Here is a 54,260-nt window from a genome sequence, read left to right on the forward strand (position 1 = left end):
GCCGTGGCGGCTCCGCTGGGCGGCCGATGGTCCACCCAGGTGCTGGTGGGGGTCCCCGTACTGGTCGCCATCGGCCGGCTGGTCACGTTGCCGGTGTCGGTCTACGCGGAGACCGTCCGGCATCGGTACGGCCTCTCCACCCGCGGCTGGGGACTCTGGGTGCGTGATGTCGCGGTCTCCGTGGCCATCGGCGCGGTGCTGACGACGTTCGTGGTCCTGATGTTCCTGTGGCTGGTCCGCCGGGCCCCGCGCACCTGGTGGGCTTGGGCGGGCGGCGTGGCCGCGGCCCTGGTGGTGATCGGCTCGTTCCTCTACCCGGTGGTGATCGAGCCCGCGTTCAACCGGTTCGAGTCACTCCCGGCCGGCGAGCTGCGCAGCGACCTGCTCCTCCTGGCGGAGGAGAACGGCACGCCGGTCCAGGACGTCCTGGTCTCCGACGCCTCCCGGCGGACCACGGCGCTGAACGCCTACGTCTCCGGCTTCGGCTCCACGCGACGGATCGTCGTCTACGACACGGTCCTCGCCGAGCTGCCGGACGAGGAGATCGAGGCGATCGTGGCGCACGAGCTGGGGCACGTGGCCACCGACGACGTCCTGACCGGGACCCTGATGGGCGCGCTCGGCGCAGCGGCGGCCGTCGCACTGCTCGGCTGGCTGCTCACCTCGACGCCGCTGCTGCGCGGGGCCGGCGCCGACTCGCCCGGCGATCCGCGGGTGGTGCCCCTGTTGCTGCTCCTGGTGAGCGTGGGCGGGCTCTTGGCCGCCCCCGTGCAGAACCTGGTGTCCCGGCAGATCGAGGCGCGGGCCGACCTGCGCGCGCTGGAGCTGACCGGCGACGCGGAGGCGTTCATCGGCATGCAGCGACGGCTGGCGGCGACCAACCTGGGTGACCCCGATCCGCCGGCGGCCTGGCACTGGTACTTCGCCAGCCATCCCACCGCCGCGCACCGGATCGCCATGGCCGAGGACTGGCAGCGGCTGGAGGGGCCGTGACCCGCACCCTCGTGGTCACGAACGACTTCCCGCCGCGGCAGGGCGGCATCCAGACGTTCGTCGCGGCGCTCCTCGAGCGCCGTCCGCCGGACTCCCTGGTGGTGCTGGCGTCGGACTCACCGGGATCCGCCGAGCACGACGCAGGCCTGCCGTACCGCGTGGTGCGCCGGCCCACCGGGATGCTGCTGCCCACGCGCGCGACCGCCCGGGCGGCTGTCGAGCTGGTGGACCGGTTCGGCTGCGACACCGCGTTCTTCGGCGCGGCCGCGCCGCTCGGCCTGCTGGCCCCGCGGCTGCGGGCGGCCGGCGTCCGGTGTCTCGTCGGAGCCACCCACGGCCACGAGACCGGGTGGGTGGCCCTGCCGGGGAGCCGGCAGCTGATGCAGCGGATCGCCTCCGAGCTCGACGTGCTGACCTACATCAGCGAGTACACCCGCGACCGGCTGGCGCCGGCGCTGGGGGAGCACACCCGGCTCGCCCAGCTCTCGCCCGGCGTCGACGTCGACCGGTTCACCCCGGACGTCGACGGCGACGGCGTGCGCGGCCGGTACGGGCTGGGTAAGGCCCCGGTCGTCGTCTGCGTCTCCCGGCTGGTGGCGCGGAAGGGGCAGGACGTGCTCGTCGCCGGCTGGGCGCAGGTGCTGGCCCGGCACCCCGGCGCCCGGCTGCTCCTGGTCGGTGGCGGTCCCGCGGAGGCGTCCCTGCGCCGCGCGGTGGCCGCCCGTGGGCTGCGCGACTCCGTCGTCCTCACCGGGCCGGTGAGCCACGAGGAGCTGCCGCAGCACTACGCGGCCGGCGACGTCTTCGCCATGCCCTGCCGGACCCGCCGCGGAGGGCTGGACGTCGAGGGCCTCGGGATGGTGTTCCTCGAGGCGGCGGCCTGCGGGCGTCCGGTCGTCGCCGGCACCTCGGGCGGGGCACCCGAGGCGGTCCAGGACGGCGTCACCGGGCACGTCGTCGACCCGCGGTCACCGGCTGCGGTGGCGGACGCGCTGAGCGGGTTGCTGAGCGAGCCGGAGCGCGCCCGTGCGATGGGCATGGCCGGGCGCGCCTGGGTGGAGGCGCGCTGGTCCTGGGCCACCATCGCGGCGAACTTCGCGGGTCTGCTCGAGCCCGGCCGCGACCAGGCATAGGAACCAATACCTACGTCTGCAGGCCTCCCGACGTAGGTATTGGTTCCTATGCCTGCTGGTACGGAGTCGGCGCTCAGCGCGCGTACAGCGCCTCGACCTCGGAGCCGAACTCCTTCATGACGACGTTCCGCTTGAGCTTCAGGCTCGGCGTCAGCATCCCGTTGTCCTCGGTGAAATCGGTGCCCAGCACCGTGAAGGTCTTGATCGCCTCGGCCTGGGACACGGCCTTGTTGGCCTCCTTCACCGCGGCGTCGAGCTCGGCGAGCACCTCGGGGTCCTCGCGCAGCTGCGCAGGCGTGAGGCCGGCGTCCTTGCCCTTGGACTCCAGCCACTGCGGGAGCGCCTCCTCGTCGAGGGTGACCAGCGCCGCGATGAACGGGCGCTGATCCCCGACGACGATGCACTGGCTGACCAGGCGGTGGGCCCGGATCCGGTCCTCGAGCACCGCGGGGGCGACGTTCTTGCCGCCCGACGTCACCAGGATCTCCTTCTTCCGGCCGGTGATCTTCAGGAAGCCGTCGGCGTCCAGCTCACCGATGTCGCCGGTGTGGAAGAAGCCCTCGGAGTCGATGGCCTCCTTCGTCGCGTCCTCGTTGCGCCAGTAGCCGCGCATGACGATGCCGCCCTTGATGAGCACCTCGCCGTCCTCGGCGATCCGGAACTCCACGCCGGGCAGCGGGCGCCCGACGGTGCCGATGCGCAGTGCCTCGTCGTGGTTGACCGACGCGGCGGCGGTGGTCTCGGTCAGGCCGTAGCCCTCGAAGACGGTGACGCCGATGCCCCGGTAGAAGTGGCCGAGCCGCTCGCCGAGGGGGGCGCCGCCGGAGATGGCGCCCTGGCAGCGGCCACCGAGCGCCGCACGGAGCTTGCCGTAGACGAGCTTGTCGAAGAGGGCGTGCTGAGCGCGCAGCGCCAACCCGGGACCGCCGGTGTCCTGGGCACGGGACCACTCGATGGCCACCTGGGCCGCTCTGTCGAAGATCTTGCCCTTGCCGTCGCCCTCCGCCTTGGCCTTGGCGGAGTTGTAGACCTTCTCGAAGACGCGGGGGACGGCGAGGACGAAGGAGGGCTTGAACGCCCCGAGGTCCTCGACCAGGTTCTTCACGTCCGGCGTGTGCCCGATGACGGTGCGGTTCTTGACGGCGCCGACCTGCAGGACGCGGGCCAGCACGTGTGCCAGCGGGATGAACAGCAGCAGGGAGCCCTGGACACCCATGAACCGGTCCAGCAGCGTGATGCCGTTGCCGATCTCGAACAGGAAGTTGGCGTGGGTCAGCTCGCAACCCTTGGGCCGACCGGTGGTGCCGCTGGTGTAGATCAGCGTCGCCACGCTCTCGGGGCCGAGCGTGGCGCGGCGGGCGTCCAGCTCGCTGTCGGGGACGTCCGCGCCGGCCGCCGTCAGCTGGTCGATCGCGCCGTCGTCGATGACGTGCACGGTCTTCAGCTCCGGCGCATGGTCGCGCACCGAGGCGATCGCCTCGGCGTGCTCGTCGCGCTCCACGACGGCGGCGGTGGCGCCGGAGTCGGCCAGGATCCAGGCGACCTGATCGGCACTGGAGGTCTCGTAGACGGGGACGACGACCGCGCCGGCGGTCCAGATGGCGAAGTCGAGGACCGTCCACTCGTACCGGGTCCTGGCCTGCAGCGCGACCCGGTCACCGGCGGCCACGCCGGACGCGATCAGCCCCTTGGCGACCCCGCGGACCTCCTCGCCGAACTGTCCCCAGGTGACGTCGGTCCACCGGCCGTCCACCTGGCGGCGCAGGCCGACCTCGTTGCCGTGCTGGGCGACGTTGGTGGTGAGCATGTCGGTCAGGGCCTCGTCGGCTCCGACCTGGTAGGTCGCTGGAACGCTGAACTCGCGCACGCTCGGTCCTCTCCTTCCCGCCGGCCGCCGGCACCGTCGCCCGCGGCCCCGGAACGGGAACGTCGGGCGTCAATCTAGCGGCTCGTGCTACCGGGCAGTAGCTCAGCGCTGTACCGAGGAGGGTCCACCGGACCCGGAGCGGATAGCCTGCTGCCCATGGCGGACCAGTCCACCCAGTCGATCGTCGTCGAGGCGCCTGCGGCCGAGGTCATGGCGGTGATCGCTGATTTCCCCGCGTACCCGCAGTGGGTCGCCGCCGCCAAGAAGGTCGAGGTCATCGAGACCGGTGCGGACGGCCGCGCCCGCCGGGTGCACTTCGTGCTCGACGCCGGAGCCGTCAAGGACGACTACGTCCTCGAGTACACCTGGGACGACGACCGCCGCGTCTCCTGGACCCTGGTCACCGGGCAGATGCAGAAGCGCCAGGAGGGCTCCTACACCCTGGTCGGGACCGGGGGGCGGACCGAGGTGACCTACTCGATCACCATCGACCTCTCCATCCCGATGCTGGGGATGATCAAGCGCAAGGCGGAGAAGGTCATCCTGGACACCGCGCTCAAGGAGCTCAAGAAGCGCGTCGAGGCCTGACCCGCGTGCGCACGCTGCTGGTCACCGGTCCCGGCGGTGCCGGGACGTCGACCGTGGCGGCGGCGGCCGCGGCCAGGTCCGCGCTCGAGGGACGCCGCACGGTGCTGCTCTCACGGCAGGACCTTGCGCTGCGCGGGCTCGACGCGGTGCCCAGGCTCCGTGCGCAGCGGGTGGGGGGCGGCCGCGCCGTCCAGGACCTGTGGGGGGCGCACGCCGACGCGCTGGGCGTTCTGCTGCCGCACCCGATCCTCCCGCCCGCCACCTCGGTGGTGCCCCTGCCGGGTGCCGACGCCCTCGCCCTGCTCGCTGCGCTCGGCACGGCCGATGCCGACGTGGTGGTGGTCGACGCCGGGCCGCTGCGCGACGGACTCGCGATGGCCGCACTTCCCGGAGACCTCCGCTGGTGGCTCGGCCAAGCCCTGCCCCCCACCGTGCGGGCGCTGACGGCGGTCCGGACGGCGGCCGTGGCGGCCGGCGGCGCCCGGCGCGGCCCGCTCGACGCCGTGCTGGACGTCGTCCCCGCGGCCGAGCGACTGCTGGCCGCCGACCGGCTGGCCGACCCGGCCACGACGGCGGTATGGCTGACCGCCGATGCCCGCGAGGCCGCGGTTCCCGCGCTCCGGAGGGCGGCGTCCGTGCTGGCGCTGCACGGGCTCCGCCCGGCGGCACTGGTCACCCGGGCGCTCCCCGCAGGCGGGACGGGGGAGTGGTGGATGCGCCGGGCCGCCGAGCAGGAGGCGGCGCTGGGCCGGCTCGCGGAGGTGGCTCCGCTGCACGTCGTTCCCGAACTGCCCGGCACGCCGTCGGACGTGACCGACGCGGTGGCGCTCCTCGGCGGGCTGCACCTCCCCGAGCGCGGTGGGCCGCCGCCGGCCACCCCGCAGCGGCAGCCGGGTGGGTGGCAGCTGACCGTGGCACTGCCCTTCGCCGACCGCACGGAGGTGGGCCTGACCCGGTGGGGCGACGACCTCGTGATCGGCGTGGGGGAGGATCGGCGTTCGCTGCGCCTGGACTCGTTGCTGCGCCGGTGCGAGGTGACGGGGGGCCGGATGGTCTCGCCCGGGACAGCCGACGCGCGGCTGGAGATCAGCTTCCGCCCGGATCCGCAGCAGTGGCCCGCCGACCTCCTGGCGGCCGAGGGGAGGAACACATGACCACCGGTGCCGACTGGCTCGACCAGGCCCGCCACCTGTTCGACGTCGTGCGCGCCGGCGCGGAGCCCCGCCCGGTGGCGGCCGAGGGGGACCACGGCGGCGACTGCCGCTGGTGCCCGGTCTGCCAGACGGCGGCGGTGCTGCGGGGCGAGCGCCCGGAGGTGACCGCGGCGCTGGCCGACGTCCTCGCGACGACGGCGGCCGCGCTGCGGACCTTCGCGGAGGGCCACGACGCGGCGCCCCCGGCCGATCCGGCGCCGGCGGAGGACGACGGGCCCGAGGAGCAGCCGGGCGTCCAGCGGATCGACATCGCGTGACCGAGCCGGATGTGACGGCGCTGCCGGCGCTCGGCATCGACATCGGCGGCACCAAGGTCGCGGGCGGGCTGGTCGCACCGGACGGCACCATCCTGGCCACCGCCCGCCGCGCCACGCCGGGCGCATCGGTGAGCGAGACCGAGGATGCCATCGCCGCCGTCGTCGATGAGCTGGCGAACGGGTATCCGGGAGAGCTGGTCGGGGTCGGCGTCGGCGCCGCCGGCTGGTTCGACCGCACCGGCGACACCGTGCTGTTCAGCCCGCACCTGGCCTGGCGGAACTCCACGCTGCGCAAGGACCTCGGCGCGCGGCTGCAGCGCCCGCTCTGGGTGGGGAACGACGCCGACGCCGCGGCCTGGGCGGAGTACCGCTACGGCGCCGCGCAGGGCGCCGATCTCGCCCTGATGGTCACGTTGGGCACGGGCATCGGGGGCGGCATCGTCCTCGACGGGCGCCTGCGCCGCGGCTCGCACGGCGTCGCGGGGGAGTGGGGGCACATGCGCGTGGTCCCCGACGGCCGGCTGTGCGCCTGCGGCAACCGCGGCTGCTGGGAGCAGTACGCCAGCGGGACCGCTCTGGGGCAGACGGCGCGCGAGGTGGCCCGCACGTCACCGGCCGCGGCGGCGCTGCTGCTGGAGCGGGTGGACTGCGAACCGGACCGGCTCACCGGAGAGCACGTGGCCCGCGCCGCCTACGACGGCGACCCGCTGGCGCTGGAACTGGTCACCGAGGTGGGCTACTGGCTCGGGCAGGGGATCGCCGACCTCGCCGCCGTGCTCGACCCCGAGGTCGTCGTGATCGGCGGTGGGGTGAGCGTGCTGGGCGAGATGGTGCTGCGCCCGGCCCGTGAGCGGCTGGAGCGCGCGCTCCCCGGCCGCGGATTCCGCCCCGGGCCGCGAGTGGTCGCCGCGGCGCTGGGTGCGCAGGCCGGGATCGTCGGCTCGGCCGACCTGGTGCGGAAGGCAGTCGCCGAGGGGGAGGCATAGTCAGTACTGCGGCCACCAATGTTCGCCCTGCCGATGCAGCGGGCGGTGGCTGGGTGTCCCTGAGCGACCCACTATGAGACACCGCTGGCTAGGAAGACGTCGGATAGCGCCGCCGGACCGGGCGCGACCGGACGGCTATCGCTTCCTGCCAGGCTGTATCACTCGATCTCGTGAGGACCGATGACTCTGCGAGGCAGTTTTGTCGGTGGGAGGCTGTAGACAACCGGTGTGCGTAAGTCGCGCAACGCTGTGGAGAACGTGTGGGAGGTCCAGATGTCGCCAGTCGTCACGGTGACGCGCGCTGAGCTTGAGGACCGCCGCCGCGCGCTCCTGGGTGAACTGGGGTTGTCCCTCGAGGAGTTCGAGGCCCTGGCGGACACCCGCACGCTGACCGGCCACGAGTTCGATGTGAAGGAAGAGCTGGACGAGATCGCTTTCCTGCTAGGTGAGTAGAGCCGGCGAGCCGGCGGACTCACTTGAGGCGGCGTCGGCCAAGTTCGCGACGGCGATCCAGGACACCCTTGACGGGGTGCTTCCGGGTGAGCGCGAGATCATCTCACGCCGAGCGCCGGACCTCGAGCGTTACGTCGTAGGGCCTCAGGGCCGAGAAGGGATCCCTCTTCTCGTCGGTGCCGAGCCGCTCGCCACGTTGAGTCTGTCGATGTACCTCAGCCTGGACAGAAGCGGCACCTTTTTGAAGACAGTGCGATCAGACATGGCTGTGAAGTCCACACTTGATCGCACGCCGCTGATCAGGCTCGACTACCGCGCTGATATGGGGAGGGCGCCCACCTCGCACTGGCAGGTTCACGCTGAGCGAGGTGCCTTCTCGCATCTGCTCGCCCGTGCGCATGCGGTCGACCCCGCCCGGGTCAGGAAGCCGCACGATCTATCGTCCCTGCACATTCCTGTGGGAGGCGAGCGGTTCCGTCCCTGCCTAGAGGACTTGTTGCAGTTCCTCGTCCAGGAGTGCGGCGTGGACAGCAAAGACGGCTGGCTCGATGTAGTGGAGCGCGGACGCAAGCTTTGGCGCCATCGCCAGCTCAGGGCCACCATTCGCGATGCGCAGGAGGAGACCGCAGACGTCCTCCGGGGTCTCGGATGGTCCGTCGAAGCCACGCCCAACGTGCAGTCGGACGAGTACACCCCGACGTTCGTCCGGTGGTAACGCGACTGGCAGTCTGCGCGCCGCGAGGCATGCCGGTCACGTGCGAGGAGAGCCTCGACTCGTGTTGCCCTTGAGCACCATCATGTCCTTCACGGCGAACGTCTCTGGACGCGGCACTACTCCTCCTGAGCCAGCTCGCGGGCCAGCTGCTCCAGGAACAGGCCGATGTCGGTGACGATGCCCATCGCCTGGGCGCTGCCCCGGTCGGCCAGCTTGGTCACCGTGGCGGGGTTGATGTCCACGCACACCAGCGGGATGGACGCCGGCAGCAGGTTCCCGGTCGCGATGGAGTGCAGCATGGTGGCGACCATGATCGCGAACCCGACGTCGTGCAGCTGGGCCCGCATCGCGCGCTGACCCTCGATGACGTCGGTGTGCACGTCGGGCAGCGGGCCGTCGTCGCGCACGGAGCCCACCAGCACGAACGGCTTGTCCGCCTCGACCATGGCGTGCATGACGCCGCCGGTGAGGACGCCGGAGTCGACGGCCGCCCGGATGGAGCCCGCCGCCCGGATGGTGTTGATCGCCCGGATGTGGTGCTCGTGGCCGTGCGGCACTCCCGATCCCTTCGCCAGGTCCACGCCCAGCGAGGTGCCGAACAACGCCGACTCGATGTCGTGGGTGGCCAGGGCGTTCCCGGCGAACAGGACGTCGACGTAGCCGGCGCGGACCAGGCGCACCATGGCGGGGGAGGCGCCGGTGTGCACCACCGCCGGGCCGCCGACCCACAGCACCCGCTTGCCGGCGGCCTTCACCTCGCGCATCCGCTCGGCGATCTGCCGGACCAGAAGAGCCTGGGGTTTCTCGCTGGACACCGCCGAGGACATGAAGCCGAAGTCGTCCTCGTCGCCCCGCGGCGGCGCCGGTGGCAGCTCGACCCGGACCCCGGCCGCACCGCACACCACGGCGTCGCCGGCGCGGACGTCGCTGACCGGGACCGTGCGCACGACGGCTCCCCCGCCCGCCTCGCCGGCCTCCTCGGTGACCACCAGGCCGCAGTCCATCTCGGGGTTGCCCACCCGCAGCCACTCCCGGTCGAACCGGACGAGGGTGTCCAGGTTCGTCGTGGAGTAGAAGTCGTCGGGGAAGACGCCGTCCGCCGGGGCCGGCCGGGTGGTGGCGTTGCCCGGATCGACGGGATTCGCACCGTGCACCTGGACGCGCATCAGGATGCGGTCCAGTCGCTCCGCTGCGTCGGCGCGGATCTCGATCCGCGCCGTCGACGCGTCCTCGTGCTCCCGCCCGAGGTCCAGGCTGGTGATCCGGTAGTCGCCGCCGTACTCCAGCACGTCGTCGAGCACCCGGGCCAGGATCCCGGTGTCCATGAGGTGGCCGGTCAGCGCGACCGTGGCGGTGTGCGGGCTCACCAGCCGCACGCTAGTGGAAGGAGGCCGTCCATCCCGCCCGTCGCGCGCTGGAGACGGTGCCGGCCCCCGTTCACGAGTCCCTAGACGACGGCGCCGTCGTCCCCGTCATCGGCCGACCGGTCGCCCATGCGCGACACGAGCAGGGCGACGCCACCGGCGATGACGACCACGCCGAGCACGAGGCCCGTGTCGGCCGACAGCCCCAGCACGCTCGGGGCCCCGACCAGCAGGATGCCCGCGACGACGAGCAGCACGGCGTAGAGAGCGGCGGGCGCGGGGACCGGGAGCGGCGGGGGCGGCGGGGGCTCGTAGTGCTCGTCGGGCCGGTCGAGGATCGGGATCTCGTGCGGCGCGGGCGGAGGGGTGTCGACCGGTGTGCCCGCGCCGGGCCCGGGACCGTGCTCGGCCTCGAATGCCGCGACGATCCGCCGCCACTCGGCGTCCTCGTCGACCGCGGGACGGCCGGCCTGGCGCACGACGCGTGGCTCGACGGGGTGCTCGTCGGCGTACTGGTCGACCAGCCCGCGCGCTTCGGCCCGGCGGGCCCGGTCGACGAACAGCCGGTCCGACGGCGGGCTGGGCAGGAACACCGACCGCGTGTAGGGCGCGACGTCGGCGGACGGCTCCAGGTAGGCGGCGATCCCGGCGGCCTCGAGGACGTCGAGCAGGTGCTCACCCACGCGCGGGTCCACGTCCCGCACCGGGCTCCACAGCGTCGCCCGGAGCCCGTTGTCACGGCGGCCGCGGCCGCTGCCGCCGGTCATCGGCGGTCCGCCGACGACGCGTCGGGCTCACCGGCCGGGACGCGCTCCCGGATCCACTCCGCGGACCGGGCGAAGACCAGCGGGGCGTCGTTGTCGAGGGTGGCCACGTGGTAGCTGTTCTCGAGCAGGACCCCGGTGGTGTCCGCGCTACCCACGCCGGCGAGCAGGATGGTGCTGTTGACCTGCTCCACCACGTGGTCCTCCGCGCTGTGGAAGACGATCACGGGTGCGGTGACCCGGCCCAGGTCCGCCCGCGTCGCGGCCCAGAGGCCGCGGAGCTGCATCATCGCCCGGGTGGGCAGTCTGTGGTAGGCGAGCTCGGTGACGCCGGGCTTCTTGATGTCGCTGGCGACCGGCGTCCAGCTGGGGGTGAGTCGGGCCAGCAGGGGCAGCAGCTTGGCGTCCAGCCGCTGGGTCAGCAGTGCCGGGTTCACCAGCAGCAGGCCGGCGACGTCGTCGGGCCGTACCTCCGCCAGCCGGGTGGCGAGCGTGCCACCCATCGACAGGCCTGCCACGAACACGCGGTCGCAGACGGCGGCGAGCTCGTCGAAGGCGCCTTCGACGGTCGCCGTCCACTGGTCGTGGGTGCTGGTGTTGCAGTCCTGCCAGCGGGTGCCGTGGCCGGGCAGCAACGGGCACCGCACCGCGAAGCCCTCGGCGGCCAGGGCCTCGCCCCAGGGCCGCATGCTCATCGGCGTCCCGGTGAACCCGTGCACCAGCAGAACCCCGGTGCGGCCCTCGGGCCCGGGCCCCGCCGGGAAGGAGAACGGCTCGCCACCGGCCATGACTCCGGCGGCAGGGGGCGGTCCGGGCACGTGGTCCTCCTCGGGTCCGGCGGGCCACGCCGGTGTCAGCTAGCTCACGGTGGTGACCCGATTGTGATTCGGGCCCCAGGATCCCTAGTCTGGCAGTCCCCGAGGGAGGCGTGTTGTTCTACTGGTTCCTCAAGTTCGTCGCGATCGGCCCCCCGGCGCGGGTCGTGTTCCGCCCGAAGGCGGAGGGAGTCGAGAACGTGCCCGCGACGGGCGCCGCGATCCTGGCGAGCAACCACCTGTCCGCGGCCGACTGGATCTTCGTGCCGCTGCAGCTCAAGCGGCGCGTCACGTTCCTGGCGAAAGCGGAGTACTTCACCGGCACGGGCGTGAAGGGCTTCCTGCAGCGGGCGTTCTTCACCGGTGCCGGCCAGGTCCCGATCGACCGGTCCAGCGCCTCGGCCGCCGAGGACGCCATCCAGACCGGCCTGCGCATCCTCCGGGACGGCAAGCTCCTCGGCATCTACCCCGAGGGCACCCGTTCGCCCGACGGCCGGCTGTACCGCGGCAAGATGGGCGTCGCCCGCATGGCGCTGGAGACCGGCGTGCCGGTCGTCCCGGTGGCGATGGTCTACAGCTCCCGGGCGCTGCCGTTCGGCAAGAAGATCACCCGGGTGCGGATCCGGGTCGGCAAGCCGCTGGACTTCAGCCGCTACGAGGGCCTGGCCGGCGACCGGTTCGTCGAGCGATCGGTCACCGACGAGATCATGTACGAGATCATGACGCTGTCGGGCCAGGAGTACGTCGACGTCTACGGCGCGACCGTGAAGAAGTCGATGGACGCCACCGGTGCCAGCGCGAACGAGGTCATCGCCGGCCTCCAGCCGCCGGCCGGGGAGGCCGCCGACCGCGCGCCCACCACGCTCGCCGGCTGACGCCCGCAGGGACTTCCTGCGCAGGAAGTCCCTTCAGCGCGTGACGAGCCGGTCGAGGACGTCCCGCAGCAGCTCCAGCAGCTCCGGGCGGCTCATCGCCGGTTCGAGGACCCACTGGGCCACCAGGTCCTCGGTGAAGGCGAACCAGGCCAGCACCAGCTGCCGCCGCAGCGCGTCGTCGGGGAGTTCCAGCGCGGTCAGTGCGACGTCCACCAGCCGGCCGCGGGTCTCCTCGTAGACGTCCGACACCCACGGGTCGCCGCCGCCGGCGCCGCGCACGAAGGCCAGGTGGCTCTCCCGGAACGTCTCCACCCAGCCGACGTAGCGGTCGAGCATCCCGGTGACCTGCTCCCCCGACGGCGTCTCGGGCTCGGGGAGGATGTGGGTCATCAGCAGATCGGCGGCGGCGCGGGTGACCGCGGTGTAGTACTCGCGCTTGGTCGCGAAGTAGTGGAACAGCAGGCTGCGGCTGATGCCGGCCCGGCGGGCCACCTCGTCGATGGTCAGCTCCTGCACCGGTGTGGTGGGCAGCAGCTCGAGCCCGATCTGCACCAGCTGCGCGCGCCGGTCGCCGGCAGAGCGGCGCAGGCGTCGATGGTCGGGGCGGGACGAGGCCGTCATGGGCGGGCGCGGGGCCTCACGCGGCGGCCCGGCCGGCCGTGGCCGCGACCAGGAGCCGCTCGATGGCCTCGGCGACGAGCTGCGCCCGCTCCTGGGGGAGCATGTGGCCGGTGCGCTCGGCCACGTGCAGGGCCGCATCCGGCAGCGCCTCGGCCAGCTGGCGGCTGTGCCGCTGCGGAGTGAGCTGGTCGCTGTCCCCGACCAGGATCTCCACCGGCACGTTCCGGAGCGCCGTCAGGTGCCGGCGCTTGTCGTGCCGGCCCAGGGCCGGGTAGAAGGCAGCGAACGCCCGCACCGTCGAGGCGTGCATGATCTCCGCGCCCGCGATCACCATCTCGTCGGTGGCGTCGGCCCCGTAGAGCAGCTCGCGCACGAGCTTCTGGTGACGCGGGTTCGTCGGCGGCAGCAGCCGGCGCATGCGCTCGAGCGTCCGTGCGGCGCTGATCGCGACGGTGACCACCCCGGGGGTGAGCTTCAGCTGCAGCCGCTCGGCCGCCGTCTTCCCCGCGGGGGCGAGGTCGCCGGCCGACGTCGACACGAGCGCGACACCGCGCACCCGTTCGCCGAACAGCTCAGCGCGCGCGGCGGCGAGGCACATGATCGTCATGCCGCCCATCGAGTGCCCGGCCAGCACGACGGGACCGGTCGGGGCCAGCTGGTCGATCAGTTCCCCGAGGTCGGCACCCAGCTGGTCGATGGCGAGCTCGGCGACCTCGGAGGCGTGGCCCGGGGAGGTGGGAGATCGCCAGGTCGAGCGGCCGTGGCCCCGCTGGTCGTAGCGGATCAGCCGCAGCTCGCCTGCGGCGACCCGTGGGGTGACGAGCTCGGCGACGTCGTCCCACGCGGCCTGGGCCAGGGTCCAGCCGTGGGCGAGCACCAGGGTGACGGGCGCGTCGTCGGAGCCGTCGACGACGGCGTGCAGGACGGCGCCGTCGGGCGTGCGGACGGCCGCCACCCGGCGGAGCAGGGCGCCGGCGCTCATGCCGCCACCTCCGGGTGTTGCGTGCCGGCGGGGATGCCCACGTAGTTCTCCCGGTCGAGGGTGCGGGTGAGCTTGCGGAACCGGAACGTGAAGTCCGGCCACAGGGTCGTGTTGTGGCCGTGCCGGTCGAGGTACCAGCTGGCGCAGCCGCCGGCGAGCCACACGGTGCCCCGCGACTTCCTGGCGATCAACGACCGCCAGGCCTCCTGGGCCTCCAGGGTGGTCTCCAGGACCGCCAGCCCCTCGGCGTCCATGGTCTTCAGCGCGTCGTCGACGTAGGCGACCTGCGACTCGATCATGTACACCATCGAGGTGTGGCCGACGCCCACGTTCGGGCCGACCAGCAGGAACAGGTTCGGGAAGCCGGCGACGGCGGTGCTGCGGTTGCTGCCCATGCCGTGCGACCACACGTCGGCCAGGGTCCGCCCGTCGCGGCCGCGGATCTTTCCCGCGATCGGCAGGTCGGTGACGTGGAACCCGGTCGCCAGCACGATCGTCTCCGTGGGCCGCTCGACGCCGTCCGTGGTGACGACCGAGTGCGGCCGGATCTCGGCGAGGCCCGCGGTGACCAGCTCGGCGTTGGGTGCCGCGACCGCCGGGAAGTAGTCGTTGCTGATCAGGATGCGCTTGCAGCCGATCGTGTAGTCCGGCGTCAGGGCCCGGCGGAGCTTCGGGTCGCGCACCTGCCGGTGCAGGTGGGCCTTCGCCAGCCTCTCCACCGGCTCGAGGAAGCGCCGGTTCTTGGCCATGCCGATGACGAGGAACTCGCGGAACAGGTAGAGGAACCCGCGGATCGCGTTCTGCAGGCCCGGGACGAGGCGGTACAGCCGCCGCGTCCACGGCTGCACCGGGTGGTCGGTGCGGGGCACGACCCACGCCGGCGTGCGCTGGTAGACGGCGATGCTGGCCACGATCGGCTGGATGGCCGGCACCAGCTGGACGGCCGAGGCGCCGGTGCCGATGACGGCGACCCGCTCGCCGGTGAGGTCGTGGGAGGAGTTCCACCGCGCGGAGTGCATGACGGTGCCGGCGAAGGTGTCCAGCCCCGGGATGTCGGGACAGGCCGGGTCCGCGAGAGCCCCGGCCGCGGAGATGAGCACGCGGGCCCGGAACTCGCCCGCCGTGGTGGAGACCAGCCACCGCTGCGCGGCGTCGTCCCACCGGGCGGCGGTGACGTCGGCGCCGAAGACGCAGTGCCGGCGGACGTCGAAGCGGTCCGCGGTCGCCTGGAGGTACGCCTGGATCTCCGGCTGCTCGGAGTAGGAGCGTCCCCAGTCGGGGTTCTGCGCGAAGGAGAACGAGTAGAGGTTGGACTGCACGTCGCAGGCGGCGCCCGGATAGGTGTTGTCCCGCCAGGTGCCGCCCACGTCGTCGGCCCGCTCGAGGACGACGAAGTCGGTCTGTCCGCGCCGTTCGAGGGCGATCGCCATGCCGAGGCCGGCGAACCCCGATCCGATGATCGCGACGCTCACCTCGCGGACGGCTCCGGCGGGTCTCCCGGAGTCGGTGGGGTGGGTCTCGAGCGTGCTGGTCACCGCTGACCAACTCCTTGCCTCCGGCTTGCTGAGCAACGCTCAACACGCTACAACGACTGTTGAGCAGTGCTCAATCCGAGCGCGACGATCTCTGGAGGAGCACCCATGGCCGGTCACGGCAAGCGCGCCCGCTCGTCCCTGGCCGGGAAGTCGGTGCTCGTCACCGGCGCCGCGCGGGGGATCGGTGCAGAGCTGGCCCGCCGGGCCGCCGCGCGTGGCGCTCGCATCGCCCTGGTCGGGCTCGAGCCCGAGGAGCTGGCGCGGGTCGCCGACGAGCTCGGCCCCGAGCACCACCTGTGGGTGGAGGCCGACGTCACCGACGCGGGTGCGCTGGCGGCAGCCGTCCAGCGCACCGTCGACACCTTCGGCGGGCTGGACGTCGTCGTCGCCAATGCCGGCATCGCCCCGCTGACCACGGTCATGACCAGCTCGGCGCACGCGCTGGCGCGGACCGTCGAGGCGAACCTGATCGGGGCGATGCTCACCACGCACGCGGCCCTGCCCGAGATCGCGAAGCGGAAGGGGCACGTGCTGCTGATCAGCTCCGCCGCGGCTTTCACCGTCCTGCCCGGGATGAGCGCGTACTGCGCGTCCAAGGCCGGCGTCGAGCGGTTCGGGGACGCGCTCCGCCTGGAGGTCGCCCACCGCGGGGTCACCGTGGCCAGCGCCCACCCGACGTGGATCGACACCGACATGGTCCGGGACACGGAGGAGGCGCTGCCCACCTTCATGGCCGCGCGCAGGCAGCTCCCCGGGCCGCTGGGCGCCTTCACCTCGGTCGAGGACTGCGCGGAGGCCCTGGTCGAGAACCTGGAGACCCGGGGACGCCGGGTGTTCGTGCCCCGGTCGGTCGGCACCGTGGCGGCGCTGCGTCAGCTGGTCACCGGAGTCGTGGCCGAGAAGGTCGCGATGGTGGTCGCGGCCAAGCGGGTGCCGCAGCTCGAGCGCGACATCCAGGCCCTGGACGGCCGGGAGTTCGGCGCGAACTCCGTGGGGGACCGGTCGAAGGGCACCGCCGCCTGATCGTCGGGGTCGACGCACACGCCCGGCGGATCAGCTGGGGCCACGGGGAAAACACCCGCCGTCGTACGCCGACCGTGGGGAGCCGGGCCCTCGGCCTACGGTTGGCCGGTGCGGCGCTTCTTCTACGACACCGAGTTCATCGAGGACGGCACGACCATCGACCTGGTGTCGATCGGGATCGTCGACGAGACGGGGCGGGAGTTCTACGCCGTCAGCACCCAGTTCGACCCGGACAGGGCGATCCCGTGGGTGCGCCGCAACGTCCTTGACCAGCTGCCCCCGCCGGCGGACAAGGCGTGGCGCAGTCGCGAGCGGATCCGCGAGGACCTGCTGGCCTTCCTCACCGGCCCGGGAGAGGAGATCGAGCTCTGGGCCTGGTTCGCCGCCTACGACCACGTGGCGTTGTGCCAGCTGTGGGGGGCGATGCCCGCGCTGCCCCGGCCGATCCCGCGGTTCACCCGCGAGCTGCGCCAGCGCTGGGACGACCGGGGACAGCCGCCGCTGCCGCCCAAGCCGGCCGGCACGCACGACGCCCTGGTCGACGCCCGCTACAACCTGGCGCGCTGGCAGGCGATCGAGGCCGCCGGCAGCTGACCGGTGTGCACGAGAGCCCCCCTCCCGGAACGGGAGAGGGGCTCTCGTGCGATGCGGCGGGGGCGCTCAGACGGTGAAGACCCCCAGCAGCCGGTTCAGCTCGCGGGACAGCCCGTCCAGCTCCTGGGCCGCCGAGCGGGCGCGCTCGACGTCGGTGGCGCTGTCGTCGGCGTCCTGGCTGACCGTGGTGAGGGTGGTGGTCACCGTGCCGGCGCCCTGTGCCGCCGTGGCGACGCTGCGGGTGAGCTCGCGGGTCGTGGCCGTCTGCTCCTCCACCGCGCTGGCGATCGTGGTCTGGTGGTCGTTGATCGAGCGGACCACCTCCGCGATCTGGGAGATGGAGCGCACCGCGGCCGTGGTCTCGGACTGGATGCCCTGGACCCGCTGGGCGATCTCCTCGCTCGCCTTCGCGGCCTCCTGCGCCAGCTCCTTCACCTCGTTGGCGACGACGGCGAAGCCCTTGCCCGCGTCGCCGGCCCGGGCCGCCTCGATGGTGGCGTTGAGGGCCAGCAGGTTGGTCTGCTCGGCCACTCCGGAGATCACCTTGACGACGTCACCGATCTCGGCCGAGCTGGCGCCCAGCGCGGCGATGGTCGACTCGGTCCGCTCCGCCAGCGAGGCGGCCTGACGGCCGACCTCGGCCGCCTCGGCGGCGCTGCGGGCGATCTCGGTGATGGAGACACCCATCTCCTCGGCGCCGGCCGCGGCCGACGACACGCTGGTGCTGATCTCCGCGGCGACACCGTGGGCGTCCTGCGCCTGGTCCCGGCTGCGGGCGGCCCGCTGGGCGAGCCCGTCGGCCACCGTCGAGACGCCGCCCGCGGAGACGGCCACCTGCTGGGCGCACCGGTGGATGTCGCGCACCGTGCCCGCCACCTTGTCGACGAAGCGGTTGAACGCCCCGGACAGCTGTCCGACCTCGTCGCTGCTCGAGTCGTCCATCCGCTGGGTGAGGTCGCCCTCGCCGTCGGCGATCTCGGCCATGCGGTCGCGCAGGCGCATCAGCGGCCGGGTGAGCCGGTGTCCGACCCACAACGAGATCAGCCCGCCCACGACGGCGATGACCACCGCGGCGAGCACCATCGCCCAGACCATCGAGGTGCGACCCTCGGCCAGTGCGTCCTTGGCGCCGGCGAAGTCCGCGTCGCGGGTGACGGCGGTGATCACCCAGTCCCAGGGCGCGTAGTACGAGACGCGGGCCGTGGTCGGGCCCTCCTCCGGGTCGACGTAGCGCACGGTGGCCTGCTCGCCGTCCTGCAGTTGCAGCGCGGCGTCGACGATCTGCCGCACGTAGGGGGCGCCCTCGGCGCCGGTGGCCGCGATCAGCTGCTCGCCGTCCCGCACCCCTCCGGGGCTGACCAGGACGGTGCCGGCGCGGTCGCCGGTGCCGCCGTAGACCTCGATGTGGCCGTTCTCGCCGATGGTGGTGGCCTCGAGGCCCTGGCGGAGAGCGGGCAGGTTCTCCTGCTTCACACCCACGTAGAGGACGCCGATCACGTCACCGGCGGGGCCCAGGATCGGCTCGTAGGCCGACACCAGCCACGAGTCGACGACGAACGCGTTGCCCCGGAAGGTCTGGCCGCTGCTCAGCGCCGCGGCGACCGGGTTGGGCTTCCCGTCGGGGTTGGTGGCCGGGATGTAGGTGCCGATGGCACGGGATCCCGAGGCGGCCTTCACGTTCGTCGCCACGCGCAGGTAGTTGCCCTCGGGCGTCTTCTGGAAGATCGTCACGGTGGCGCCGACCATCGACATGATGTCGTCGACGACCGGGGTGGGGACGGCGACGTCGGTGTTCTGGCCCAGCCACTGGCCGCCGACCAGCACGCGGGGCAGCGTCACCGGGGTGACCTCGCCGTTCATCTGGTTCTTGGCGTCCCAGGTGACCGGGTCCTCGCGGGAGTCGGCGATGGCGAAGCCCCCGGACTGCTGCAGGACGTACCGAGCCGCGTTCAGGTCGTAGTCGACCTTCATCGCCGTCGATGCGCCCTGGGTGGCGACGAGGTCGTAGGCGCCCCGAGCGGCGCGGCTGATGTCGCCGGCCACCAGGGCGTCCATGTCCCGGGCGGCGGCGTCGGCGAAGTCGCCGCTCTGCCAGGCGCTCACGCCACCCATCGCGACGCCGGTGACCACCACGCTGCTCACCGCGAGGGCTGTGACCTTCGCGCGGATGCCCCACGAGGAGGGGCGGGCCCAGGGAGGCGGGGTCGTCCAGCGCATGTTCGGCCTTCCAGGTCGTGGACGGTGGCCCGGTGCCACCCGTCGACGACTCTCTCGGCAGGCCGGGAGCGATTCGGTACATCGTCGTGCAGGTCGGTACCGGAACAGCCCTGCCGGGAACGGACGTGCGGCATCATGGCGCGCCCAGGCGGCGGAGCCCCCGGAGGCGTCCATGCGCATCGGCATCCTCACCGGCGGAGGCGACTGCCCCGGCCTCAACGCCGTCATCCGCGCCGTGGTGCGCAAAGGGGTGACCGAGCACGGGGACGAGATCGTCGGCTTCCGCGACGGCTGGCGCGGGGTGCTCGACGGCGACGCCGTCCCGGTGGACCTCGCCGCGGTGCGCGGCCTGCTGCCCCGTGGCGGCACGGTGCTCGGTACCTCCCGCACCAACCCCTACTCCGTCGAGGGCGGGCCGGAGCGGGTGCGGGAGACCCTCGGGCGGCTCGGGATCGACGCCCTCGTGCCGATCGGCGGGGAGGACACCCTGGGCGTGGCGACCCGGCTGGCCGGGACCGGGGTGCGGCTGGTCGGCGTGCCCAAGACCATCGACAACGACCTGGACGCCACCGACTACACGTTCGGCTTCGACACCGCCGTCGGCGTGGCCATGGAGGCCATCGACCGGTTGCACACCACCGGGGACAGCCACCACCGCACGCTCGTCGTCGAGGTCATGGGCCGGCACGCGGGCTGGATCGCGCTGCACGCGGGGATGGCCGGCGGGGCGAGCGTCGTCCTCATCCCGGAGCACCCGTTCGACGTCGACGGCGTCGTCGCGCACTGCCTGCACCGCTTCGAGTCCGGCTTCTCGCCGATCGTCGTGGTGTCGGAGGGGGCCACCTCGCGCGACGGCGACCTGGTGTTCAGCACGGGGGAGAAGGACGCGTTCGGCCACGTCCGGCTGGGTGGCATCGGCCCTGCCCTGGCGGCGCTGATCGAGGAACGCACCGGCCGGGAGTCGCGCGCCGTCGTCCTCGGGCACGTGCAGCGCGGCGGCACGCCGTCGCCGTTCGACCGGGTGCTGGCCACCCGGTTCGGCCTGGCGGCCGTGGACGCGGTGCACGCCGGTGAGACCGGGGTGATGGTCGCCCTGCGCGGCACCGACATCGTCCGCGTCCCGCTGTCGGCGGCCACCGCGCAGCTGAAGCTCGTGCCGCCCGAGCGGTACGCCGAGGCGGAGGTGTTCTTCGGTTGAGCGTGTCGTCCGCACGACACGGCCTCGGGCGGGAGCGGCGACCGCCGTACCCTCTGGGGTGTGAGCTTCCCCGAATCCGCGCAGACGGTGCCCGGCCTGGACAGGTGGCGGGAACTGCCCGCCGCCCAGCAGCCGCGCTGGCCCGACCGGGCCGCGCTCGACGCGGTGCTGGAGACGCTCTCCACGGTGCCGCCCATCGTCGCTCCCGCCGAGGTGGACACGCTGCGGTCCCAGCTGGCCGACGTCGCCCTGGGCAAGGCCTTCCTGCTCCAGGGCGGGGACTGCGCGGAGACCTTCGACCTCAACACCGAGCCGCACCTGCAGGCCACCACGCGCACGCTGCTGCAGATGGCCGTCGTCCTCACCTACGGCGCCAGCGTGCCGGTGGTGAAGGTCGGCCGGGTGGCCGGCCAGTACGCCAAGCCCCGCTCCTCGGACACCGACGCCCTCGGGCTGCCGTCCTACCGCGGCGACATGGTCAACGACCTGGAGCCGGTGCTGGAGAAGCGGATCCCCGACCCGTACCGGCTGGTGCGCGCGTACGCGAACTCCGCGGCCGCCATGAACATGATCCGGGCCTACGCGCGCGGCGGTCTGGCCGACCTGCACGCCGTGCACGACTGGAACAAGGACTTCGTGGCCAGCTCGCCCGCCGGCGTGCGCTACGAGGTCATCGCCCGGGAGATCGACCGCGCGCTGGCGTTCATGAAGGCATGCGGTATCGACTCCGACGCGCTGCGCGGGGTGGAGCTGTACAACTCGCACGAGGCGCTGATCCTCGACTACGAGCGGGCGCTGCTGCGCATGCACGAGGGCCGGCCCTACGCCTTGAGCGCCCACTTCGTCTGGGTGGGAGAGCGCACCCGCCAGATGGACGGCGCGCACATCGAGTTCGTCTCCAAGCTGGCCAACCCGGTCGGCGTCAAGATCGGCCCCACGACGACGCCGGAGCAGGCCGCCGAGCTGGTGGAGCGGCTGGACCCCGACGGCGTGCCGGGCAAGCTGACCCTGATCAGCCGGATGGGCAACGGTAAGATCCGCGACGTCCTGCCCGGCATCGTGGAGAAGGTGACCGCGAGCGGGCACCACGTGGTGTGGCAGTGCGACCCGATGCACGGCAACACCCACGAGTCCTCCACCGGCTACAAGACCCGCCACTTCGACCGGGTCGTCGACGAGGTGCTCGGCTTCTTCGACGTGCACCGGGCCCTGGGTACGTGGCCCGGGGGCATCCACGTCGAGCTCACCGGTGAGGACGTCACCGAGTGCCTCGGTGGCGCCATGGAGATCAGCGACGAGGACCTCAACAGCCGGTACGAGACCGCCTGCGACCCGCGGCTGAACACGGGGCAGTCGCTCGAGCTGGCCTTCCTCGTGGCGGAGATGCTGCGTGGCTGATCGGCTCGTCGACCTGCGCTCGGACACCGTCACCAGGCCGACGCCCGGCATGCGCCGGGCCATGGCCGAGGCCGAGGTGGGCGACGACGTCTACGCCGAGGACCCCACGGTCACCGCTCTCGAGGAGCGGGTGGCGGCGCTGTTCGGCCACGAGGCCGCGCTGTTCGTGCCCTCGGGGACCATGGGCAACCAGATCGGCATGCGGCTGGTCTGCGAGCCCGGCCAGGAGATCCTCTGCGACGCCGACGCGCACGTCGTCACCTACGAGATGGGTGCCGCCGCGGCGATCTTCGGCATCTCCACCCGCACGGTGGTCTCGTCCGGGGGCCGGCTCGACGCCGCCCAGCTGATCGAGCAGGTGCGGCCCCAGGACAACTGGCACCTCACCGCCACGGCGGCGGTCGCGGTGGAGAACACGCACAACCGCGGCGGTGGACTGGTGCAGCCGCTCGACCAGCTGCGCGCGCTGTGGGACTGGTCCCGCGGTGCGGGGGTGGCGGTCCACCTCGACGGGGCCCGCGTCTGGAACGCGCACGTCGCCTCCGGCGTCGACCTGGCCACCTACGGCCGGCTGGCCGACACCGCCTCGGTCTGCTTCTCGAAGGGACTGGGGACGCCGGTCGGCTCGGTGCTCGTGGCGTCGGCTGAGCGCATCGCCACCGCGCGGCTGTGGCGCAAGCGCCTCGGCGGCGGGATGCGCCAGGTCGGTGTGCTGGCCGCTGCCTGCCTGTACGCGCTGGACCACCACCTGCCACGGCTGGGGGAGGACCACGAGCACGCGCAGCTGCTGGCCGAGCGGCTCGGCGTCGACCCGGCGACGGTTCAGACGAACATGGTCGTGCTGGACGACCTCGAGGCGCCGCTGGTCGCCGAGGCGGCCAAGGCGCAGGGCGTGCTGGTCAGCCAGGTGAGCGCCCGTCGCATCCGGCTGGTGACGCACCTGGACGTCGACCGGGCCGGCATCGAGCGCGCCGCCGACGTCCTCGCGGAGCTCCTCGACCGCTGAGCCCCGTTCACCGGCGGCAGCAGTGTGCCCGAGGCGGTCATCCCTGCGGCTGCCATCGAGTGGGACGAACTCGTGGTGATCAGACGCTGATGGCCACGACTTCGTAGCATTCGCCGAGCTCAGGCGGCGGGAGCCTCGGCGGCGGGGTCCCCGATCAGCGAGTTGAGCAGCTTGATGTCCGCGGCGTGGCCACCGCACGGGTCGCCGTCGCGCAGGCTGGGTGTCTCCACGACCATCGGGACGCCGGCGGTCGTCCGGTGCCGCATCAGCTCGGCGAACGGACCGGTGCCGTAGGCGCCGGAGCCGATGGTGCCCTCGCCGATCGTCGTGTGCCGGTCCCGCTTGGAGCCGCACTCGTCGAGCGAGTCGTTGACGTGCACCAGCCCCAGCCGGCCCGGCCCGACGGTGGCCTCCACGGCGTCCAGGGTGGCGCTCATGCCGCCGGGCACCGACAGGTCGTGCCCGGCGGCCCAGACGTGGCACGTGTCGAAGCAGACGCCGAGCAGGGGGTGGTTCTCCAGCGCCGCGAAGTACGGGCCCAGGTCCTCGACGGTGGCCGCCAGCGCCTTGCCACCGCCCGCGGTGGGCTCGATCAGCAGCCGCGGTCCGTCGGCGGGTGCGGCCTCCAGCACCGGCAGCAGCCGCTCGTGCAGCTGCCGCAGCGCGGTCTCGTAGCGGTCCTCGCCGACGGCCGACCCGGCGTGCACGACGACACCCCGGCAGCCCAGCTCGGCCCCGCGGCGCAGGTTGTGCGCGATCGTGGTGACCGACTGCTCGACGGTCGCCTCGGTGGGGGAGCCGACGTTGACCAGGAACGGCGTGTGGATGAACGAGGGCACGCCCCGCTCGGCGCACCCGGCGGTGAACAGCGCGTCCTGCTCCGGGTCGCCGTCGGTCAGCTTCCAGCCCCTCGGGTTGCCCACGAAAACCTGCACGGCACGGGCGGCGACGGCGTCGGTGTAGGGGAGCCCGCCCTTGGCCAGGCCGCCCTTGATCTGGATGTGCGCGCCGACGGGCGGCATCGCGGGAGAGGTGTTCGACAAGGGGACGAGGCGCCTATCCGAAGCTCAGGAGGATGGTGACGGGGGTGCCGCGCTCGACCGTCTCACCGGCCGCGGGGCTCTGCCGCAGGACGTTGTTGCCGAAGAAGCGCGTGGCCTCCACCTGCAGCCCGGCGGCCTGCAGGATGGCGGTGGCCTCGTCGCCGCTCCTGCCGACGACGTCGGGCACCGTGACCAGCGGGACGCCCGCCGAGACCTGGATCCGCACGGTGCTGGCGAAGGGCACCGGACCGGCCGCCGGACCCGGGTCGACCGCCATCACCTCGCCGACGTCGACCTGGTCGCTGCGCCCGTCCTCGATCTGTTCCACGGTGAAGCCGAGGGCCTGGAGGTTGCTCGTCGCCTGCTCCGGCGTCTGCCCGGTGACGTCGGGGACGGCCACCGGCGCCCGGCCCTGGCTGACGAAGACGGTGACCACCTGGTCCCGCTTGAGCTCGGCACCGGCGGGCGGGTCGAAGCGGGTCACCAGGCCGGCGGCGAGGTCGTCGTCGTACTCCTCGCCCCGGGTGAGCTGCACCGGGACGTCGTTCTGGATCTGCGCCTCGACCTCGTCGATCGGCCGGCCCACGAGCTCCGGGGGGATGGTGTACCGCTCGGCGCCCTTGGAGACGACGACGCGCACGTCCGTGCCGCGGATGAACTCACCGGACGCCGGCTCCGTGGCGATGACCACGCCCTCGGGCACCGTCTCGCTCCACTCGGCGACCACCGGGTCCGGGTCCAGCCCGGCGTTCTGCAGGAGGTCGATGGCGCTGGCCTCCTCCGTGCCGGCGAGGGACGGGACCTCGGTCCAGCGGCCCTCGCCCAGCCACCAGCCGACGGCGCCGATGGTGATCGCCATCAGGAGCACGATCGCCACCGCGAGCCGGGCGCGGCGGCGGCGGATGTGGTCGGGGACCCCCGGGCGCGGCCGGGCCGGACCGGGCCGGCGGCCGTGCACGTCGGTGGTGGGGCCGGCGCCCATGCCCGGCAGCATGCTGGTGCGTCCGCCGCGCGAGGCGCGGCCGGCGAGCACCTCGGTGCCCGGGGCGCTGGGGTGGCGGTCGTGCGGGCGGGGCCGGGTGGGCCGGTTGGTGGGCCGCAGCGTGTCCGTGCGGGCGCTGCCCTGCCCCGTGGGCACCGGGACCGGCTCGACGCCGACGTCCTTGCGGACGTCGGAGAGCTCGGCCAGGAACGCGCCGGCGTCGACCGGGCGACCGGCGGGGTCGCGCCGCGTGGTGCGGGCGACCAGTTCGTCGACCTGCCAGGGCAGGCCGGGGACCTCCGCGGACGGCGCGGGCACGTCGTGGTGGACGTGCTGGTACGCCACGGCCAGCGGGGTGTCCCCACCGAAGGGCGGGTGCCCGGTGAGCATCTCGTAGAGCACGATGCCGGCGGCGTAGATGTCGCTGCGGGCGTCGGCACGGCCGCGCTCGAGCTGCTCGGGGGAGAGGTAGGCGACGGTGCCGATCAGCACGCCGCCGGTCTGGCTGGTCTGCCCGGTGGCGACGACGGCGCGGGCGAGCCCGAAGTCGGCCACCTTCACCGTGCCGTCGACGCCGATCAGCACGTTCTCGGGCTTGATGTCGCGGTGCACGATGCCGGCCCGGTGCGCGGCGGTGAGCCCGGCCAGCACCGGCTCGAGGACGGCGAACGCCTCGGCGACGGTCAGCCGGCCGCGCGCGCTGAGCAGGTCGCGCAGCGTGCGGCCGCGCACCAGCTCCATCACCAGGAAGACCAGCCCCTGGTCGCTGCCCTGGTCGCTGACGCCGACCACGTTGACGTGGCTGAGCATCGCCGCGGCCCGCGCCTCGCGGGTGAACCGGTCGACGAACGTGGGGTCGTGGGCCAGGTGCTCGGCCATGACCTTGACCGCGACGGTCTTGTGCAGCCGAAGGTCGGTGGCGGCGTAGACCGTGGACATGCCGCCACGCGCCAACCGCTCTTCGAGGCGGTAGCGCCCCTCGAGAACGAGGCCGACCACGGGGTCGGTCACGGCGGTGTCCACCCTGCCGAGTGTAGGAGGGGCAGCCGCCGCCGGGGCCCCACCACGCGGTGCGGGAGGCCCCTGGTGCGGCTGGTGCGCGTGGTCGGGTGCGCCGGATCACCCGTACCGACGCGTTCGCCCCCGGGCGAGGGGCTCGGACGCCAGCGGTCAGAAGACGTTCACGAGCGTGTAGAAGGCGAAGGCGACGAGGAACGCGAAGAATGCCTTGAGGACGAGTTCGCGGGCCCAGTCCGCAGCGCTCCACTCCGACAGCCTGGTGATGCCGAGCGCGCTGTACAGGAGCCAGTCGCCGCCGAGCAGGACGACGTAGAAGACCACGGTCGTCAGCACGGCGGACCAGTCGAGCAGGGACAGGGCCGCGAGCACCACGCCCAGCGCGGTGCCGTGCATGAAGTGCGTCGGGAGGTTCCACTTCCGCGCGCGTTCGACGTCTGTCTGCGGATCGCCGCCGGTCATGGCCACGAAGACCTTGCCCGGCACGAGACTGGCCGGGCGCCGGGTCACCGCCATCTCGATGTACTCGACGGCGGTGAACAGCACGGTTCCGATCGCCCCGGCCACCAGGCCGTAGAGAAGGGTCTGCCAGACGTCCATCGTGCCTCCGGATCAGGTCTCGGTGCCGGTCGCCGAGGTGCAGCCGACGTGGCGCGCCCAGGCGGACGCCCGGGTCCGGATGCCCCGGGGCCCCGTGGGAAAACGACGACGACCAGCGACGTCACCCGACCGACATGTGACCGGGCACGCCGCGGCCGGCAACGAGACCGGAACGGCTACCGCGCCGGCGTCACGGTGTCCCGGGGCAGCGAGCGCAGGTCGGGCAGGCCGCACAGCACCATGGCGTGTGCCAGCTCGGCGGTCAGCCCGTCGATCACGCCGGCCACGCCCCGTTCACCCCCGGTCGTGAGCCCCCAGACGATCGGCCGCCCCAGGAACACCGCGGACGCGCCCAGGGCGAGGGCGGTGAGCACGTCCGAGCCCGAGCGGACGCCGCCGTCGGCGTAGATCTCGACGTCGTCGCCCACCGCGTCGACGACCTCGGGCAGCGCGTGGGCGCTGCTGATCGAGGGATCGGCCTGGCGGCCGCCGTGCGTGGTGACCCAGACGGCGGCGGCGCCGGCCTGCACGCAGCGGACGGCGTCGTCGCCGCGGAGGACTCCCTTCACCACCACGGGCAGCCCCGACAGCTCGCCGAACCGGGCGATCTCGTCGAAGGTCCAGGTCGCGGTCGCCAGGCCGTCCAGCGTCGGCTCCTCACCCTCGGGCGGCCGGTTGGCCATCCGGACGCCGGCGCGGTGCACGAAGTCGTTGCCCATGTCGCGGCGACGGCGGCCCAGCAGCGGGACGTCGACGGTGAGGACCAGCGCCCGGTAGCCGGCGTCCCCGGCGCGGCGGGCGAGGTCGTCGGTGTGCCGCTCGGAGTGCAGCCGGTACAGCTGGAACCACCGCGGGCTTCCCGGTGCGGCCGCGTCCACCTCCTCGAGGCTGTTGTTGGCGCTGGTCGACACGGTCATCAGCGCGCCCGTGGCGGCCGCGGCGCGGGCGGTGGCCAGCTCGCCCTCGGGGTGGGCCATCGCCTGGTACGCCCACGGGGCGATCCCGATCGGCGTGCGCACGGGCGTGCCGAGCAGCTCGGTACCCAGCTGCGCCGTGGTGATCCCGCGCAGCACCCGGGGCCGCAGCCGCCAGGAGCGCCACGCGGCCGTGGCCTCGCGCATCGTCGTCTCGGTCTCGGCGCCGCCGGCGTAGTAGTCGTAGACGGGCGCGGGCAGCAGCTCGCGGGAGCGGTCCTCCAGCGCCTCCAGGTCCAGGTACGGGGGCTCCGGTTCCAGCTCCTCGGCGGCCTCCTGCCGCGGCTGTCCCGGCACCGGGCTGTCGGCTGATCCGATGGTCGCCATAGGCTCGCACTCTATGGACACGCTCACGCCCGCGGAGGTCGCCCAGCTGCTGGGCACCTCGCCGAACCGGGTACGGCAGCTGCTGCGCGACCGGAAGCTGATGGCCGTCCCCGGCAGCGGCAACGGCAAGATCCCCACCGACTTCGTGCAGGACGGGGTGATCCTCAAGCACCTGCCCGGGCTGCTGACCGTGCTCAAGGACGGCGGCTTCAGCGACGAGGAGGCCTTCGACTGGCTGTTCCGCGAGGACGAGTCGCTTCCCGGCACACCGGTCCAGGCGCTGCGGGACGACCGGCACACCGAGGTCACCCGGCGGGCCCAGGCCCTGGCTCTCTGAGCCGGGTGCATCCGCGAGCGGGCCGGGGACGGAAGCCGGTGACGTGGAGCAGCTGACCTACCTGGGCCTATTGGCCGGCTGCCTGCTGGTGACCGCGCCGCTGGAGCTGTTCCTCGGGGTCCGGGTCTACGCGCGCTGGCGCCGGCTGCTGCTGGCCGTCGTCCCGGAGTTCGTCGTCTTCGTCGTCTGGGTGCTGTACGCGATCGCCCAGGGGCACTGGGACTACTCGGCCACCCGCACGCTCGGCGTCCGGCTGCCCGGCGGCATCCCGGTCGAGGAGGTGCTGTTCTTCCTCGTCGTCCCGCTGTGCTCGGTGCTGGCACTGGAGGCGGTGCGGAAGGTGACGCGGTGGGACGCCGGCTACCCCGCCGAGGAGGCCCTGCCGGCCAGGGAGCGGGCGGGGCGATGAGCTACAGCGCACTCGCGGTCCTCGCCGTCGTCGCCGTCCTCGTGGTCGACCTCGCCGTCTACCGCACCCGCATGGTGATCCGGAAGGTGTTCTGGACCGCCTACGCGATCGTCATCTTCTTCCAGCTGTTGATGAACGGCGTCCTGACGGGGCTGGACGTGGTGACCTACGACGAGGCCACGATCTGGGGCCCCCGCATCGCCTACGCGCCGGTGGAGGACCTGCTCTTCGGCTTCGCCATGGTCACCCTCACCCTGGCCAGCTGGGCGGCGGTCAACCGGCGGGCGAACACCGCCAGGCGGCGCGGCCTGGACACCGACACCCGGCCGTCGAGCACCCGGTAGCCGGCTCGCTCGATCTCGGTGAGGATGCCCCCGTACAGGTCGGTGGCCGCCCGCACGCAGTCGCGGGACTCCGGCGCCAGCAGCGGCGTCCCGGGTGCGGCGTCGTCGTAGCGGCGGCGCACGATCGCCACCATCTCCCGCATCAGCTCGCGCATGTTCGCGTCGTGCCGCTTCTCCACCAGCTGCTCCCGGGTGACGCCGTGGGCGGCCATCAGGTCGGCCGGCAGGTAGACCCGGCCGCGGTCGGCGTCCTCGGCGACGTCGCGCAGGAAGTTGGTGAGCTGGAAGGCCTCGCCGAGGGCGATGGCGTGCGGCGCGGCCTCCTCGCGGGCCACGCCCGGCGCGGTGCCGAGCACCGGCAGGACCTGCAGCCCGATCACCGACGCCGAGCCCCACATGTACCGGTCGAGGGCGTCGAGGTTCGCGTAGCCGGTGACGTCGAGGTCGCTGGTCATCGCCGCGAGGAAGTCGACGAGGTGCTCGACCGGGATGGCGTAGCGGCGGTAGGTGTGCACCAGCGCCAGGCGCACCGGGTCGTCGGACCAGCCGGTCTCCAGCTCGGTGAGCACGGCGCGGGACCACTCCGCCAGGTCGCCGGCCGGGTCGTCGCCGGGCACGTCCACGAGGTCGTCGGCGGTGCGCGCGGCGGCGTAGAGCGCGTGGACCGCCGGGCGCCGGTCGGGGGTGAGCAGGCGGGTGGCCAGGTGGTAGCTCTTGCCGTGCTCGGCGGCGATGGCGACGCAGTGCCGGTAGGCGGCGCGCAGCTGCTCCTGCCGGTACGCCTGGGTGCCGGGAGGTCGCAGGGCGGTCATGCGCGCACCTGCCCGGTGATCCGCTCGGCGGCCAGCCGGCCGCTGATCAGCACCATCGGCATCCCCACACCTGGCTGCACCGAGGAGCCGGCCAGCACCACGTTCTCCGGGCCGCGGCGGGGGAGCGTGGGCGTGCGGAAAGGGCCGGTCTGGCCGAAGGTGTGCGCCAGCGCGAAGGGGGTGCCGGCGGCCATGCCCTGGGCGGCCCAGGTGAGCGGCGTGTCCATGTGCTCGACCTCGATGGCGTCGGTGACCCCGGTGAACCCGCGTGCCTCCAGGGTGCCCAACAGCTCCTCGCGGTAGCGCGGGCCGAGCATGTCCCAGTTCAGGTCCGGGTTGCCGCCGCTGCGCGGGTCCAGGTTCGGCGTCGGGGCGACCACGCTGAGCACGTGCCCGCCCTCGGGTGCCAGTGAGCGGTCGGTCACCGAGGGCATGCTGATCAGCAGGCTCGGGTCGCTCATGATGTCTCCCCGCCGAGCCCCGGTGCCCCCGCCGAGCAGCCGCCGGCCCGGAGTCAGCTCGTCGAACACCTGCTCCCATGCGCCACCGAAGCTGATCGTGTGGTGCGCCTGGCCGCGCAGCTCGGCTCGGACCCCGAGGTGCAGCGCGACGCACGAGGGCGAGTACACCGGCCGGCGCGGCCCGCGGAGGCCCGGCACGAGGGTGTGGGGTGCGTCGGTGGTGACGACGACGGCGTCGGCGGGCAGCCGGTCGCCGTCGGCCAGGACGACGGCGTCCACCCGGCCGCCGGCCGTGCTCAGCCCCGCGACGGCCTCCCCGTACCGGAACTCGACCCCGGCATCGGCCGCGGCGGCGGCCAGGGCGCGCGGTACCGCGGCGATGCCGCCGACCGGGTGCCGGACGCCGGCGCCGATGTCGAGCTGCGCGATCACCGCGTAGGCGGCGATGGCCCGGAACGGGCTCACCCCGGCGTAGAGCGCCTGGAAGCTGAACAGCCGGCGCAGCCGGTCGTCGGCGAAGTACTTCCCGACGTGCCGGGACAGCCGGCCGAACCCGCCGCGCCGGGCGAGGGTGAGCAGCTCCGGGCCCAGCAGGTCCAGCGGGGAGTCGAGGTTCCGGTCGATGAAGGCGTTCAGCTGCAGGCGGTACAGCTCGGCCAGGTCGGCCAGGTAGCGGCGCAGGGCGGCGGCCTCGCCCGGCCCGCACAGCGCGGCGACCTCCGCGGCGAAGGCGTCCGGATCGGCGTGCACGTCCAGGTGGCTGCCGTCGGCGAACTGCGCCCGGTAGCTGGTCTGCAGGGGCACCATGGTCAGCCGGTCCTCGAGCGTCTCGCCGACGGCGGCGAGGGTGTCGGCGAGGACCTCCGGTGCGGTGAACACCGAGGGGCCGGTGTCCAGCGCGTAGCCCGACCGCTCCACCCGGCCCGCGCGCCCGCCCGGCCCGTCGCCGCGCTCGACCACCGTCACCTCGCGGCCGGCCCCGCGCAGGCGGAGCGCGGCGGCCAGCCCGGCCAGCCCCGCGCCGACGACGACGACCCGGTCGGTGCGCCCGGGGACGCGGCGGACCATCAGGCGGTACGCGTGGTCGCGGCGACCGCGAGCGCATCCAGCGCGGCGCGGGCGTCGTCGGCGATCGGCGCCTCGGCGATGGCCTCGCGGGCCTCGGCGGTGCGCCTGGTGATGCGCTCCTCCACCCGGTCGCGCGCGCCGGTGTCCACCAGCAGCTCGCGCAACGCCTCGAACTCCTCCGTGCCGGCGTCGGGGTTGCCCAGCAGGCCGCCGAGCAACCGGCGGCCGGCGTCGTCCGTCGCTTCCTCGGCCAGCGCGATCAGCAGCGTCTGCTTCCCCTCGCGCAGGTCGTCGTCGGCGGACTTGCCGGTGACCTCCGGGTCGCCGAAGACGCCGAGCAGGTCGTCGCGCAGCTGGAAGGCCTCGCCCAGGGGCAGGCCGATGGCGGCGAACGCCTCCGCCACGGCGGGGCCCGCCCCGGCGATCGCCGCGCCGAACTGCAGCGGGCGCTGCACCGTGTAGCCGGCGCTCTTGTAGCGGGCCACGGTCAGCGCGCCGTCGGGGCCGGGGAGCCCCCCGGCGGCGCGCAGCAGGTCGAGGTACTGGCCGGCGGTGACCTCGGTGCGCATGGTGTCCCAGACCGCACGGGCGCGGCCCAGCGCCGCCTCGGAGATGCCGGAGCAGCGGAGCATCTCGTCGGACCAGACCAGCGCCAGGTCGCCCACCAGGATGGCCGCGCCCACGCCGAACAGCTCCCGGTCGCCGGAGAACCCGTGGGTGGTGTGCCGGTCGGCGAAGCCGACGTGCGTGGTCGGCCGTCCCCGGCGGGTGCCGGCGTCGTCCATGACGTCGTCGTGCACCAGCGCGCTCGCGTGGAAGAACTCCAGCGCGGCGACCGCATGGAGCACCGCGCCGTCGTCCTCGGCGGGGCCTCGACCATCGGCGGGCGCGCCGCGCCAGCCCCAGTAGGCGAAGGAGGGGCGCAGCTTCTTCCCGCCCGCGGCGACCGCGCGGATCTCGTCGACGACCGGTACCAGGCTCGGGTCCATGCCCGCGAGGGTGGCCCGCTGCATCTCGAGGAAGTCGGTGAGCGCGGCGGCGACGGCGGCCCGGAGCCGGTCGAGGTCGGCGGCGTCCGACAGAGGTAGGGGGCGGGCGGACTCGCGCTGCTGCGCCCCTGCGGTCATGGAGTGAGTATCGCCCAACACGGTGGGGCGCGGCCCCACCAGCAGGGTGCCTGCCGTGCTCCGCTGCATCGCTGCTCCCGTCCGAGGTCTGCGGTCCAGGGTCTGTTCGGTGCCCCGCCGGTCCGTGGATGCACCTCGGCGGGCGAAGTGCGGCGGTACGGCCGAGGGAGTCCGCGGACGGCCGCCGTACCCTCGGATGCCGTGACCCCGACCGTTCGCGAGCTGCTCGCCACCGGCCGCCCGACGTGGTCGTTCGAGTTCTTCCCGCCGAAGACGCCGGCGGGGGAGGAGCAGCTCTGGACGGCGCTGCGCGAACTCGAGCGGCTGCGCCCGTCGTTCGTGTCGGTGACCTACGGGGCCGGTGGCTCCACCCGCGAGGGCACCGTCGCGATGACCGAGCGGATCGCCGCCGAGACGACGATGACTCCGCTCGCGCACCTGACCGCCGTCGACCACAGCGTCGCCGAGCTGCGCCACGTGGTGAGCCGGCTCGCGGCCGCCGGCGTCCGCAACGTCCTGGCGCTGCGCGGGGACCCGCCGGGTGCCGACCCGCAGGGGGAGTGGGTCGCCCACCCGGAAGGCCTGCGGTACGCCTCCGAGCTCGTGGAGCTGATCCGTTCGATCGGTGACTTCAGCGTGGGGGTCGCCGCCTTCCCCGAGAGGCACCCGCGCTCGCCGGACTTCGACACCGACGTCGAGATGTTCGTGGCCAAGTGCCGGGCGGGCGCGGACTTCGCGGTCACGCAGATGTTCTTCCGGGCCGAGGACTACCTGCGCCTGCGCGACCGCGTCGCCGCGCGCGGGTGCGAGGTGCCGATCATCGCCGGGGTGATGCCGGTGACCAACGTGCGGCAGATCACCCGCATCGTGGAGCTGTCCGGCCAGGCGTTCCCGGCGGACCTGGCCGAGCGGTTCTCCGAGCTCGACGGCGAGCGCCCCGAGGACAAGGCCGCGGTCCGCGCCTACGGCGTGGACGTCGCCACCGACCTCGGCTGGCAGCTGCTGGACGAGGGCGTGCCCGGCATCCACTTCATCACCATGAACCGGTCGACGGCGACGCGTGAGATCTACACCAACCTCACCGCCGGCCGCCAGGTTCCGCCCTGAGCGTGCCCTCGAGCAGGTCCGCGGCGCGCGCGGCGGCGCGGCGCAGGGCCACGCGCTCGGCGGCGTAACCGCCGAGCACGCCGACGACCGGCAGGTTCGACAGGCCGCGGGCGAGCAGCCGGCCCTTGGGCCGGGCGTCGAGGGCGGCGTCGATCCGGGCGAGCAGCCGGGCCGCGCGCCACAGCGTGCGGGCGGCGCCCTTCGCCCCGCGGCGCTCCCCGCGGGGGCCGAGCGTCCCCTCCACGTAGGTGCCCCTGGTGCGGGCGAGCAGCGGCTCGACCCGCTCGGGCGGCAGCTCCCGGCCGAGGAGAACACGGGCCAGCAGAGAGATCCGCTCGGCCGGTGCCTCGACGCCGTGCTCGCCGGCGACGCCGAGCACCACCAGCGACTGCACCGCGGTGCCCACGGTGTTCTGCAGCGGCAGGAGGTCGGCGAGCTTGCCGGCCAACCGCGGGACGGCGGACACGCCTGCCGCCACCCGGGACACCCGCTCGGCCCACCACTGGTCGCGCTCGGCACGCGACAGCGACGGTGGGCGGCCCAGCCGGGTCGCCAGCGGGGTCAGCAGCCGGTCGACCCGGCGCAGGACGTCGACGACGACGGCGTCACTGAGGGGGGCAGCCATGGGAGCGGGCATGCCCCGGCGCCCGGTCGCCGACACCCGGTGCCGAAGTGCGTGGCGGGCGCTCAGTACGGCGGCGGCGAGGTGGTGGCGACCAGACCGCTGGGTGTGGTGACGGTGAGCGTGCCGTCGGTGCCGAGGTCGTGCCGCCAGCCCGGAGCCTGGTGCTTGCCGCGGTGGTCGGTGGTGCAGTAGCCGACCAGGTTACCGGCACTGGTGGGGCCGGCCGGGTACGGCCGGTGGTGATCGAGCTCGCCACCGCGGGGCACCCGTCGACGACAGCCGGGGAACCTGCAGCGTCGATCCCGGGCGCGCACCCACCGATCCAGCTCCGCCGAGGGGCGGTAGCCGGTGCTCGGCCCCGGGGCGCCGAGGCCGGGCCGGTCGGAGAGGTCGTGGCCGCACCGGCCGGCGTCACGACGGCAGGCCGAGCGGCCGCAGCTGCCCGTGCGACGCAGGCGCGGCAGATCCGTCAGGGCGAGCAGGGTGCCGGACAACGCGTCGGTCAGTGCGATCCGCGGTCGATCGGCCAGCCCGCCTCCACCGGTGCTCTCCAGCAGGTCGGCAAGCCACGCCCGGTGGGTCTCGGACGCCGACCGCAGCGCGGCCAGGGAGTCCTCCGCTCCGGTGAGCCGTCCGCCGGGGCCCGCCTGCCAGTCGGCTTCGTCGGCGGCGTCGGCCGTGGCCGCGGTGCGGACGAGCCGACGGGCGCGGGAGAGTTCCTGCTGCGCTCGCAGCACGGCGAGACCGGCGGCCTCGACCGCCTCGTCGGCCAGCATCCACCACCCGGTTCCCGGCGCGGTCGCCGCCGGCCCGGGCGGTATCGGCCCGGCCGGTACCGGCCCGGCCGGAGTGGGGGTTTCCTCCGGGGGGTTGTCGGCGTCCGGAGAGATGCCGTCCGGTGGTGGCACCGGGGGGTCACCGTGCCGCTCGCCCGGTCCCGCCGATGCCTGCGGTGGTGCGTTGCGCCGTCCGCGCCCGGGGGCCGCGGTGGCGTCCGTGCCGGCGTCGGTACGGGCGACCTCGAGGCCGACCTCCGGCTCGTGATTCGGCGGCAGGTCGCAGGTGGGGGCGATGTCGCCGTGGAGGTCGTCGCCGACGTCCGGGAGAAGGGCGAGATCGCCGTTGCCGTCGGGATCAGGGTCGACCAGTTCGCCGCTGAGCAGCCGGCGCTCCGTCTCGGCCAGCCACCGCTCCAGCTCGGCCTGCTCCTCCTCCTGCCATGACATCGAGCCGGGCGGCTGCTGCCGGGCCGGATCCGCGCCGTCGGAACCCGCCTGCCGACCGGTGAGTGCGCCCAGGAACTGACGGACCATCTCGGCCGGCACCAGCTGACCGTCGATCTCGCCGGGACCGTCCCCGCCGGCGAGGGTGGCCAGCGACGCAACGACGGTGAGCAGCACCTGCACCGGCGGCAGGTCGGTCTCTCCGGGCCGCAGCACCAGGTCGAGCAGGCAGTCGACCATCTTCTGGCCCCGCGTGCGTGGATCGTCGTCGCCGTCCAGGGTTTCCGCGCATGCTGCCAGTGCCCGGTACAGCGCTTGCGCCTCGGGAAGGGTGGTGACCACCGTCAGGGCCGCCATGCCCTCGACGGTGCCGGGGCGGATCGTGATGCCGCGTTCTCTCAGCGCCTTCTGCAGGTTGCGAGCCGCGGCTCGCGCGTCACGCCTGATGACCTCCCTGCGCGCCTTGTCGTTCAGCTGTGCCGGCGTCACGACCCGACCCGCGGCCCAGCGCAGCAGCTCGGCCTCGACCTCGGCGCGCACGCGGTCATCGGCGATCGGGGCGACCTTCTCCAGCATCGACCACAGGTGCCCCGGGTGCAGCGCCCCGGCCTCCAGGGCGGCCAGGGTGCCGGGCAGCCGCTCCACGAGGGTCACCGACCGGGTGAGCTCCTTCTGGGCGGCCTCGGCGGAGACCGAGAGGGCGATCACGAGTTCCTGCGTCGCCCACTCGCTCACCCCGCGCAGCACCTCGGGGCGCGCGGCCCACCGCTCCGGACTCATCGCGCCTGGCTCGCCCTGCGCGCGGTCACCGTCGGCGGGCCGGTCCGCGGCGAAGGTGGCCACCGCGCGGGCGCGCAGCGCGGTCTGCCGAGCGAACTCGCGGTCAGCGGCCTGCACCGCGCCGAGCGGACCCCCGGCCAGACCCACCGGCGGGGTGAATTCCGGCCACTCGGTGGACGCCTCGGCCGCGCGGCGCCGTCGTCCCGCGGCCACCGCCCGGGCGCGGGCGGTCGTGTACCAGTCGCTCACCGCGTCGGCGTCCGCCATGCTTCGAACATACGTTCGGCAAACCAGGAGTGCAAGGCGGATTGGCAGGAATTCGCTGCTCAGTGGTCGTGCCGCGCCAGTGCGGTCACTGCGTGCCCGGCACCGGGTCGGGCGGCTGGCTGAGTGGTGCTCGGGTGCGGGTCATCAGGTCCAGCAGCTCCGTCATCGCCAGCCGGATGCCGGAGATCTCCTCGGGAAGCGATTGCATGCCGGGGTCACCCCGACCCGAGGGGTGTGCCGTCTCCGCGGTGAGCTCGTCGATCTCGGTGGCGCTGCGCTCGAGCCGCTCGAGTTCGGCGAGGTGCTGCAGTTCGGCGGACAACTGCGCCATCTGGTCTCGGTAGCGGATGAGCGCGTCAGCCCGGTAGCCCAGCTGTCGGGCGGTGTTCTCGAGCGCTTCCTGCTGGCGCTGCCAGTACTCGGCGGCAGGTCCCTCCGGACGGGAACCGAGTGCCTTGCGGGCATTGCGGATCCGCAGTGCCAGGTCGGTGATCTGGTCGACCTCTGCTCGCCCGTCGAAGGCCGCGCGGCTGGAAGCCAGGAAGGGGACGACCAGGCCGACTCGTGCACCGTCTCCGACCACGCCCGGCTGGCGACGCCGGCGACGCGTGCCTCGGTCGTGCCCCATGCCGTGAGGCTCGCTTCTGGGGACGACGGTGGAGTCAGGGGCGATGGCTGCTGGTGGCCTGACCGGCGCGTTACGCGGAGAAATGTGATGGCGCCGGCGATGAAGAGCCACCCTGCGCTCGGGTGGACCCTGTGAAGACGACCCACAGGACGACACTGATCGCCCACTGTTGCTCACGGGTGAGCCGCCTCCAGTCCGCGCCGCGCTGTTGTAGCCAAGCTGATCGATCGGCACGGCGCCGCCTCGGGACCGTTCGGGCAAGCGGTGCGACGACGATCTGGCCCATCGGTTAGGTAGCGCTTCGGCCAGAGCGGCCCGTCGGTCGTCACGCGGCCTTCCCCTCGTGCTTGCGACGAGCGGCCTTCCACGTCTCGGTGCTGATGATCTTCTGGACGGCGTCGGCGAAGGTCTCGTTCTCCAGCAGCGCATTCAGCAACTTGTTGGAGCTCTCCTGGTTCTGGAAGAGGGCGCCGGCGATGTCGTCCTTCCGGATGGTCAGGGAGAACTGTTCCTCGGTGTTGTCCGCCGCCCGCTGCTGCACGTCCTCGTCGTCGGACAGGTGGCTGGGTACGCCGACGTAGATGAGCAGGCTCTCGGCCTGGCTGAGGTCGATGCCGTGCGCGGCGTTGAACGTGTCGATGAGCTCGGAGAGCTTGACCATCAGCGCCTCCTCGACGGTTCCGCCGCGGCCCTCGCCGGTGAAGCTCTCGATCTCGCCGCTGCTCTCGCCGGGGATGTTGCTGCCGCTGGTCTGCACCCCGGCCTGGTGGCCGAGGAACTCCAGCGCGGTGTCGCCGAGGTCGATCGAGCCACCGCCGCCGGTGGGCTCCTTCAGCTTGGCCAGCAGCAGTTTTCCGTAGAGGTACAGGCTCTCCAGCTCGTCGTCGCTGAATTTCATGACCTGGCCGAGGAGCGCGTACGCCCGGACGAACGCCTTGAGCGCGTCGGTCGCGGGTGACGTACTCGTCCACGTCTTCGGTGAGCGGCACGTTCTCGTTGTCGCGCAGGTCGGGATCGGGGAGCGGCTGGCCCTTCTTGTCGGTCACCACCGGCGCCTCCGGGTCGGCCACCGCGGCCGCGCCCAGCACCGCCTTCTTGAGCGCCGGCGAAAGGCCGACCTGGCCGCGCGCACGGCCTCGACCGTCTTCTGGGTCACCGTCCAGCGGCGGCGCAGCGGTCGCTCCACGGTGATCCGGCGGAAGCCGAAGGTGTCGTCGTCGATGACCTTCACCCGCTCGTCGGCGTCGGCCAGCTCCAGCACGTCGGAGTAGAGCCGGGTGACCTCGTCGATGTGCGCGTCGTCCAGGTACTTGCGCTTGTCGCCCGAGGACTTCCGCATCTTCGACCACTCGCCGCGGGCGTCGATCAGCGCGACCTTGCCCGCGCTCTAAGGGTCTACCTGACGACGTGGCCCTGGCGGGTCAGGCGCCCGGTCGGCGTGAGTCCTGCGGCTGTCGGGGCATCCGGCTGTTCGCGTGCTGCACGAGTGTTCTGTACTAAACCGTGTCCAACTCGTACGATCGTGCGTCGTGGCAAAGATGAACATCAGCGCGGCTCGGGAAAACCTGCCCGAGGCGGTCGCACTGTCGCGCACCGAAGCCGTGTTCCTCGAGCGTTACGGGCGGCCTGCCGCGGTGCTACTCAGCCCCGAGCGCTACGAGCAGTTGATGGATGCCCTGGAGGAGTCCGAGGACGTTGCCGCCTTCGATGTAGCCATGGCAGAAGAGGGTCCGAACATCCCTTGGGACCAGGTCAAGGTGGATCTCGGCTGGACGTGAGCGAGCCCCCGAACACCTACCGGATCGAGGTCCGGCCAGCCGCCGCCCGAGTCCTCCGCAAGCTGGATCCCTCCGTCCGGCCGCGCATCCAAGGCGCGATCGCACTGTTGGCCCAGGATCCCCGCCCTCCCGCCGCCCGTGCGCTGGCCGGACGGCCCGGTTTCCGCAGCCGGGTTGGCGACTACCGCGTCATCTACGCGGTCCACGATGACGTACTGGTGGTCGTCGTCATCACTCTTGGCCACCGCCGCGAGGTCTACGACCGGTGAGGACGACGAAGCCCATATGACGTCGAATCGCTGGCCGACCGATCTCGAACAGGCGTACGTCGAGGCGTAGGACGACTGGGAGACCTCGGGTGAGCGTGCGGCGTGGGGAGGACAGCGACGGCGACGGACTCGCGGTCCCTCCAGGCAATGTCCAGCAGGACGTCGAACTCGACGAGGCAGGCCAGATCGGTCGGGTCAGCCGCGCGTGAGGGTCATGATCTCGTCCGTCGTCATGCCTGCCCCGGCGGAGCCTTCGAGTGCGGCGAGGGCCCGGTCCGCCTGATCGAGGCGGGCGGTCTCGGCCTTGACGAGGGTGATCACCCCGTCCACGGCGACGAACTCGACCTCCGCCCCCGGCAGGAACCCGAACCGATCCCGGATCGCGCGGGGGATGGTCACCTGGCCCTTGCTCGTCATGCGCATGACCCGACCTTGTCCTACTTCCCCGCGCAATACCGGGTGACGCGAAGATCGGGCGGTGGGTGAGCACGACCAGCGCTCGCTGAGGGCCGCTTTCGTCCAGGCACTGCCCGTGGATGCGTGGTGATCACAGCGGGCGGGAAGGCAGGAGCACAGCCCGCCCACCGAGAGAGAGGATCACGACGATGGCCGAGCGCGACCGGTACGACGAGAACGACCCCCGCCACCACACCATCAAGCTGCGGGGCATGCTCGACGACGTCGTCCAGCATGCCCGCGAGGACGTCGGCAAGATCGACGACCCGAAGGCGCAGGCGTTGTTCGAGACCGTCGCCGAGGTGTGCGCCGCTCTCGCCCGGACCACCGAGCACTACGAGCAGCAGTCCGAGCAGGCCTGGCAGGGGTAAGCACTCGACATCGACCCGGGTCGACGTCCGGGCGCTGGTCCGATAGACCCGGGGCATGCAGCTCGAGGTCGAGACCACGTCAGGGGCGGTCCGCGGCAGCGCCGTCGGGCCCGCCGTCGCCTTCAAGGGCATCCCGTACGCCGCGCCACCGTTCGGTCGCCTGCGTTTCGCCGCGCCGGCGCCCGCCCCGCGGTGGGACGGCGTCCGCGACTGCACCGCCTACGGCCCGACCGCCCCGAAACCGCCCTACCCCGCCCCGGTCCACCTGCTGCTGCCCGAACCGGTGGTGCCGGGCGAGGACGTGCTCAACCTCAACGTCTGGACGCCGGACCCCTCGGCCAGCGGGCTCCCGGTGCTCGTGTGGATCCACGGTGGCGCGTTCGTCAACGGCTCGGGCGCCGTGCCGCAGTACGACGGAACCGCCTTCGCCCGGGACGGCGTGGTGCTCGTGACGATCAACTACCGGCTGGGCGTCGACGGGTTCCTGCACTTCGACGACGACGGCCCGGCCAACCGCGGGCTGCTCGACCAGCTCGCGGCGCTGGAGTGGGTGCGCGACAACATCGCCGCGTTCGGCGGCGATCCGGGCCGGGTGACGATCGCCGGGGAGTCGGCGGGCGCATTCAGCGTGACCTCGCTGCTGTCCATGCCGCGTGCGGCCGGGCTGTTCCACCGGGCCGTGGCGCAGAGCGGAGCCGGGCACCACGCCCTGTCGTCGGAGACGGCGAGACGGGTGGCCGGCTACCTGGCAGAGCGGCTCGGCGTGCCGCTGACCCGGGAAGCGCTGACCGCCGTGCCGCTCGACGAGCTGCTGGCCGCACAGGTGGCGCTGTCGCAGGAAGCGGCCACGATGCGCGACCCGGCGCGCTGGGGCGAGATCGCGGTGAACTCGATGGTCTTCGAGCCCGTGATCGACGGCGACGTCCTGCCGTCCCTGCCGATCACCGCGGTGGCGGCCGGCGCCGGTGCCGACGTCGACCTCCTGGTCGGCACCAACACCGACGAGCACACCCTCTTCCTGGTGCCCAACGGGCTGGTCGACCTGGTGAACGAGGACCTGCTGCGGCTGGTGCTGGCCGGCTACGGCGTGCCTGCGGATGCCGCGATCGACGCCTACCGGGCCGATGCGCCGTCTGCGACACCTGGCGACCTGCTCGTCAAGGCGGCCACCGACTGGTTCTTCCGGATCCCGGCGGTCCGTCTCGCGGAGGCGCGGACCGGCGCACCGGGGCGGACGTTCATGTACGAGTTCACCTGGCCGAGCCCGCAGTTCGACGGCCGGCTCGGGGCCTGCCACGCGCTGGAACTCGCCTTCGTGTTCGACACGCTGGCGAGTGAGGGAGTGGAGCCGCTGGCCGGGCCGGCAGCACCGCAGGACCTGGCCGACACCGTGCACGCCGCGTGGGTGGCGTTCGTGCGGACCGGCGACCCCGGGTGGCCGGACTACGACGCGGCCACCCGGCCCGTGCAGGCGTTCGGGCAACTCAGCGCAGTGGTCCCCGACCCGCGTCCCGAGCAGCGAGCGCTCTGGGACGGCATTCGGTAGGCCGGTCGGCGCGACCGGTGCAGTCGCGGGGCAGGCGACCGCTCAGCCGCCCAGCCGGGCGCAGTCGTCGGAGCCGAGGGCGACCGGGTCCCCGGCTTCCAGCAGGGCTTCGACGATGCCCTGGGCGACCGGGTCGCCGGGCAGCTGCCGGTGGTCGACCTGGCGCTCGGCGCACACGGACTGCACGGTCAGGTTCAGGGCGCCGTCGAGGCGGGCGGAGTCCGGCGGGGTGACCACCGCGTCCTGCGTCGTCCAGACCGACACCCACTCGACCCCCTCCGGGGTCTCGTCGGTGTTCAGGCCGGCCAGCAGCTCGCTGTCCGGGACCATCTGGCGGCAGGCCTCCGGGCACCGCTCGGGGGCGTAGGTGCCGGCGAGCGAGGCGATACCGGTGCCGTGGTGCGGGGAGCCGAGGGTGACCACCCGGCGCGCCACGTCGGCATGACCGTCGGCGATCCACAGCCGGGCGGTCAGACCACCGGCGGAGTAGCCGACGACGTCGACGCTGTCGGCTCCCGTGCGCTCGAGCGCCGCCGTCGCTGCTGCGTCGAGGGCGCCGGCTGCCCCGTGCAGGTCGCCGGTCCCGCCGTCGGGCAGTGCCACCACCGTGGCGTCCCGGCCGGTGCTGCGCAGCCGGTCGGCCAGCGGCTCCAGCATCGCGGTGTTGCCGCCGTACCCGGGCACGATCAGCACGGGTCCGGGTTCCTCCCCGGCGGTGGGAGCAGCGGCCGGCGCCGCCGTACCGTCGTCGCGGGTGAGGACGACGGCGGCGAGAACCGCCGCGTCCAGCACTGCCACCGTGAGGAGGACCAGGAGGAGGCGTCGCATCGGGGAGGCGGCGGGCATGGCCCTACTGTCCCTGGTGCGGACCGGACGGCCGGGAGGGGGCGCGGTGCTCAGTCGCGAGGAGTACCTCGATGCCTGGTCGCGGTGGCACGGCGGCGCCGACACGCAGGCGCCGCTCGTGCGGGGCTGGCTGTCGCTGGCGCACACGCTGGCCCGGCCGCTCGCCGTGCTGCCACCGGTCGCCGTGACCGCGGCCGGAGCGGTGGTCGCCGCGGCCGCGGTGCCGCCGGCCGCTGCGGGCGGCACCTGGCTGGTCGTGGCCGGGCTGCTCGTCGGGCTCTCGGGCCTGCTCGACAGCCTCGACGGTGCGCTCGCCATCGGCACCGGGCGGGCCTCGCAGCGCGGGTTCGTGCTCGACTCCGTCGTCGACCGGCTGACCGAGGCCGCCTATGCGGCGGCGCTGTGGGCTGCCGGAACCCCCGGCTGGCTGGCCGTGTGCTTCGGGGCCCTGTGCTGGCTCCCCGACTACCTGCGAGCCCGCGCCGGGCAGGCCGGCGTGCACCGGACGGGGCCCATCTCGCTGTGGGAGCGGCCGACCCGGGTGGCCATGACAGCGCTCGCCCTCGTCGGCGCGGGGGTGGTCTCGGGCATCGAGGTGGCCGGCGTGGACGGTGCGAGCCTGGTGGTCACCACCGGGGCGGCGGTCGGCGTGCTGCTCGGTGCCCTGGGCACGGCGCAGTTGGGACGGTGGCTGCGCGGCGAGCTGGCCGGCCCGGGCCGGGTTCCGGTCCCCGGGCCGGACTGACCGGGTCTTCCGGAGCCGCCGTGGCCCTCGGGACGGCGGGGCGTCGGCACGGAACCTAGGGTGTGCGATGCCCGATCCCAGCCCCCGAGGAGTCTCCGTGCCCGTCGTCGTCACCGGCTCCATCGCCACCGACCACCTGATGACCTTCCCGGGTCGCTTCACCGAGCAGTTCGTCGAGGGCCAGATGGAGAACGTCTCGCTCTCCTTCCTCGTCGACGACCTGGTGCAGCACCGGGGCGGCGCCGGGGCGAACATGGCCTACGGTCTCGGGCTGCTCGGCCTCTCGCCGGTGCTGGTGGGCTCGGTCGGCAACGACTTCGCCGACTACGACGCCTGGCTGACCCGGCACGGCGTGGACACCCGCAGCGTCCGCTGGTCGGAGCTCAAGCACACCGCCCGCTTCGTGTGCACCACCGACGAGGCGAACAACCAGATCGCCTCCTTCTACTCGGGCGCGATGGCCGAGGCCTCGCAGATCGAGCTGGCGCCGGTCGCCGACCGCATCGGCGCCCCCGGCCTCGTCGTCGTCGGGCCCAACGACCCCACCGCGATGGTCCGCCACACCCAGGAGTGCCGGGACCGCGGCTACGCCTTCGCGGCCGACCCCAGCCAGCAGCTGGCCTGGGCCGACGGCGAGATGATCCGGAACCTCGTCGACGGTGCGGACCTGCTCTTCACCAACGAGTACGAGTCCCACCTGCTGCTGCAGAAGACCGGCTGGACGGCCGAGGAGGTCCTGGTCCGGATCGGCACCTGGGTGACCACCCGTGCCGCCGACGGTGTCCTCGTCCGGCGGGCCGGCGAGGAGCCGCTGTCGGTGATCGCGGTGCCGGAGACCAAGCCGGTCGAGCCCACTGGCGGCGGCGACGCCCTGCGCGCCGGGTTCATCGCCGGCCGGATGTGGGGGCTGGGCCTGGAACGGTCGACGCAGCTGGGCTCCGCCGTCGCCACCGCCGCCGTCGAGGTGATCGGGACGCAGGAGTACGACCTGCCGCGGGAGAGCTTCCTGGCCCGCTTCACCGAGGCATTCGGCGCCGAGGCGGCCGACGAGGTAGCGGCCCACCTGCCCGCCTGAGCCCGGCCAGGATCAGGTTCCCTGATCCTCGCGGGAGCTACTGCCGACGGAGTCGTTCGCCTATCGAGGGATCGGCCTCCCACTGCTGGTACGGGGTGCGGGCGATCTCGCGGACCTCGCCGATCGTCGTCCACTCGTTGCCACCCAGCCGCGCCAGCGGGCGCAGCTCCTCGATCCGCGGCCGGCCGTCGCGGACCGCCGAGGTCCAGACGCTGATGTGGACGACACGGCCCAGCACCACGGTGCTGTCACCGAGCCGCAGCGTGGCGTGCAGCTCGCACTCGATGCTGACCGGGGACTCCGCCACCCGGAGCGCCGACACCTTCTCGGCCGGCTCCAGCCGCACCCCGGCCTGCTCGGCCTCGCTGGTGTGCGGCGGGAAGTCGGTGCCGGTCGCGTTGACCTGCTCGAACAGCGGCTCAGGGGTCAGGTTCACCGTGAACTCGCCGGTGGCCTCCACGTTCCGCAGCGAGTCCTTCCGCCCCACCGAGGTGAACTGCACGATCGGCGGGTCGACGCAGGCGACGGTGTAGAAGGAGTGCGGGGCCAGGTTGTGCACGCCGTCGGCCGAGCGGCTGCACACCCAGGCGATCGGGCGGGGCACCACGACGGAGTTGAGCACGCGGTAGAACGCGCCGGTGCCCATCGCCGCGGGGTCGAAGGACGTACGTGGCCGGGGCTGCTCGGGGGTGGTCACCGGCCCATCGTCGCCGAGTACGGCCTCCGGTGCGCAGGCGGGGCGGGCGCCGCTCTCTAGGGTGTCGCGAGCCGCCGGACGACGGGAGAGGGATCCCCAGATGAGCAGCATGCAGATGAAGGTGATCGCCGCGGTCCTGCGCCTGGCCTACAAGCCGCGGATGGCCACGGCCGAACGGGGACGCGCACGGGTTGCGGAGCCGAAGGGTCCGTCCGAGCCGCCCGCGAAGCTGCGCAAGCGGCATGTGGTCAGCACCCGCCGGATCGGCGGCTTCGACTGCCACACGGTGGCTCCTCGGGACCGGCCTGCCGGACGCGCCGCGATCTACCTCCACGGTGGCGCCTACATCAACGAGATCGCCCCGCAGCACTGGACGCTGATCTCGCGGATGGCCGATGCGGGCGTGCGCGTGGAGGTGCCCAGCTACGGCCTCGCCCCGCAGCACACCTACCTGGACGCGTATCCGTTCCTGACCGAGGTCTACCGACAGCTCGTGGCCGACGTGGAAGCGCCCGCGATCAGCATGGTGGGCGATTCGGCGGGCGGGGGGCTGGCGCTCGGGCTGGCGCAGACCCTCGGCGACGTCGGGCTGCCGCAGCCGGGCCGGCTGGTGCTCATCGCCCCGTGGCTCGATCTGACCCTGAGCAACCCCGACCTCCCTGCCGTCGAGTCGCGCGACCCGTGGCTGAGCACGGCCGGGCTGCACGAGGCGGCGCGGGCGTGGGCCGGAGGCGACGACCCGACCCGTCCACGGCTCAGCCCGCTCAACGGATCGCTCGCCGGCCTCGCGCCGATCGACCTCTACGTCGGCACCCGCGACATCTGCCTGCCCGATGCCCTCCTCCTCGGGGATCGCGCTACGGCCGACGGTGCCCGCCTCCGCCTCGTGACCTGTGAGGGCGCCGTCCACGTCTACCCACTGGTCCCCGCTCCCGAAGGCCGTGCCGCGGCGCGTGAGATCGTCCGGACCGTGGCGGGGGAGCCGGCGGGACGGCCTACAGGGGCCGATCCCGCCAGGTGAGGGTGCCGCGCCGATGGCCGAGGACCGACCGGGCCATCAGCGCGTCGAACACGAGCATCGACACCGGATGGGCCAGGGTGTCGGGCCAGATCCGGCCGCCGGTCGCCGCCGCCGCGGCGGCGCGGCCCGCCGCACCCGCGAGCCAGCCGACCAGCCCGGCCCGCGAGCCGAAGAGCGCCGCGACCGGCGGCACCACCCAGACGGCGGTGAGGCCGGCAGCCGCGGCGACGCTCGCGGCGGGCCGCCCGCCGACCGAGGCCCACAGCGACTTCGCGTAGCCGTCCCGGAGCGCCGGCCAGCCCTCGTACATCCGGCAGGCGGCGAGCCGTGAGCCGTCGATCGGCCCGCCGCGCCCGCCGGCCCGCTTCACCGCCCGGAGCAGCGCGATGTCCTCGAGCACCTCGCCCCGCACGGCCCCGTGCCCGCCCGCGCCCTCGTAGGCGTCCCGCCGCACGACGAGGAACTGGCCGTTGGCGGCAGCCAGGGACGGCCGCGGCGAGCGCTCGGCCAGGCGCAGCGGCAGCGTCGTCGTCCAGAGCCACGGGGCGAGCGGCTGCACCAGGCGCTCGGCCAGGCCCTCGGCCAGCGGCCGGGGCCAGGGGGAGACCAGGTCCAGCCCGTGCGCGTCGAGTGCCGCCACCGCGGCGGCGATCGCATCGGGGAAGAGCCGGACGTCGGCATCGACGAACACCAGGACGTCGTCCCCGGCACTGCCTCCCGCGGCGGCAGCACCGACCGCGCACGCGTGCGGCTTGCCGAGCCATCCGGGCGGTGGCGGGGGAGCGGTCACGAAGCGGACCCGCCGGTCGTGCACCGCACGGACGACGTCGGCCGTGCCGTCGGTGGAGCCGTCATCGACGACCACCACCTGGAACCGGTCGATGCCCCGCTGGTCGAGCAGGGCGGCGAGGCACCCCGCCACCTGGTGCGCCTCGTCGCGCACGGGGAGCACGACGGTGACCTGACGGCTGACCGCCGGCGGGCCCGCAGGAGGCCGGCGCAGCAGTGCGGCGTTGACCGCAGCGTGCGCGGCGCCGGCGACGGCGAGGCCGGTCAGGGTGCGGAGCAGGCGCCCGCTCACGGGCGCCCCGCGCGCCGGTGCTGCACCACGAGGACGACCAGCACGGCCGCCCCGAGCCCCGCGCCCCAGGCGGCCGACCCGGGGAGACCCAGCCAGGTGGCGTGCGCCAGGGCACCGCCGAGGGTCATCCATCCCAGCGCGAACAGCGGGGCGACCGGGCCCACCCGTGGGAAGCGGTCGGCCCGGGTCCGCCCGACGAGCACGTCGAGCAGGGTCATGAGCACCGCACCCGCCACCAGCCAACCGGCGAGGTTGGTCAGCGGCACGGTGTCGATCCCGGGCAGGCCCGGAGTGGGGTCGGCCCAGGTCCAGTAGCCGGCCTGGACCAACTGCGGGTCCAGGACGACGTCCCACGCGGCGAAGACCGTGGCCGCCCAGGCGATGCGGGCCGCCCCCCGGAACGGTGCGCGGACCGGGCGGGCCAGCAGCTCGCCCAGCAGCCAGCTCGGCCAGGCCATCATCAGCCAGGCCAGCGGCACCAGGAACGGCACGCCCAGCAGGGTGGGGCCGAGCGTGTCGCTGTAGGTGTAGGTCCCGTAGGGATGGCCGGTGGCCAGGCCGATCGACTCGAAGACGACGGCGGTGAGGGCCACCAGCGCGAACACCCCGGCACCGGTGCGGGCCCCGCGGCTCAGGCCGGCGTGCGCCACGGACAGCGCCGAGCCCAGCAGCACGATGGTCCACGAGACGACGTCCCGGGCCGCTCCGGAGCTCAGCGGGTAGGCGATCGCCGTCGCCACCAGCGCACCGGCCAGCACCAGGGGGACCGCCCGGCGCAGCGGCGGAATCGCCAGGTGGGTGGCCGCGGCCGTCATTCCCCCGCCCCGGTCCGTCACCGGCGCAGGGCCCGCCGCGCCGCGGCGCGGGCGCGGGGCAGCGCCCGGCGTTCGGCCAGCACGGTCCGTGCCGCCGTCCGGCCCGAGTTGCCGGAGACCCCGCCGCCGGGGTGCGTGGACGCGCCGGCGAGGTAGAGCCCGCGCAGGCCGGGGACGCGGTAGCCGGACAGCCCGGGGGCCGGCCGGAAGGCGAACATGCTGGCCAGCCCCATCTCCACGTGCATCACGTTGCCACGCGGCAGGGACAGTTCGCGTTCCAGGGCCAGCGGGGTCTGCACGTACATCTCGCGGACCGAGGCCGCGAAGCCGGGGGCGTAGCGGTCGACGGCCGCGACGAGCCGCCGGGCCTCGGTGTCGGCCAGGGCGTCCCAGTCACCGCCGTCGGCCAGCGCGTACGGGTACCACTGGCCCCAGATGGTGACCACGTGCTGCCCGGGCGGGGCGAGGGTGTCGTCGCTCGCGGAGAACGACATGGCCAGCGGCACCGGCTCGCGGGGAACCCGGCCGGCCCCCCAGTCGCCGTGCGCGGCGGCCAGCTGCCCGCGGTCGGTGCAGAGCAGCTGGAGGCCCTGCAGGGCGTCGGCCGCGGCGACCCCCGGGTACGACGGCGGTGCGTCGGTCAGGGCGCGCACGACCAGGCCGAAGCCGTTGCCGATCGGCGGCGCGGCGTCGGCCAGCACCGGGGGAGCGGCGTCGCCGGCCAGCTCGCGGGTGACGCCGATGTGGCAGGCCGCCACCACCGCCGGCGCGCGGACCACCCGGCCGGACCGCGTCTCCACCCCGGCCACCCGGCCGTCCTCCAGCAGCAGCCGTGCCGCGCCGTCGCCGAGCACGACCCGGCCGCCGTCGGACTCCAGCCGCCGCCGCAGCGCCTGCGTCAGCCCGCCGGAGCCGCCGACGGGGTGACCGGGCGGGACGTCGTGCAGCAGCGCCACCCAGCCGACCATCGCCGCGGTGCCGGGCTCGGACATCGGCGGACCGGACTGGGCGCCGAACCAGGCCAGCGCCGCCTTGAGCCGCTCGCTGGTGAACCAGCGGTCCAGCAGCGCGTCCCCCGAGCCGAGGAAGTCGACGGCGAGCTCGCCGCCGGGGGTGCGGGCGCGGCCCTCGGCTGGCGCGCCGAGCGGCCAGAAGGAGCGCAGCAGGCCGCCGGCCGACGGCGCCCGGCCGAACGAGGCGACGACGGCGCGGCTGCGCGGCTGCCAGACCTCGACGAACCGACGGTAGGCGGCGGCGTCGGCGGGTCCGCAGGCCGCCTCGATCGAGGCGCAGGTGGCGTCCAGGTCGACGGAGAAGACCAGCGGGCGGCCGTCGGGTCCGGCGTCGCCGGGAACGGGCGCAGGGGCGAAGCCCCAGGGATCGCAGTCGATGTAGTGGAGCCCGTGGGTGGCGAGGTCCAGCTCCTCGACGATGCCGCTGTGCCGGACGATGACGTGCGCGCTGGAGCCGCGGTCGACCCGCACCCCGGGCCAGCGTTCGACGGTGGAGACCGCCCCGCCGAGGACCTCGTCGGATTCGACGACCTCGACGGAGAGGCCTTCGCGGGCGAGATAGCAGGCGGCGACGAGGCCGTTGTGGCCGGAACCGACGACGACGACGTCCACGGTCTCGGACGGGGCAGTGGGTGGGGTCACGCCCGGGAGTTCGTCGCGGAGGGGGCGGGTGGATGCAGCGGCAGCTTCGCGCCGAGGATGGCGAACGGCCGGGAGTCGCCGGGGAAGTGGTAGCCGCGGGCGAGATCGACGAACCCGTCGGCGCGGTACAGCCGGAAGGCCTTGGTGTCGGCGTCGGGGGTGGAGAGCAGGGCCACCGGGTGCGGCAGCCCCTCGACGAGCGCGTGCAGCAGCCGCCGGCCGAGCCCCTGGCTCTGCGCGTCGGGGTGGACGTGCAGCTCGCAGACCTCGAAGGCGCCGGGCAGCCACTTCTTCGCCGTCCGCCGGTCCAGGGCGGCACGCACCTGGTCGTGCCACCACTGGCCGGGGGCGACGAGGTAGCCGTAGCCGAAGCCGACCAGGCGCTCGGCCGTCTCGCCCCCACCCGTCCCGGTCTGTGCGAAGGCCCCCACCGCGCGGAAACCCGGCCGCTCGGTGTGCTGGATGGCGTAGCCGTATCGGCCGGCTACGACGCCGGAGTCGTAGCCCATCGCCAGGCCGTAGACGGTGAGCACCTCGTGCATGTGCTCGCGCATCCACGGCGGCGGGAGCTCGACGATGCGGGTGGCGGGCCGGGTGTCGGTCACGGGGCGAACACCTCTGCCGGAGGGGCGGTCGCGGCCCCCACCTCGGCCGGGGTGCCGTCGGTGAGCCGGAGCAGCTCGTCGTAGCTGGTGGGGAAGACCGTGTGCGGGTGCCCGGCGGCCGCCCACACCTCCTCGTGGCGGGCCAGCTCGACGTCGACCAGCGTGCCGATCGGCTCCGGGTGCCCGATCGGCGCGACGCCGCCGATGGGCTGGCCGGTGTGCCGCCGCACGAAGTCGGCGTCCGCCCGGGTGAGCGTCGGCACGCCGAGGAACCCGGCCACCCGGGCCTCGTCCACCCGGTGGCCGCCGCTGGTCAGGATCAGCAGGGGAGTGCCGCCGACGTCGAACACCAGGCTGTTGGCGATCGCGCCGACCGGCACGCCGAGCTGGGCGGCGGCTGCGGCGGCGGTGCGGGCGCTGTCGGGCAGATGGCGCACCTGGCCGGTGGCACCGGCCGCGAGGAGCAGCTGCGCGACCTCGGTGACCCGTGGGTGGTCCGGCGGAGGCATGGACCGATCCTGCCACCGGCCAGGGGAGGGGGCATGCCTGCGGTCCCGGTCATCGGCGCGGCCGTCGGGCAGGATGCGAGACGTGACGGCGGCCATCCACGCCGTACTGGACCGGCTGCGCGACGAGGCGCTCGACGAGTGCGACAAGGGCACCACGTTCGAGCAGCTCTTCCGGGGCTTACCTGCGGACCGACCCCGAGTGGACGGCGCGGTTCTCCGACGTGTGGCTGTGGTCGGACTGGCCGGGGCGCGAGGGCCGCCCGGACACCGGCATCGACCTGGTCGCCGCCAACGCCGACGACGGCGGGCTGACCGCGATCCAGTGCAAGTTCTACGGAAGGCGCTCGACGACGTCCGCGCCGGGCTCGCCGAACGCGACCGTGGCCAGCTGGTGATGGCCTGCGGGACCGGCAAGACCTTCACCAGCCTGCGGATCGCCGAGGACCTGGTCGGCGCGGGCGGCACCGTGCTGTGCCTCGTGCCGAGCATCCAGCTGCTGTCGCAGAGCCTGCGGTGTCATCGCCCGCGCAGTAGACGTCCTGGGCCCGGCACACTACGCGGACTTACGATGTAGTGCATGGCTACGCCCACTTCGATACGGTTCGATGACCTCGTGACAGAGCGACTGTCGCTCTACGTCGCCCGTCATCCGGGTCTGACTCGTTCGGCGGTTGCGGCGCGGTATGTCGATGAGGGTCTTCGCATGGACGAACATCCGGGTGTCTTGTTCAGGGAGGGGCCGGCAGGGCGCCGCGCGACCGTCGTCGGCGGGCCGGACGTCTGGGAGATCATCCGGGCGGTGAAGGCGGCGCGTGCAGGAGAACCAGACCTGTCCGACGACGACCTGCTGACCATGCTCCAGGACAACACCGGCGTTCCGCGCCGGATGACCCGCATCGCGCTGGACTACTGGGGGGCGTACCCCGAGGAGGTTGACGCGCGGGTGGCCTACGCGGATCAGGCCGAGGCCGATCGGGCTGCCGCGGCTGACCGGACGGAATCGCTACTCCGCCCGTGAGGCTGCTGCTCGACGAGATGATTGGACCTCGTGTCGCGCGAGAACTCCGCGCTCGGGGATTCGACGTGGTCGCGGTCGCCGAACGGGCGGACTTCCGTGCCCTGCCCGACGACGTCGTCCTCGATGTCGCTCGTGAGGACGGCCGCGTCGTCGTGACTCTCAACATCGGTGACTTCGCACGGCTGCACCAGCAGTCCCTGGTCGACGGGCGCCTGCATCCGGGGATGGTCATGGTGACGGGGCATGCCTTTCCGCAGGATCGGGCCTTCGTCGGCGCTCTGGTCAACGCGTTGATCGTCGCCGCTGAGACCTCGTCGCTGCCCAGTGCCGGGGAAGTGGTGTATCTGCGGCCCGCGGGGGGATGAGCAGCCCCGTCGACAACGGCACGGTGGTGACTGGCCGCGTGCCGCGGTGGCGGACACGGTGTCGCGTGGCTTGACGAAGGCTGAGCGCTCGGGTCTACTGAACAGTGTTCGAACAAGCGTTCGAACGGCGTCCGGTCCGCTCGTCCCGGCTCTTCCCCGCCGGTGGGTGGCGATGGGCGTGCGCGCGGGGCGAGGCGTGGGGAGGCTGTCATGAGCCGGGTGCTCGGTGAGGTCGTCGGTCGGGCCGGCGAGGAGGTGCAGGTCGAGCGGGGCCCGCTGGGGCCCGTGCAGTTCTGGCGCGGCCAGTCCCGGTACCTGGTGGGGGAGCTGCTCGACTCCTGGATCGAGACCACGCCGTGGTGGCTTCGCGACGCCGACGGGGGAGGCGCCTCGGCCGATCTGGTGGCGCCGCGGGAGGTCTGGCGGGTCGAGGCGGTCCGGGCCGGACGGTCCCGGATGAGCTTCGCCGGGGTCTACGACATCTCGTGGGACGCCTCGGGGAACCGTTGGTGGCTCGTGCGGGTGCACGACTGATGGGCGCCGCCCGCGCCGTGCCGGCCGACCAACTGCCACTGCCCCCGGCGCTGCCCGCTGCTGCCGCAGCCCTGCTGGACCAGGCGCACCGGGGGTTGACCGAGGCCGCTGCGGCTCCCGATCCGCGGGAGCGATACGCCACCGCCCACCTCGCGGCGCTGCGTGCCGCAGCCGCGGTGCTGGCCGCCCGCACCCGGCCGGAGAGCGGGCGCCGCCGTCCGCGCAGCGCCTGGGTCCTGCTCGGGCAGGTCGCACCCGAGCTGGGGGAATGGGCCACCTTCTTCGCCGCCGGCGCGAGCAAGCGCGCCGCGGCCGAGGCCGGGCTGTCCCGGTCGGTCACCGAGCGGGAGGCCGACGACCTCGTCCGCGACGTCCGCGCCTTCCTCGCTGTGGTCGAGACCGCACTGGGCAGCACACCGTTCCCCGAGTCGCCCCGCTATCCGCGGCCGCACGTGGTTGGTGGCGTCTCGTCCCGGTCCGCCGGATCCCGGAAGTGAGCGAGCTTGCGAGCTCACCGGTAGACAGAGCAGTCACGGTCACGCGGTTGACGAGCGCCAGCGAGGAAGCCGCGTGAGTGACCCCTTCGTCCACCTGCACGTCGCCTCCGGCTACTCCATGCGGTACGGGGCCAACCACCCGGCCGACCTGGTGGCCCGGGCCGCCGAGCACGGTATGCCGGCCCTGGCACTGACCGACCGGGACGGGCTCTACGGCACGGTGAAGTTCGCGCTGGCCTGCCGGTCGGCCGGGGTCCGCCCGGTCTTCGGGGTTGACCTGGCGGTGGCGCCGGCGCTGGGCACCAGCGTCCCGCCGGCGCTCGCGCACGTGCTCGGGGAGGACCCCGCCGCAGTGCGCCCCTCCCGTGCGCGGGCCGCGGCGTCGCCCCGTCGGGCCCCCGCCCGCGGTGGGGCGAGCGTCGACCCGCGGCTGCCCCGGGTCACCTTCCTGGCGCGGGACGGTGCCGGCTGGCGGTCACTGTGCCGGCTCACCAGCGCCACCCACCTGCGCGGCACCCGCGGGGAACCGGTGAGCTCCCTGGCCATCGCCGCCGAGCACGCTCCCGGGCTGACACCGCTGCTCGGCCCCGACTCCCCGGTGGGCCGGGCGCTGCTGGCCGGCCGGGCCGATCTGGCCGCCGACCAGCTGGACGCCTGGCGTGCGGTCTTCGGTCCGCGGCTGGCGCTGGAGGTCGTGCACCACCGCGGCCGGGGGGACCGCTCCCGGGCGCAGGCGATGCTGCGCTTCGCCGCCGCGCAGCAGGTGTCGGTGGTGCTCAGCAACGCCGTCCGGTACGTCGACGCCATGGACGCGCCGACCGCCGACGTGCTCGACGCCGCCCGGCGGCTGGTCCCGCTCGGTGCACGGCACGTCGACCGCACGACGGCCGAGGGGTACCTGAAGTCGGGCAAGGAGATGGCCGAGGTCGCCGAGGACCTCGTCGGCCCCGACCGGGACGCCGCACTGCGGCTGCTCGAGCGCACCGCCCGGCTGGCCGAGCAGTGCGCCGTCGACATCGCCGGCGACCTCGGCATCGGCAGCGTCCGGTATCCCGAGCTGGACGTCGTCACCACACCGGCGGAACGGGGGATGAGCCCGGCGCAGGTGCTGCGGGCCCGCTGCGAGGCGGGGCTGGGCCGGCGGGGCATGGCACCTACCGCCCGGGTGCGGCAGCGGCTGGTCGACGAGCTCGGGGTGATCGACCAGCTCGGCTACCCGTCCTACTTCCTCACCGTCGCCGACGTGGTCGACCTCATCAAGAGCTTGAGGGTTCGCGCGGCGGCGCGCGGGTCGGGCGCCGGCAGCCTGGTCACCTACCTGCTCGGCATCTCCGACGTCGACCCGCTGCGGTACGGGCTGCTGATGGAGCGGTTCCTCTCGCCGTTGCGCCACCAGCTGCCCGACATCGACATCGACGTGGAGTCCGCCCGCCGGATGGAGGTCTACGACGCGGTCATCGACCGGTTCGGCGCCGACCGGGTCAGCTGCATCTCGATGATGGACACCTACCGGGTGCGGCACGCGATCCGCGACGTCGGCGCCTCGCTGGGGCTGCCGCAGGCGGAGATCGACGCCGTCGCCAAGGCGTTCCCGCACATCCGGGCCAACCAGGTGCACGCCGCGCTGCGCGACCTGCCCGAGCTGCGG

Annotated in this window: 59 protein-coding genes and 1 pseudogene (2 of these 60 only partly in view); 32 read left to right on the top strand and 28 right to left on the bottom strand. The window is 73.6% G+C overall.

The window, feature by feature from the left end; all coding sequences use genetic code 11:
- Both QOZ86_RS05330 and QOZ86_RS05335 read left to right on the top strand, forming a co-directional pair.
- Positions 1–993, top strand: partial view of a M48 family metallopeptidase gene (locus tag QOZ86_RS05330; protein WP_284490923.1) — the 3' portion only. The gene continues 273 nt to the left of window position 1, outside the view; only the last 993 of its 1,266 coding nucleotides appear in the window; the start codon falls outside the window, past its left edge; its stop codon occupies positions 991–993.
- Complete coding sequence (locus tag QOZ86_RS05335) at positions 990–2,126, top strand: glycosyltransferase family 4 protein (protein WP_284490924.1); 1,137 nt, start codon at positions 990–992, stop codon at positions 2,124–2,126. The genes QOZ86_RS05330 and QOZ86_RS05335 overlap by 4 nt, the downstream gene beginning before the upstream one ends.
- Before the next feature lie 73 nt (positions 2,127–2,199).
- Here the strand turns inward: QOZ86_RS05335 and QOZ86_RS05340 are convergent, their stop codons facing one another.
- The gene (locus QOZ86_RS05340) at positions 2,200–3,993 is read right to left on the bottom strand and encodes an AMP-dependent synthetase/ligase (protein WP_284490925.1); all 1,794 of its coding nucleotides are present in this window, start codon (positions 3,991–3,993) and stop codon (positions 2,200–2,202) included.
- Positions 3,994–4,149: 156 nt separating this feature from the next.
- Between QOZ86_RS05340 and QOZ86_RS05345 the strand changes: the two genes are divergently transcribed.
- The 6 genes from QOZ86_RS05345 to QOZ86_RS05370 all read left to right on the top strand — a co-directional run bounded on the left by QOZ86_RS05345 (position 4,150) and on the right by QOZ86_RS05370 (position 8,206).
- Complete coding sequence (locus QOZ86_RS05345) at positions 4,150–4,581, top strand: SRPBCC family protein (RefSeq protein ID WP_284490926.1); 432 nt, start codon at positions 4,150–4,152, stop codon at positions 4,579–4,581.
- Positions 4,582–4,586: 5 nt separating this feature from the next.
- The gene (locus QOZ86_RS05350; protein ID WP_284490927.1) at positions 4,587–5,735 is read left to right on the top strand and encodes an ArsA family ATPase; all 1,149 of its coding nucleotides are present in this window, start codon (positions 4,587–4,589) and stop codon (positions 5,733–5,735) included.
- Positions 5,732–6,052 carry a hypothetical protein gene (locus QOZ86_RS05355; protein ID WP_284490928.1) on the top strand — a complete coding sequence of 107 codons (321 nt, stop codon included), beginning with the start codon at positions 5,732–5,734 and terminating at the stop codon, positions 6,050–6,052. The genes QOZ86_RS05350 and QOZ86_RS05355 overlap by 4 nt, the downstream gene beginning before the upstream one ends.
- Positions 6,049–7,038, top strand: a complete 990-nt coding sequence (locus QOZ86_RS05360) for an ROK family glucokinase (RefSeq protein WP_284490929.1) — start codon at positions 6,049–6,051, stop codon at positions 7,036–7,038. Before QOZ86_RS05355 ends, QOZ86_RS05360 begins: the two co-directional genes overlap by 4 nt.
- Before the next feature lie 273 nt (positions 7,039–7,311).
- On the top strand, positions 7,312–7,491 hold the full coding sequence (locus tag QOZ86_RS05365; protein WP_284490930.1) for a hypothetical protein: 180 nt from the start codon (positions 7,312–7,314) through the stop codon (positions 7,489–7,491).
- Positions 7,484–8,206, top strand: coding sequence for a hypothetical protein (locus QOZ86_RS05370; protein ID WP_284490931.1), 723 nt, complete (start codon positions 7,484–7,486; stop codon positions 8,204–8,206). Before QOZ86_RS05365 ends, QOZ86_RS05370 begins: the two co-directional genes overlap by 8 nt.
- A 116-nt stretch (positions 8,207–8,322) precedes the next feature.
- Here QOZ86_RS05370 and QOZ86_RS05375 read toward each other — a convergent pair whose 3' ends face one another.
- The 3 genes from QOZ86_RS05375 to QOZ86_RS05385 all read right to left on the bottom strand — a co-directional run bounded on the left by QOZ86_RS05375 (position 8,323) and on the right by QOZ86_RS05385 (position 11,152).
- Entirely contained in the window at positions 8,323–9,573 is a 1,251-nt protein-coding gene (locus QOZ86_RS05375) for an ornithine cyclodeaminase, nickel-pincer nucleotide-dependent (RefSeq protein WP_284490932.1), read from the bottom strand.
- An 80-nt stretch (positions 9,574–9,653) separates the two neighbouring features.
- Positions 9,654–10,337 carry a DUF308 domain-containing protein gene (locus tag QOZ86_RS05380; RefSeq protein ID WP_284490933.1) on the bottom strand — a complete coding sequence of 228 codons (684 nt, stop codon included), beginning with the start codon at positions 10,335–10,337 and terminating at the stop codon, positions 9,654–9,656.
- Positions 10,334–11,152, bottom strand: coding sequence for an alpha/beta hydrolase (locus tag QOZ86_RS05385; RefSeq protein ID WP_284490934.1), 819 nt, complete (start codon positions 11,150–11,152; stop codon positions 10,334–10,336). The genes QOZ86_RS05380 and QOZ86_RS05385 overlap by 4 nt, the downstream gene beginning before the upstream one ends.
- A 110-nt stretch (positions 11,153–11,262) precedes the next feature.
- Here QOZ86_RS05385 and QOZ86_RS05390 point away from each other — a divergent pair, with 110 nt between their 5' ends.
- Positions 11,263–12,024: a lysophospholipid acyltransferase family protein gene (locus tag QOZ86_RS05390; protein ID WP_284490935.1), complete on the top strand. Its 762-nt coding sequence runs from the start codon at positions 11,263–11,265 to the stop codon at positions 12,022–12,024.
- Between the two features lie 33 nt (positions 12,025–12,057).
- Here QOZ86_RS05390 and QOZ86_RS05395 read toward each other — a convergent pair whose 3' ends face one another.
- The 3 genes from QOZ86_RS05395 to QOZ86_RS05405 are packed head-to-tail and all read right to left on the bottom strand — an operon-like array spanning position 12,058 to position 15,162.
- Entirely contained in the window at positions 12,058–12,645 is a 588-nt protein-coding gene (locus QOZ86_RS05395; RefSeq protein WP_284490936.1) for a TetR/AcrR family transcriptional regulator, read from the bottom strand.
- A 16-nt stretch (positions 12,646–12,661) separates the two neighbouring features.
- The gene (locus QOZ86_RS05400; protein WP_284490937.1) at positions 12,662–13,627 is read right to left on the bottom strand and encodes an alpha/beta fold hydrolase; all 966 of its coding nucleotides are present in this window, start codon (positions 13,625–13,627) and stop codon (positions 12,662–12,664) included.
- Positions 13,624–15,162, bottom strand: a complete 1,539-nt coding sequence (locus tag QOZ86_RS05405) for a flavin-containing monooxygenase (RefSeq protein ID WP_284490938.1) — start codon at positions 15,160–15,162, stop codon at positions 13,624–13,626. The genes QOZ86_RS05400 and QOZ86_RS05405 overlap by 4 nt, the downstream gene beginning before the upstream one ends.
- Before the next feature lie 105 nt (positions 15,163–15,267).
- Between QOZ86_RS05405 and QOZ86_RS05410 the strand changes: the two genes are divergently transcribed.
- On the top strand, positions 15,268–16,185 hold the full coding sequence (locus tag QOZ86_RS05410) for a short-chain dehydrogenase/reductase (protein WP_284490939.1): 918 nt from the start codon (positions 15,268–15,270) through the stop codon (positions 16,183–16,185).
- Between the two features lie 108 nt (positions 16,186–16,293).
- Positions 16,294–16,779, top strand: a complete 486-nt coding sequence (locus QOZ86_RS05415) for a polyadenylate-specific 3'-exoribonuclease AS (RefSeq protein ID WP_284490940.1) — start codon at positions 16,294–16,296, stop codon at positions 16,777–16,779.
- 66 nt (positions 16,780–16,845) lie between these two features.
- Here the strand turns inward: QOZ86_RS05415 and QOZ86_RS05420 are convergent, their stop codons facing one another.
- Complete coding sequence (locus tag QOZ86_RS05420) at positions 16,846–18,921, bottom strand: methyl-accepting chemotaxis protein (RefSeq protein WP_284490941.1); 2,076 nt, start codon at positions 18,919–18,921, stop codon at positions 16,846–16,848.
- A 247-nt stretch (positions 18,922–19,168) separates the two neighbouring features.
- On the opposite strand from QOZ86_RS05420, the gene QOZ86_RS05425 reads away from it, so the two are divergent.
- From QOZ86_RS05425 to QOZ86_RS05435, 3 genes are read left to right on the top strand one after another with little or no spacing between them, the layout of a single operon-like run.
- A complete protein-coding gene (locus tag QOZ86_RS05425) occupies positions 19,169–20,194 on the top strand; it encodes a 6-phosphofructokinase (RefSeq protein ID WP_284490942.1) in 1,026 nt (341 codons plus the stop codon).
- A gap of 60 nt (positions 20,195–20,254) precedes the next feature.
- On the top strand, positions 20,255–21,592 hold the full coding sequence (locus QOZ86_RS05430) for a class II 3-deoxy-7-phosphoheptulonate synthase (protein WP_284490943.1): 1,338 nt from the start codon (positions 20,255–20,257) through the stop codon (positions 21,590–21,592).
- Positions 21,585–22,598 carry a threonine aldolase family protein gene (locus QOZ86_RS05435; RefSeq protein WP_284490944.1) on the top strand — a complete coding sequence of 338 codons (1,014 nt, stop codon included), beginning with the start codon at positions 21,585–21,587 and terminating at the stop codon, positions 22,596–22,598. Before QOZ86_RS05430 ends, QOZ86_RS05435 begins: the two co-directional genes overlap by 8 nt.
- 119 nt (positions 22,599–22,717) lie before the next feature.
- Here the strand turns inward: QOZ86_RS05435 and QOZ86_RS05440 are convergent, their stop codons facing one another.
- The 4 genes from QOZ86_RS05440 to QOZ86_RS05455 all read right to left on the bottom strand — a co-directional run bounded on the left by QOZ86_RS05440 (position 22,718) and on the right by QOZ86_RS05455 (position 27,541).
- Positions 22,718–23,620 (bottom strand): deoxyribonuclease IV, encoded by a 903-nt coding sequence (locus QOZ86_RS05440; RefSeq protein ID WP_284490945.1) that lies wholly within the window; start codon positions 23,618–23,620, stop codon positions 22,718–22,720.
- 34 nt (positions 23,621–23,654) lie between these two features.
- Complete coding sequence (pknB, locus tag QOZ86_RS05445; protein WP_284490946.1) at positions 23,655–25,646, bottom strand: Stk1 family PASTA domain-containing Ser/Thr kinase; 1,992 nt, start codon at positions 25,644–25,646, stop codon at positions 23,655–23,657.
- A gap of 147 nt (positions 25,647–25,793) precedes the next feature.
- Positions 25,794–26,240 (bottom strand): hypothetical protein, encoded by a 447-nt coding sequence (locus QOZ86_RS05450; protein WP_284490947.1) that lies wholly within the window; start codon positions 26,238–26,240, stop codon positions 25,794–25,796.
- A gap of 176 nt (positions 26,241–26,416) precedes the next feature.
- On the bottom strand, positions 26,417–27,541 hold the full coding sequence (locus tag QOZ86_RS05455; protein WP_284490948.1) for an alpha-hydroxy acid oxidase: 1,125 nt from the start codon (positions 27,539–27,541) through the stop codon (positions 26,417–26,419).
- 13 nt (positions 27,542–27,554) lie between these two features.
- Here QOZ86_RS05455 and QOZ86_RS05460 point away from each other — a divergent pair, with 13 nt between their 5' ends.
- The 3 genes and pseudogenes from QOZ86_RS05460 to QOZ86_RS05470 form a co-directional block, all read left to right on the top strand.
- A complete protein-coding gene (locus QOZ86_RS05460; protein ID WP_284490949.1) occupies positions 27,555–27,878 on the top strand; it encodes an Rv2175c family DNA-binding protein in 324 nt (107 codons plus the stop codon).
- A 43-nt stretch (positions 27,879–27,921) separates the two neighbouring features.
- Entirely contained in the window at positions 27,922–28,287 is a 366-nt protein-coding gene (locus QOZ86_RS05465) for a lycopene cyclase domain-containing protein (protein WP_284490950.1), read from the top strand.
- Positions 28,284–28,493 (top strand): annotated as a pseudogene (locus QOZ86_RS05470) (lycopene cyclase domain-containing protein); the annotation flags it as partial. The gene QOZ86_RS05465 and the pseudogene QOZ86_RS05470, both read left to right, overlap by 4 nt.
- Here the strand turns inward: QOZ86_RS05470 and QOZ86_RS05475 are convergent.
- From QOZ86_RS05475 to QOZ86_RS05485, 3 genes are read right to left on the bottom strand one after another with little or no spacing between them, the layout of a single operon-like run.
- Positions 28,490–29,443 carry a phytoene/squalene synthase family protein gene (locus tag QOZ86_RS05475; RefSeq protein ID WP_284490951.1) on the bottom strand — a complete coding sequence of 318 codons (954 nt, stop codon included), beginning with the start codon at positions 29,441–29,443 and terminating at the stop codon, positions 28,490–28,492. The pseudogene QOZ86_RS05470 and the gene QOZ86_RS05475 sit on opposite strands and share 4 nt — an antisense overlap.
- Positions 29,440–30,972, bottom strand: a complete 1,533-nt coding sequence (gene crtI / locus QOZ86_RS05480) for a phytoene desaturase family protein (RefSeq protein WP_284490952.1) — start codon at positions 30,970–30,972, stop codon at positions 29,440–29,442. The genes QOZ86_RS05475 and crtI overlap by 4 nt, the downstream gene beginning before the upstream one ends.
- Positions 30,972–32,099 (bottom strand): polyprenyl synthetase family protein, encoded by a 1,128-nt coding sequence (locus tag QOZ86_RS05485; protein ID WP_284490953.1) that lies wholly within the window; start codon positions 32,097–32,099, stop codon positions 30,972–30,974. The genes crtI and QOZ86_RS05485 overlap by 1 nt, the downstream gene beginning before the upstream one ends.
- Before the next feature lie 201 nt (positions 32,100–32,300).
- Here QOZ86_RS05485 and metF point away from each other — a divergent pair, with 201 nt between their 5' ends.
- The gene (metF, locus tag QOZ86_RS05490; protein ID WP_284490954.1) at positions 32,301–33,206 is read left to right on the top strand and encodes a methylenetetrahydrofolate reductase [NAD(P)H]; all 906 of its coding nucleotides are present in this window, start codon (positions 32,301–32,303) and stop codon (positions 33,204–33,206) included.
- On the opposite strand, the gene QOZ86_RS05495 is transcribed toward metF, so the two are convergent.
- From QOZ86_RS05495 to QOZ86_RS05515, 5 genes are all read right to left on the bottom strand, one after another.
- Entirely contained in the window at positions 33,178–33,831 is a 654-nt protein-coding gene (locus tag QOZ86_RS05495) for a hypothetical protein (protein ID WP_284490955.1), read from the bottom strand. The genes metF and QOZ86_RS05495 overlap by 29 nt on opposite strands.
- Positions 33,832–33,893: 62 nt before the next feature.
- A complete protein-coding gene (locus QOZ86_RS05500; protein ID WP_284490956.1) occupies positions 33,894–36,101 on the bottom strand; it encodes an HNH endonuclease signature motif containing protein in 2,208 nt (735 codons plus the stop codon).
- An 85-nt stretch (positions 36,102–36,186) separates the two neighbouring features.
- Positions 36,187–36,729, bottom strand: coding sequence for a DUF3450 domain-containing protein (locus QOZ86_RS05505; RefSeq protein WP_284490957.1), 543 nt, complete (start codon positions 36,727–36,729; stop codon positions 36,187–36,189).
- Between the two features lie 325 nt (positions 36,730–37,054).
- Positions 37,055–37,627 carry a hypothetical protein gene (locus QOZ86_RS05510; RefSeq protein WP_284490958.1) on the bottom strand — a complete coding sequence of 191 codons (573 nt, stop codon included), beginning with the start codon at positions 37,625–37,627 and terminating at the stop codon, positions 37,055–37,057.
- A 144-nt stretch (positions 37,628–37,771) separates the two neighbouring features.
- Entirely contained in the window at positions 37,772–38,068 is a 297-nt protein-coding gene (locus QOZ86_RS05515; protein ID WP_284490959.1) for a hypothetical protein, read from the bottom strand.
- A gap of 199 nt (positions 38,069–38,267) precedes the next feature.
- On the opposite strand from QOZ86_RS05515, the gene QOZ86_RS05520 reads away from it, so the two are divergent.
- Positions 38,268–38,507, top strand: a complete 240-nt coding sequence (locus tag QOZ86_RS05520; RefSeq protein ID WP_284490994.1) for a type II toxin-antitoxin system Phd/YefM family antitoxin — start codon at positions 38,268–38,270, stop codon at positions 38,505–38,507.
- Complete coding sequence (locus tag QOZ86_RS05525; RefSeq protein WP_284490960.1) at positions 38,504–38,776, top strand: type II toxin-antitoxin system RelE family toxin; 273 nt, start codon at positions 38,504–38,506, stop codon at positions 38,774–38,776. The genes QOZ86_RS05520 and QOZ86_RS05525 overlap by 4 nt, the downstream gene beginning before the upstream one ends.
- A 195-nt stretch (positions 38,777–38,971) precedes the next feature.
- Here QOZ86_RS05525 and QOZ86_RS05530 read toward each other — a convergent pair whose 3' ends face one another.
- Complete coding sequence (locus QOZ86_RS05530; protein WP_284490961.1) at positions 38,972–39,199, bottom strand: AbrB/MazE/SpoVT family DNA-binding domain-containing protein; 228 nt, start codon at positions 39,197–39,199, stop codon at positions 38,972–38,974.
- 182 nt (positions 39,200–39,381) lie between these two features.
- Between QOZ86_RS05530 and QOZ86_RS05535 the strand changes: the two genes are divergently transcribed.
- Together QOZ86_RS05535 and QOZ86_RS05540 are read left to right on the top strand one after the other, a co-directional pair.
- Positions 39,382–39,603, top strand: a complete 222-nt coding sequence (locus tag QOZ86_RS05535; protein ID WP_284490962.1) for a hypothetical protein — start codon at positions 39,382–39,384, stop codon at positions 39,601–39,603.
- Positions 39,604–39,658: 55 nt separating this feature from the next.
- Complete coding sequence (locus QOZ86_RS05540) at positions 39,659–41,149, top strand: carboxylesterase/lipase family protein (RefSeq protein ID WP_284490963.1); 1,491 nt, start codon at positions 39,659–39,661, stop codon at positions 41,147–41,149.
- Between the two features lie 42 nt (positions 41,150–41,191).
- Here QOZ86_RS05540 and QOZ86_RS05545 read toward each other — a convergent pair whose 3' ends face one another.
- The gene (locus QOZ86_RS05545) at positions 41,192–41,995 is read right to left on the bottom strand and encodes a lipase family alpha/beta hydrolase (protein ID WP_284490964.1); all 804 of its coding nucleotides are present in this window, start codon (positions 41,993–41,995) and stop codon (positions 41,192–41,194) included.
- On the opposite strand from QOZ86_RS05545, the gene QOZ86_RS05550 reads away from it, so the two are divergent.
- Positions 41,994–42,740 (top strand): CDP-alcohol phosphatidyltransferase family protein, encoded by a 747-nt coding sequence (locus QOZ86_RS05550; RefSeq protein ID WP_284490965.1) that lies wholly within the window; start codon positions 41,994–41,996, stop codon positions 42,738–42,740. The genes QOZ86_RS05545 and QOZ86_RS05550 overlap by 2 nt on opposite strands.
- Positions 42,741–42,837: 97 nt before the next feature.
- Positions 42,838–43,815 carry a carbohydrate kinase family protein gene (locus QOZ86_RS05555; RefSeq protein ID WP_284490966.1) on the top strand — a complete coding sequence of 326 codons (978 nt, stop codon included), beginning with the start codon at positions 42,838–42,840 and terminating at the stop codon, positions 43,813–43,815.
- 37 nt (positions 43,816–43,852) lie between these two features.
- Here QOZ86_RS05555 and QOZ86_RS05560 read toward each other — a convergent pair whose 3' ends face one another.
- Complete coding sequence (locus tag QOZ86_RS05560) at positions 43,853–44,512, bottom strand: flavin reductase family protein (RefSeq protein WP_284490967.1); 660 nt, start codon at positions 44,510–44,512, stop codon at positions 43,853–43,855.
- Between the two features lie 100 nt (positions 44,513–44,612).
- On the opposite strand from QOZ86_RS05560, the gene QOZ86_RS05565 reads away from it, so the two are divergent.
- Positions 44,613–45,533 carry an alpha/beta hydrolase fold domain-containing protein gene (locus QOZ86_RS05565; protein ID WP_284490968.1) on the top strand — a complete coding sequence of 307 codons (921 nt, stop codon included), beginning with the start codon at positions 44,613–44,615 and terminating at the stop codon, positions 45,531–45,533.
- On the opposite strand, the gene QOZ86_RS05570 is transcribed toward QOZ86_RS05565, so the two are convergent.
- From QOZ86_RS05570 to QOZ86_RS05590, 5 genes are read right to left on the bottom strand one after another with little or no spacing between them, the layout of a single operon-like run.
- Positions 45,508–46,614 (bottom strand): glycosyltransferase family 2 protein, encoded by a 1,107-nt coding sequence (locus tag QOZ86_RS05570; protein ID WP_284490969.1) that lies wholly within the window; start codon positions 46,612–46,614, stop codon positions 45,508–45,510. The two genes, QOZ86_RS05565 and QOZ86_RS05570, sit on opposite strands and share 26 nt — an antisense overlap.
- Positions 46,611–47,450, bottom strand: coding sequence for a carotenoid biosynthesis protein (locus tag QOZ86_RS05575; protein ID WP_284490970.1), 840 nt, complete (start codon positions 47,448–47,450; stop codon positions 46,611–46,613). The genes QOZ86_RS05570 and QOZ86_RS05575 overlap by 4 nt, the downstream gene beginning before the upstream one ends.
- On the bottom strand, positions 47,447–49,084 hold the full coding sequence (locus QOZ86_RS05580) for a phytoene desaturase family protein (protein WP_284490971.1): 1,638 nt from the start codon (positions 49,082–49,084) through the stop codon (positions 47,447–47,449). The genes QOZ86_RS05575 and QOZ86_RS05580 overlap by 4 nt, the downstream gene beginning before the upstream one ends.
- Positions 49,081–49,689 carry a GNAT family N-acetyltransferase gene (locus QOZ86_RS05585; protein WP_284490972.1) on the bottom strand — a complete coding sequence of 203 codons (609 nt, stop codon included), beginning with the start codon at positions 49,687–49,689 and terminating at the stop codon, positions 49,081–49,083. The genes QOZ86_RS05580 and QOZ86_RS05585 overlap by 4 nt, the downstream gene beginning before the upstream one ends.
- A complete protein-coding gene (locus tag QOZ86_RS05590) occupies positions 49,686–50,198 on the bottom strand; it encodes a YbaK/EbsC family protein (protein ID WP_284490973.1) in 513 nt (170 codons plus the stop codon). Before QOZ86_RS05590 ends, QOZ86_RS05585 begins: the two co-directional genes overlap by 4 nt.
- 221 nt (positions 50,199–50,419) lie before the next feature.
- On the opposite strand from QOZ86_RS05590, the gene QOZ86_RS05595 reads away from it, so the two are divergent.
- The 7 genes from QOZ86_RS05595 to QOZ86_RS05625 all read left to right on the top strand — a co-directional run.
- The gene (locus QOZ86_RS05595; RefSeq protein ID WP_284490974.1) at positions 50,420–50,593 is read left to right on the top strand and encodes a restriction endonuclease; all 174 of its coding nucleotides are present in this window, start codon (positions 50,420–50,422) and stop codon (positions 50,591–50,593) included.
- Positions 50,593–50,772: a DEAD/DEAH box helicase family protein gene (locus QOZ86_RS05600; protein WP_284490975.1), complete on the top strand. Its 180-nt coding sequence runs from the start codon at positions 50,593–50,595 to the stop codon at positions 50,770–50,772. The genes QOZ86_RS05595 and QOZ86_RS05600 overlap by 1 nt, the downstream gene beginning before the upstream one ends.
- A 3-nt stretch (positions 50,773–50,775) precedes the next feature.
- Positions 50,776–51,216 carry a hypothetical protein gene (locus tag QOZ86_RS05605; protein WP_284490976.1) on the top strand — a complete coding sequence of 147 codons (441 nt, stop codon included), beginning with the start codon at positions 50,776–50,778 and terminating at the stop codon, positions 51,214–51,216.
- Positions 51,213–51,581: a DUF5615 family PIN-like protein gene (locus QOZ86_RS05610; protein ID WP_284490977.1), complete on the top strand. Its 369-nt coding sequence runs from the start codon at positions 51,213–51,215 to the stop codon at positions 51,579–51,581. Before QOZ86_RS05605 ends, QOZ86_RS05610 begins: the two co-directional genes overlap by 4 nt.
- A gap of 210 nt (positions 51,582–51,791) precedes the next feature.
- Positions 51,792–52,115: a DUF6504 family protein gene (locus QOZ86_RS05615; RefSeq protein ID WP_284490978.1), complete on the top strand. Its 324-nt coding sequence runs from the start codon at positions 51,792–51,794 to the stop codon at positions 52,113–52,115.
- Entirely contained in the window at positions 52,115–52,612 is a 498-nt protein-coding gene (locus QOZ86_RS05620) for an SAV_6107 family HEPN domain-containing protein (protein ID WP_284490979.1), read from the top strand. The genes QOZ86_RS05615 and QOZ86_RS05620 overlap by 1 nt, the downstream gene beginning before the upstream one ends.
- Before the next feature lie 73 nt (positions 52,613–52,685).
- Positions 52,686–54,260, top strand: the beginning of a protein-coding gene (locus tag QOZ86_RS05625) for a DNA polymerase III subunit alpha (protein ID WP_284490980.1). Its footprint extends 2,247 nt past the window's final position; 1,575 of the gene's 3,822 nt are visible here — the first part of the coding sequence; it begins with the start codon at positions 52,686–52,688; its stop codon lies off the right edge, out of view.

The organism is Blastococcus capsensis (genome assembly GCF_030165005.1).
GTDB classification, from domain to species: domain Bacteria; phylum Actinomycetota; class Actinomycetes; order Mycobacteriales; family Geodermatophilaceae; genus Blastococcus; species Blastococcus capsensis.

What these genes read in the sequence shown, in the direction of transcription:
- QOZ86_RS05345 (WP_284490926.1), top strand. Translation starts at nt 4,150, where the DNA reads ATGGCGGACCAGTCCACCCAGTCGATCGTCGTCGAGGCGCCTGCGGCC.
- QOZ86_RS05355 (WP_284490928.1), top strand. Translation starts at nt 5,732, where the DNA reads ATGACCACCGGTGCCGACTGGCTCGACCAGGCCCGCCACCTGTTCGAC.
- QOZ86_RS05365 (WP_284490930.1), top strand. Translation starts at nt 7,312, where the DNA reads ATGTCGCCAGTCGTCACGGTGACGCGCGCTGAGCTTGAGGACCGCCGC.
- QOZ86_RS05380 (WP_284490933.1), bottom strand. Translation starts at nt 10,337, where the DNA reads ATGACCGGCGGCAGCGGCCGCGGCCGCCGTGACAACGGGCTCCGGGCG.
- QOZ86_RS05395 (WP_284490936.1), bottom strand. Translation starts at nt 12,645, where the DNA reads ATGACGGCCTCGTCCCGCCCCGACCATCGACGCCTGCGCCGCTCTGCC.
- QOZ86_RS05400 (WP_284490937.1), bottom strand. Translation starts at nt 13,627, where the DNA reads ATGAGCGCCGGCGCCCTGCTCCGCCGGGTGGCGGCCGTCCGCACGCCC.
- QOZ86_RS05410 (WP_284490939.1), top strand. Translation starts at nt 15,268, where the DNA reads ATGGCCGGTCACGGCAAGCGCGCCCGCTCGTCCCTGGCCGGGAAGTCG.
- QOZ86_RS05425 (WP_284490942.1), top strand. Translation starts at nt 19,169, where the DNA reads ATGCGCATCGGCATCCTCACCGGCGGAGGCGACTGCCCCGGCCTCAAC.
- QOZ86_RS05440 (WP_284490945.1), bottom strand. Translation starts at nt 23,620, where the DNA reads ATGCCGCCCGTCGGCGCGCACATCCAGATCAAGGGCGGCCTGGCCAAG.
- QOZ86_RS05450 (WP_284490947.1), bottom strand. Translation starts at nt 26,240, where the DNA reads ATGGACGTCTGGCAGACCCTTCTCTACGGCCTGGTGGCCGGGGCGATC.
- QOZ86_RS05455 (WP_284490948.1), bottom strand. Translation starts at nt 27,541, where the DNA reads ATGGCGACCATCGGATCAGCCGACAGCCCGGTGCCGGGACAGCCGCGG.
- QOZ86_RS05460 (WP_284490949.1), top strand. Translation starts at nt 27,555, where the DNA reads ATGGACACGCTCACGCCCGCGGAGGTCGCCCAGCTGCTGGGCACCTCG.
- QOZ86_RS05475 (WP_284490951.1), bottom strand. Translation starts at nt 29,443, where the DNA reads ATGACCGCCCTGCGACCTCCCGGCACCCAGGCGTACCGGCAGGAGCAG.
- crtI (WP_284490952.1), bottom strand. Translation starts at nt 30,972, where the DNA reads ATGGTCCGCCGCGTCCCCGGGCGCACCGACCGGGTCGTCGTCGTCGGC.
- QOZ86_RS05485 (WP_284490953.1), bottom strand. Translation starts at nt 32,099, where the DNA reads ATGACCGCAGGGGCGCAGCAGCGCGAGTCCGCCCGCCCCCTACCTCTG.
- QOZ86_RS05495 (WP_284490955.1), bottom strand. Translation starts at nt 33,831, where the DNA reads ATGGCTGCCCCCCTCAGTGACGCCGTCGTCGTCGACGTCCTGCGCCGG.
- QOZ86_RS05500 (WP_284490956.1), bottom strand. Translation starts at nt 36,101, where the DNA reads ATGGCGGACGCCGACGCGGTGAGCGACTGGTACACGACCGCCCGCGCC.
- QOZ86_RS05505 (WP_284490957.1), bottom strand. Translation starts at nt 36,729, where the DNA reads ATGGGGCACGACCGAGGCACGCGTCGCCGGCGTCGCCAGCCGGGCGTG.
- QOZ86_RS05510 (WP_284490958.1), bottom strand. Translation starts at nt 37,627, where the DNA reads ATGAAATTCAGCGACGACGAGCTGGAGAGCCTGTACCTCTACGGAAAA.
- QOZ86_RS05515 (WP_284490959.1), bottom strand. Translation starts at nt 38,068, where the DNA reads ATGCGGAAGTCCTCGGGCGACAAGCGCAAGTACCTGGACGACGCGCAC.
- QOZ86_RS05520 (WP_284490994.1), top strand. Translation starts at nt 38,268, where the DNA reads ATGAACATCAGCGCGGCTCGGGAAAACCTGCCCGAGGCGGTCGCACTG.
- QOZ86_RS05530 (WP_284490961.1), bottom strand. Translation starts at nt 39,199, where the DNA reads ATGCGCATGACGAGCAAGGGCCAGGTGACCATCCCCCGCGCGATCCGG.
- QOZ86_RS05535 (WP_284490962.1), top strand. Translation starts at nt 39,382, where the DNA reads ATGGCCGAGCGCGACCGGTACGACGAGAACGACCCCCGCCACCACACC.
- QOZ86_RS05540 (WP_284490963.1), top strand. Translation starts at nt 39,659, where the DNA reads ATGCAGCTCGAGGTCGAGACCACGTCAGGGGCGGTCCGCGGCAGCGCC.
- QOZ86_RS05550 (WP_284490965.1), top strand. Translation starts at nt 41,994, where the DNA reads ATGGCCCTACTGTCCCTGGTGCGGACCGGACGGCCGGGAGGGGGCGCG.
- QOZ86_RS05545 (WP_284490964.1), bottom strand. Translation starts at nt 41,995, where the DNA reads ATGCCCGCCGCCTCCCCGATGCGACGCCTCCTCCTGGTCCTCCTCACG.
- QOZ86_RS05565 (WP_284490968.1), top strand. Translation starts at nt 44,613, where the DNA reads ATGAGCAGCATGCAGATGAAGGTGATCGCCGCGGTCCTGCGCCTGGCC.
- QOZ86_RS05590 (WP_284490973.1), bottom strand. Translation starts at nt 50,198, where the DNA reads ATGCCTCCGCCGGACCACCCACGGGTCACCGAGGTCGCGCAGCTGCTC.
- QOZ86_RS05600 (WP_284490975.1), top strand. Translation starts at nt 50,593, where the DNA reads ATGGCCTGCGGGACCGGCAAGACCTTCACCAGCCTGCGGATCGCCGAG.
- QOZ86_RS05605 (WP_284490976.1), top strand. Translation starts at nt 50,776, where the DNA reads ATGGCTACGCCCACTTCGATACGGTTCGATGACCTCGTGACAGAGCGA.
- QOZ86_RS05615 (WP_284490978.1), top strand. Translation starts at nt 51,792, where the DNA reads ATGAGCCGGGTGCTCGGTGAGGTCGTCGGTCGGGCCGGCGAGGAGGTG.
- QOZ86_RS05620 (WP_284490979.1), top strand. Translation starts at nt 52,115, where the DNA reads ATGGGCGCCGCCCGCGCCGTGCCGGCCGACCAACTGCCACTGCCCCCG.